This is a genomic window from Streptomyces sp. NPDC091371 (assembly GCF_040684275.1).
In the GTDB taxonomy this organism is placed as follows: Bacteria; Actinomycetota; Actinomycetes; order Streptomycetales; family Streptomycetaceae; genus Streptomyces.
In genome coordinates this window covers 1-54955 of sequence record NZ_JBFBFP010000005.1, presented here as the reverse complement: position 1 = coordinate 54955, position 54955 = coordinate 1, and the positions used below count along the sequence as shown (strand labels likewise).

The 54955-nt window shown below is 73.3% G+C and carries 55 protein-coding genes, 1 other RNA gene and 2 pseudogenes (1 of these 58 cut by a window edge); 27 read left to right on the top strand and 31 right to left on the bottom strand.

Annotated features, from left to right (window positions below; genetic code table 11):
* Both AB0O21_RS08555 and AB0O21_RS08550 read right to left on the bottom strand, forming a co-directional pair.
* Window positions 1–271 carry the beginning of a PhzF family phenazine biosynthesis isomerase gene (locus tag AB0O21_RS08555; RefSeq protein WP_365167896.1) on the bottom strand. The gene continues 599 nt to the left of window position 1, outside the view, so 271 of the gene's 870 nt are visible here — the first part of the coding sequence; the start codon lies at window positions 269–271; the stop codon falls past the left edge of the window.
* A gap of 47 nt (window positions 272–318) precedes the next feature.
* On the bottom strand, window positions 319–1080 hold the full coding sequence (locus AB0O21_RS08550; protein ID WP_365167893.1) for an SDR family oxidoreductase: 762 nt from the start codon (window positions 1078–1080) through the stop codon (window positions 319–321).
* 109 nt (window positions 1081–1189) lie between these two features.
* Between AB0O21_RS08550 and AB0O21_RS08545 the strand changes: the two genes are divergently transcribed.
* Window positions 1190–2467 (top strand): Bcr/CflA family multidrug efflux MFS transporter, encoded by a 1278-nt coding sequence (locus AB0O21_RS08545; RefSeq protein WP_365167890.1) that lies wholly within the window; start codon window positions 1190–1192, stop codon window positions 2465–2467.
* 249 nt (window positions 2468–2716) lie between these two features.
* Window positions 2717–3727 (top strand): small ribosomal subunit Rsm22 family protein, encoded by a 1011-nt coding sequence (locus AB0O21_RS08540; RefSeq protein ID WP_365167887.1) that lies wholly within the window; start codon window positions 2717–2719, stop codon window positions 3725–3727.
* Between the two features lie 52 nt (window positions 3728–3779).
* Here AB0O21_RS08540 and ddaH read toward each other — a convergent pair whose 3' ends face one another.
* A complete protein-coding gene (gene ddaH, locus AB0O21_RS08535; protein WP_365167885.1) occupies window positions 3780–4652 on the bottom strand; it encodes a dimethylargininase in 873 nt (290 codons plus the stop codon).
* An 81-nt stretch (window positions 4653–4733) separates the two neighbouring features.
* Between ddaH and AB0O21_RS08530 the strand changes: the two genes are divergently transcribed.
* Entirely contained in the window at window positions 4734–5345 is a 612-nt protein-coding gene (locus AB0O21_RS08530; RefSeq protein WP_365167882.1) for a TetR/AcrR family transcriptional regulator, read from the top strand.
* Between the two features lie 177 nt (window positions 5346–5522).
* Window positions 5523–6272, top strand: a complete 750-nt coding sequence (locus AB0O21_RS08525) for a bifunctional DNA primase/polymerase (RefSeq protein WP_365167880.1) — start codon at window positions 5523–5525, stop codon at window positions 6270–6272.
* A gap of 67 nt (window positions 6273–6339) precedes the next feature.
* On the opposite strand, the gene AB0O21_RS08520 is transcribed toward AB0O21_RS08525, so the two are convergent.
* The gene (locus tag AB0O21_RS08520) at window positions 6340–7245 is read right to left on the bottom strand and encodes a hypothetical protein (RefSeq protein ID WP_365168300.1); all 906 of its coding nucleotides are present in this window, start codon (window positions 7243–7245) and stop codon (window positions 6340–6342) included.
* A gap of 170 nt (window positions 7246–7415) precedes the next feature.
* Between AB0O21_RS08520 and AB0O21_RS08515 the strand changes: the two genes are divergently transcribed.
* Entirely contained in the window at window positions 7416–8048 is a 633-nt protein-coding gene (locus AB0O21_RS08515) for a MerR family transcriptional regulator (RefSeq protein WP_365167878.1), read from the top strand.
* A 287-nt stretch (window positions 8049–8335) separates the two neighbouring features.
* Here AB0O21_RS08515 and AB0O21_RS08510 read toward each other — a convergent pair whose 3' ends face one another.
* A complete protein-coding gene (locus AB0O21_RS08510) occupies window positions 8336–8500 on the bottom strand; it encodes a hypothetical protein (protein WP_365167876.1) in 165 nt (54 codons plus the stop codon).
* 115 nt (window positions 8501–8615) lie between these two features.
* On the opposite strand from AB0O21_RS08510, the gene AB0O21_RS08505 reads away from it, so the two are divergent.
* The gene (locus tag AB0O21_RS08505; RefSeq protein ID WP_365167873.1) at window positions 8616–10625 is read left to right on the top strand and encodes a transposase; all 2010 of its coding nucleotides are present in this window, start codon (window positions 8616–8618) and stop codon (window positions 10623–10625) included.
* A 15-nt stretch (window positions 10626–10640) separates the two neighbouring features.
* Here AB0O21_RS08505 and yaaA read toward each other — a convergent pair whose 3' ends face one another.
* Window positions 10641–11444, bottom strand: a complete 804-nt coding sequence (gene yaaA / locus AB0O21_RS08500; RefSeq protein ID WP_365167871.1) for a peroxide stress protein YaaA — start codon at window positions 11442–11444, stop codon at window positions 10641–10643.
* A 139-nt stretch (window positions 11445–11583) separates the two neighbouring features.
* Here yaaA and AB0O21_RS08495 point away from each other — a divergent pair, with 139 nt between their 5' ends.
* Window positions 11584–13026, top strand: coding sequence for an RNB domain-containing ribonuclease (locus AB0O21_RS08495; protein ID WP_365167869.1), 1443 nt, complete (start codon window positions 11584–11586; stop codon window positions 13024–13026).
* Here the strand turns inward: AB0O21_RS08495 and AB0O21_RS08490 are convergent.
* Window positions 13016–13867, bottom strand: a complete 852-nt coding sequence (locus tag AB0O21_RS08490; RefSeq protein WP_365167867.1) for a hypothetical protein — start codon at window positions 13865–13867, stop codon at window positions 13016–13018. The genes AB0O21_RS08495 and AB0O21_RS08490 overlap by 11 nt on opposite strands.
* Window positions 13864–14604 carry a MerR family transcriptional regulator gene (locus AB0O21_RS08485; RefSeq protein WP_365167865.1) on the bottom strand — a complete coding sequence of 247 codons (741 nt, stop codon included), beginning with the start codon at window positions 14602–14604 and terminating at the stop codon, window positions 13864–13866. The genes AB0O21_RS08490 and AB0O21_RS08485 overlap by 4 nt, the downstream gene beginning before the upstream one ends.
* Window positions 14605–14681: 77 nt before the next feature.
* Here AB0O21_RS08485 and rnpB point away from each other — a divergent pair.
* The 3 genes from rnpB (at window position 14682) to AB0O21_RS08470 (ending at window position 15881) form a co-directional block, all read left to right on the top strand.
* Window positions 14682–15083, top strand: an RNA gene (rnpB, locus tag AB0O21_RS08480) — RNase P RNA component class A.
* Window positions 15084–15153: 70 nt separating this feature from the next.
* Entirely contained in the window at window positions 15154–15501 is a 348-nt protein-coding gene (locus tag AB0O21_RS08475) for a hypothetical protein (RefSeq protein WP_365167863.1), read from the top strand.
* Entirely contained in the window at window positions 15501–15881 is a 381-nt protein-coding gene (locus tag AB0O21_RS08470) for a hypothetical protein (RefSeq protein ID WP_365167861.1), read from the top strand. The genes AB0O21_RS08475 and AB0O21_RS08470 overlap by 1 nt, the downstream gene beginning before the upstream one ends.
* Before the next feature lie 55 nt (window positions 15882–15936).
* Here AB0O21_RS08470 and AB0O21_RS08465 read toward each other — a convergent pair whose 3' ends face one another.
* From AB0O21_RS08465 to AB0O21_RS08455, 3 genes are read right to left on the bottom strand one after another with little or no spacing between them, the layout of a single operon-like run.
* The gene (locus AB0O21_RS08465) at window positions 15937–17295 is read right to left on the bottom strand and encodes a bifunctional RNase H/acid phosphatase (protein WP_365167859.1); all 1359 of its coding nucleotides are present in this window, start codon (window positions 17293–17295) and stop codon (window positions 15937–15939) included.
* Window positions 17295–18038, bottom strand: coding sequence for a C4-type zinc ribbon domain-containing protein (locus tag AB0O21_RS08460; RefSeq protein WP_365168297.1), 744 nt, complete (start codon window positions 18036–18038; stop codon window positions 17295–17297). The genes AB0O21_RS08465 and AB0O21_RS08460 overlap by 1 nt, the downstream gene beginning before the upstream one ends.
* A complete protein-coding gene (locus tag AB0O21_RS08455) occupies window positions 18035–18892 on the bottom strand; it encodes a Nif3-like dinuclear metal center hexameric protein (RefSeq protein ID WP_365167857.1) in 858 nt (285 codons plus the stop codon). Before AB0O21_RS08455 ends, AB0O21_RS08460 begins: the two co-directional genes overlap by 4 nt.
* A gap of 281 nt (window positions 18893–19173) precedes the next feature.
* Between AB0O21_RS08455 and AB0O21_RS08450 the strand changes: the two genes are divergently transcribed.
* On the top strand, window positions 19174–20256 hold the full coding sequence (locus AB0O21_RS08450; protein ID WP_365167854.1) for a hypothetical protein: 1083 nt from the start codon (window positions 19174–19176) through the stop codon (window positions 20254–20256).
* 42 nt (window positions 20257–20298) lie between these two features.
* On the opposite strand, the gene AB0O21_RS08445 is transcribed toward AB0O21_RS08450, so the two are convergent.
* Window positions 20299–21249: a poly-gamma-glutamate hydrolase family protein gene (locus AB0O21_RS08445; RefSeq protein WP_365167851.1), complete on the bottom strand. Its 951-nt coding sequence runs from the start codon at window positions 21247–21249 to the stop codon at window positions 20299–20301.
* A gap of 101 nt (window positions 21250–21350) precedes the next feature.
* On the opposite strand from AB0O21_RS08445, the gene AB0O21_RS08440 reads away from it, so the two are divergent.
* Window positions 21351–21992: an HAD-IA family hydrolase gene (locus AB0O21_RS08440; protein WP_365167848.1), complete on the top strand. Its 642-nt coding sequence runs from the start codon at window positions 21351–21353 to the stop codon at window positions 21990–21992.
* A 78-nt stretch (window positions 21993–22070) separates the two neighbouring features.
* Here AB0O21_RS08440 and AB0O21_RS08435 read toward each other — a convergent pair whose 3' ends face one another.
* The 3 genes from AB0O21_RS08435 to AB0O21_RS08425 are packed head-to-tail and all read right to left on the bottom strand — an operon-like array spanning window position 22071 to window position 25031.
* Complete coding sequence (locus AB0O21_RS08435) at window positions 22071–23012, bottom strand: 3-oxoacyl-ACP reductase (RefSeq protein WP_365167845.1); 942 nt, start codon at window positions 23010–23012, stop codon at window positions 22071–22073.
* Window positions 23013–23055: 43 nt separating this feature from the next.
* Entirely contained in the window at window positions 23056–24132 is a 1077-nt protein-coding gene (locus tag AB0O21_RS08430) for a Zn-dependent alcohol dehydrogenase (RefSeq protein WP_365167843.1), read from the bottom strand.
* 26 nt (window positions 24133–24158) lie between these two features.
* Window positions 24159–25031, bottom strand: a complete 873-nt coding sequence (locus tag AB0O21_RS08425; RefSeq protein WP_365167841.1) for a MaoC/PaaZ C-terminal domain-containing protein — start codon at window positions 25029–25031, stop codon at window positions 24159–24161.
* Between the two features lie 199 nt (window positions 25032–25230).
* Between AB0O21_RS08425 and AB0O21_RS08420 the strand changes: the two genes are divergently transcribed.
* From AB0O21_RS08420 to AB0O21_RS08405, 4 genes are all read left to right on the top strand, one after another.
* On the top strand, window positions 25231–25584 hold the full coding sequence (locus AB0O21_RS08420; protein ID WP_365168294.1) for a DNA-binding response regulator: 354 nt from the start codon (window positions 25231–25233) through the stop codon (window positions 25582–25584).
* A gap of 174 nt (window positions 25585–25758) precedes the next feature.
* Window positions 25759–26334 (top strand): sigma-70 family RNA polymerase sigma factor, encoded by a 576-nt coding sequence (locus AB0O21_RS08415; RefSeq protein ID WP_365167839.1) that lies wholly within the window; start codon window positions 25759–25761, stop codon window positions 26332–26334.
* Window positions 26306–26593, top strand: coding sequence for a hypothetical protein (locus tag AB0O21_RS08410; RefSeq protein WP_365167837.1), 288 nt, complete (start codon window positions 26306–26308; stop codon window positions 26591–26593). Before AB0O21_RS08415 ends, AB0O21_RS08410 begins: the two co-directional genes overlap by 29 nt.
* Before the next feature lie 9 nt (window positions 26594–26602).
* Complete coding sequence (locus AB0O21_RS08405) at window positions 26603–27088, top strand: hypothetical protein (RefSeq protein WP_365167834.1); 486 nt, start codon at window positions 26603–26605, stop codon at window positions 27086–27088.
* 234 nt (window positions 27089–27322) lie between these two features.
* On the opposite strand, the gene AB0O21_RS08400 is transcribed toward AB0O21_RS08405, so the two are convergent.
* From AB0O21_RS08400 to AB0O21_RS08370, 7 genes are all read right to left on the bottom strand, one after another.
* A complete protein-coding gene (locus AB0O21_RS08400) occupies window positions 27323–28510 on the bottom strand; it encodes a lipid-transfer protein (RefSeq protein WP_365167831.1) in 1188 nt (395 codons plus the stop codon).
* A gap of 14 nt (window positions 28511–28524) precedes the next feature.
* Window positions 28525–30660 (bottom strand): acyl-CoA dehydrogenase family protein, encoded by a 2136-nt coding sequence (locus AB0O21_RS08395; RefSeq protein ID WP_365167829.1) that lies wholly within the window; start codon window positions 30658–30660, stop codon window positions 28525–28527.
* 77 nt (window positions 30661–30737) lie between these two features.
* The gene (locus AB0O21_RS08390) at window positions 30738–32324 is read right to left on the bottom strand and encodes a serine/threonine-protein kinase (protein ID WP_365167826.1); all 1587 of its coding nucleotides are present in this window, start codon (window positions 32322–32324) and stop codon (window positions 30738–30740) included.
* A complete protein-coding gene (locus tag AB0O21_RS08385; protein ID WP_365167824.1) occupies window positions 32321–33886 on the bottom strand; it encodes a serine/threonine-protein kinase in 1566 nt (521 codons plus the stop codon). Before AB0O21_RS08385 ends, AB0O21_RS08390 begins: the two co-directional genes overlap by 4 nt.
* Before the next feature lie 72 nt (window positions 33887–33958).
* Window positions 33959–35614 (bottom strand): protein kinase, encoded by a 1656-nt coding sequence (locus tag AB0O21_RS08380; protein ID WP_365167822.1) that lies wholly within the window; start codon window positions 35612–35614, stop codon window positions 33959–33961.
* A complete protein-coding gene (locus tag AB0O21_RS08375) occupies window positions 35611–35877 on the bottom strand; it encodes a DUF397 domain-containing protein (RefSeq protein WP_365167820.1) in 267 nt (88 codons plus the stop codon). Before AB0O21_RS08375 ends, AB0O21_RS08380 begins: the two co-directional genes overlap by 4 nt.
* Window positions 35837–36685, bottom strand: a complete 849-nt coding sequence (locus tag AB0O21_RS08370; RefSeq protein WP_365167818.1) for a helix-turn-helix transcriptional regulator — start codon at window positions 36683–36685, stop codon at window positions 35837–35839. The genes AB0O21_RS08375 and AB0O21_RS08370 overlap by 41 nt, the downstream gene beginning before the upstream one ends.
* A 135-nt stretch (window positions 36686–36820) precedes the next feature.
* Here AB0O21_RS08370 and AB0O21_RS08365 point away from each other — a divergent pair, with 135 nt between their 5' ends.
* Window positions 36821–37189 (top strand): ATP-binding protein, encoded by a 369-nt coding sequence (locus tag AB0O21_RS08365; RefSeq protein WP_365168292.1) that lies wholly within the window; start codon window positions 36821–36823, stop codon window positions 37187–37189.
* Here the strand turns inward: AB0O21_RS08365 and AB0O21_RS08360 are convergent.
* Window positions 37184–39106 (bottom strand): hypothetical protein, encoded by a 1923-nt coding sequence (locus AB0O21_RS08360; protein ID WP_365167816.1) that lies wholly within the window; start codon window positions 39104–39106, stop codon window positions 37184–37186. The two genes, AB0O21_RS08365 and AB0O21_RS08360, sit on opposite strands and share 6 nt — an antisense overlap.
* A 183-nt stretch (window positions 39107–39289) precedes the next feature.
* Between AB0O21_RS08360 and AB0O21_RS08355 the strand changes: the two genes are divergently transcribed.
* The 8 genes and pseudogenes from AB0O21_RS08355 to AB0O21_RS08320 all read left to right on the top strand — a co-directional run bounded on the left by AB0O21_RS08355 (window position 39290) and on the right by AB0O21_RS08320 (window position 46663).
* Window positions 39290–39934, top strand: a complete 645-nt coding sequence (locus AB0O21_RS08355) for a class I SAM-dependent methyltransferase (protein WP_365167813.1) — start codon at window positions 39290–39292, stop codon at window positions 39932–39934.
* Between the two features lie 136 nt (window positions 39935–40070).
* Window positions 40071–41189: an allantoicase gene (alc, locus tag AB0O21_RS08350; RefSeq protein WP_365167811.1), complete on the top strand. Its 1119-nt coding sequence runs from the start codon at window positions 40071–40073 to the stop codon at window positions 41187–41189.
* 6 nt (window positions 41190–41195) lie between these two features.
* A pseudogene (locus AB0O21_RS08345) lies at window positions 41196–41543 on the top strand (nuclear transport factor 2 family protein); the annotation flags it as partial.
* Window positions 41544–41608: 65 nt separating this feature from the next.
* A complete protein-coding gene (locus AB0O21_RS08340; RefSeq protein ID WP_365167808.1) occupies window positions 41609–42577 on the top strand; it encodes an N-acetylmuramoyl-L-alanine amidase in 969 nt (322 codons plus the stop codon).
* A gap of 24 nt (window positions 42578–42601) precedes the next feature.
* Window positions 42602–42724: a hypothetical protein gene (locus tag AB0O21_RS08335; protein ID WP_365167806.1), complete on the top strand. Its 123-nt coding sequence runs from the start codon at window positions 42602–42604 to the stop codon at window positions 42722–42724.
* 3 nt (window positions 42725–42727) lie between these two features.
* The gene (locus tag AB0O21_RS08330) at window positions 42728–43549 is read left to right on the top strand and encodes a hypothetical protein (RefSeq protein WP_365167804.1); all 822 of its coding nucleotides are present in this window, start codon (window positions 42728–42730) and stop codon (window positions 43547–43549) included.
* Between the two features lie 105 nt (window positions 43550–43654).
* Entirely contained in the window at window positions 43655–44665 is a 1011-nt protein-coding gene (locus AB0O21_RS08325) for an LLM class F420-dependent oxidoreductase (RefSeq protein ID WP_365167802.1), read from the top strand.
* A gap of 108 nt (window positions 44666–44773) precedes the next feature.
* The gene (locus AB0O21_RS08320; protein WP_365167800.1) at window positions 44774–46663 is read left to right on the top strand and encodes a protein kinase; all 1890 of its coding nucleotides are present in this window, start codon (window positions 44774–44776) and stop codon (window positions 46661–46663) included.
* On the opposite strand, the gene AB0O21_RS08315 is transcribed toward AB0O21_RS08320, so the two are convergent.
* From AB0O21_RS08315 to AB0O21_RS08295, 5 genes and pseudogenes are all read right to left on the bottom strand, one after another.
* On the bottom strand, window positions 46660–47064 hold the full coding sequence (locus tag AB0O21_RS08315; RefSeq protein WP_365167798.1) for a hypothetical protein: 405 nt from the start codon (window positions 47062–47064) through the stop codon (window positions 46660–46662). The genes AB0O21_RS08320 and AB0O21_RS08315 overlap by 4 nt on opposite strands.
* A 35-nt stretch (window positions 47065–47099) precedes the next feature.
* Window positions 47100–48127 (bottom strand): annotated as a pseudogene (locus AB0O21_RS08310) (FAD-dependent oxidoreductase).
* Between the two features lie 58 nt (window positions 48128–48185).
* Window positions 48186–48740, bottom strand: a complete 555-nt coding sequence (locus tag AB0O21_RS08305; RefSeq protein WP_365168290.1) for a hypothetical protein — start codon at window positions 48738–48740, stop codon at window positions 48186–48188.
* A gap of 97 nt (window positions 48741–48837) precedes the next feature.
* Complete coding sequence (locus tag AB0O21_RS08300; RefSeq protein ID WP_365167795.1) at window positions 48838–49479, bottom strand: hypothetical protein; 642 nt, start codon at window positions 49477–49479, stop codon at window positions 48838–48840.
* Between the two features lie 124 nt (window positions 49480–49603).
* Window positions 49604–49882, bottom strand: a complete 279-nt coding sequence (locus AB0O21_RS08295) for a YciI family protein (protein WP_365167792.1) — start codon at window positions 49880–49882, stop codon at window positions 49604–49606.
* 23 nt (window positions 49883–49905) lie between these two features.
* On the opposite strand from AB0O21_RS08295, the gene AB0O21_RS08290 reads away from it, so the two are divergent.
* Window positions 49906–50595: a Crp/Fnr family transcriptional regulator gene (locus tag AB0O21_RS08290; protein WP_365167789.1), complete on the top strand. Its 690-nt coding sequence runs from the start codon at window positions 49906–49908 to the stop codon at window positions 50593–50595.
* A gap of 14 nt (window positions 50596–50609) precedes the next feature.
* Here AB0O21_RS08290 and AB0O21_RS08285 read toward each other — a convergent pair whose 3' ends face one another.
* From AB0O21_RS08285 to AB0O21_RS08275, 3 genes are read right to left on the bottom strand one after another with little or no spacing between them, the layout of a single operon-like run.
* A complete protein-coding gene (locus AB0O21_RS08285) occupies window positions 50610–51692 on the bottom strand; it encodes a prenyltransferase (RefSeq protein WP_365167787.1) in 1083 nt (360 codons plus the stop codon).
* Window positions 51689–52432: a class I SAM-dependent methyltransferase gene (locus tag AB0O21_RS08280; protein ID WP_365167785.1), complete on the bottom strand. Its 744-nt coding sequence runs from the start codon at window positions 52430–52432 to the stop codon at window positions 51689–51691. The genes AB0O21_RS08285 and AB0O21_RS08280 overlap by 4 nt, the downstream gene beginning before the upstream one ends.
* Window positions 52433–52490: 58 nt before the next feature.
* A complete protein-coding gene (locus AB0O21_RS08275) occupies window positions 52491–53810 on the bottom strand; it encodes a glycosyltransferase family 4 protein (RefSeq protein ID WP_365167783.1) in 1320 nt (439 codons plus the stop codon).
* A 231-nt stretch (window positions 53811–54041) separates the two neighbouring features.
* Here AB0O21_RS08275 and AB0O21_RS08270 point away from each other — a divergent pair, with 231 nt between their 5' ends.
* A complete protein-coding gene (locus AB0O21_RS08270) occupies window positions 54042–54680 on the top strand; it encodes a TetR family transcriptional regulator (RefSeq protein WP_365167780.1) in 639 nt (212 codons plus the stop codon).
* Window positions 54681–54955 lie beyond the last annotated feature (275 nt).

Sequence of the window (54955 nt, the reverse complement as noted above, 5' to 3'; positions counted from 1 at the left end):
GCGCCACGGCGGTGGCCACCGTGGCGTGCCCGCAGAACGGCACCTCCGCCTTCGGGCTGAAGTACCGCACGGTGAAGGCGCGGCCGGGCAGACCGCCGAGCCCCTCGGGCGGGTCGGTCAGGAAGGCCGTCTCGCTGTAGCCCAGCCCGGCGGCGATCTCCAGCATCGCGCCCTCGTCGAGCCCGGCGGCGTCGAGGACGACCCCGGCGGGGTTGCCGCCTTCCGGGTCCCGGGAGAAGGCGGTGTAACGGAGCACTTCGGCACGGTTCATGCGGCCATGATCAAACAGGGCCCCCTGAACCTGCAACGAAAAGGGTCTCAGCCCCGCCCGATGTACGGCATCGTCGTCGCCATCACCGTCGCGAACTGCACGTTCGCCTCCAGCGGCAGCTCCGCCATGTGCAGCACGGTGCGCGCCACGTCGGCGGCGTCCATCACCGGCTCGACGGCCAGCTGTCCGTTGGCCTGGAGGATGCCCGTCTGCATCCGCTCGGTCATCTCAGTGGCAGCATTGCCAATGTCGATCTGCCCGCACGCGATCCGGTAGGGCCGCCCGTCCAGCGACAGCGACTTCGTCAGCCCCGTCATCGCGTGCTTGGTCGCGGTGTACGCCACCGAGTTCGGGCGCGGCACGTGCGCGGAGATCGACCCGTTGTTGATGATCCGGCCGCCCTGCGGGTCCTGTTCCTTCATCTGGCGGTACGCGGCCTGCGCGCACAGGAAGGCGCCCGTCAGGTTGACGTCCACCACGGACCGCCACGCCTCGTAGGAGATGTCCTCCAGCGGCACCCCGCCGGGACCGAAGGTCCCCGCGTTGTTGAACAGCAGATCAAGCCGCCCGTACCGCTGCCGAACCGACTCGAACAGCGCAGTCACGTCGTCCGGGTCGCTCACGTCGGCCCGTACGCACAGCACGTCGGCGTCCGCGCCGGCGGCCTTCGCGGTCTCCTCCAGCGGCTCGGTCCGGCGGCCGGCCACGGCGACGGCCCAGCCGGCCGCGGCCAGGGTCAGGGCCACGGAGCGGCCGATTCCGGATCCGGCGCCGGTCACCACTGCGATCTTCTTGGCACTTGCGTTCATGGGGCCGCAGGTTACGTCACACCGGGCTCTGGCCCCGGGACGTTCCGAAAGCTGAGAGCATGGGTCGGGCAGGGGTGCCGATGAGCAGACAAGAGGACTGGAGTTCCGTATGTCGGAGAGAGGCCCCTCGACGGCCCCCTCAGGCGCCGCGTCGCCCGAATCGCCCCCCTCCCCCACACTCACAGCCGCACGCCGCACCGGCCTGCTGGTCACCTTCATACTCGGCGGGCTGACCGCCCTCCCCCCGCTGTCGATGGACATGTACCTCCCGGCCCTGCCGGAGGTCACCAGCGCCCTGCACAGCCCGGCCGCGACCATCCAGCTCACCCTGACCGCCTGCCTCGCCGGCATGGCACTGGGCCAGCTCGTCATCGGCCCGATGAGCGACAAATGGGGCCGCCGCCGCCCCCTCCTCACCGGCATGGTCGTCTACGTCCTCGCCACCGCGATCTGCGCCCTCGCCCCCTCCGCCGAACTCCTGATCGCCTTCCGACTCCTCCAGGGCCTGGCCGGCTCGGCCGCGATCGTCATCGCCCGGGCCGTCGTACGCGACCTGTACGACGGCGTCGAGATGGCGAAGTTCTTCTCCACCCTGATGCTCATATCCGGGGTCGCCCCGATCATCGCCCCGCTCATCGGCGGCCAGGTGCTCCGCTTCGCCGACTGGCGCGGCGTCTTCGTGATCCTCACCGCCGTGGGCCTCGTCCTCACCCTCACGGTCTGGCGCAGCCTCGACGAAACCCTCCCGCCCGAACGCCGCCACACCGGGGGCGTCGGCTCGGCCCTGCGGACCATGCGGGGCCTGCTCGGCGACCGCGTCTTCACCGGCTACACCCTGACCGGCGGCTTCGCCTTCGCCGTGCTCTTCTCGTACATCTCCGCCTCGCCGTTCGTCGTGCAGGAGATCTACGGGGCTTCGCCGCAGGCCTTCAGCCTGCTCTTCGGGGTCAACTCCGTCGGCCTGATCGCCGTCGGCCAGATCAACGGCAAACTGCTGGTGGGCCGGGTCAGCCTGGACAAGGTGCTGTCCATCGGCCTCGCAGTCGTCACAGCCTCAGCGATCTCACTGCTCCTCCTCGCGACCGGGGTCTTCGGAAAGACCGGCCTCACCCCCATCGCCATCGCCCTCTTCGTGCTGATGTCGGCGATGGGCGTCGTCCTGCCCAACACCAACGCCCAGGCCCTGATGCGGACCCCGCACGCGGCGGGCTCGGCCTCCGCGCTCATCGGCACCAGCTCCTTCCTGGTCGGGGCGATCGCGTCCCCGCTGGTCGGGATCGCCGGCGAGGACACGGCCGTCCCCATGGCCCTGGTCCAACTGACCTGCGCCCTGCTCTCGGTGACCTGCTTCCTCACCCTCTGCCGCCCCTGGCAACCCCGGGACTGACCCCCGCCGCCGGGGTCGGGTGTGCGGTGGGGTGCCCCCCGTGCGCCCGGCCCCGGCGGCCCCTCGCGTGCGGGCCGCTGCGCGGGGCCTTCCCCCACCCCGCCCCTTCCCGAAACCGGGCTCTGCCCGGACCCTCCCCCAGACTCCGTCCGGGGGTACCCCCGCCCTCAAACGCCGGACGGGCTGGAGGGGGCGGCCGGGCTGGAGGGTGCGGCCGGGAGCGCTCAGAGGGCGGCATAAACTTCGCAGGTGAACGCCGCCTCCGTCCCCACCACCGCCGAGACCCTCCGCAGCGCGCTCGGCAGTCTGCTCGAGGGGCTCCCGCCCAAGCAGGCCTCGGCCGCCGTCGAACGGCTCATCGCCAGCTACCGGGGGCAGACCCCGACCGACGCTCCCGTACTGCGCGACCGCTCCGACGTGGCCGCGTACGCGGCGTACCGGATGCCGGCGACCTTCGAGGCGGTGCAGTCCGCCCTCGACGGGCTCGCCGAGGCGGCCCCCGGCTGGGCCCCGGCCTCTCACGTGGACGTGGGCGGCGGCACCGGCGCCGCGACCTGGGCGGTCGACGCCATCTGGGACGGACCCCGCGAGACCACGGTCCTGGACTGGGCGGAGCCGGCGCTCAAGCTCGGCAAGGAGCTCGCGCAGTCCTCCCCCTCCCCCGCGCTCCGCGCAGCGGACTGGCGGCGGGCCGTCATCGGCTCCGGCATCGCCCTCCCCGACGCCGACCTCGTCACGGTCTCGTACGTACTGGGCGAGCTCACCCCCGAGGCCCGCACGGCGGTCGTCGCCGAAGCGGCCCGCGCCGGTCAGGCCGTGGTCCTGATCGAGCCGGGCACGCCGGAGGGCTACCTCCGCATCCGCGAGGCCCGCGACCAGCTGATCGCGGCGGGCCTGCACGTCGCCGCCCCCTGCCCGCACGACGGCACCTGCCCGATCGAGGTCGGCCGGGACTGGTGCCACTTCTCGGCACGGGTCAGCCGGTCCTCCCTGCACCGCAAGGTCAAGGGCGGCTCGCTCCCGTACGAGGACGAGAAGTTCAGCTACGTCGCGGCGACCCGCTTCCCGACGGAACCGGCCGCCTCCCGGATCACGCGCAAGCCGCAGATCCGGAAGGGGCTGGTCCAGCTGGAGCTGTGCGGCCCCGAGGGCGAGGGCCTGGCCCGGGTCAACGTGACCAAGCGCCACGGCGACCTCTACAAGGCCGCCCGGGACGCCGACTGGGGCGATGCCTGGCCCCCGGCCGACGAGGCGGAGTAGCGGGAGGGGCCACCAGGCCCACCCGGCCGCCACCCGCCCCCACCCGGGAGGGCTACGGCCGCAGCTCCTGCGTGCAGCACTTCACGCTGCCGCCGCCCTTGAGCAGTTCCCCCAGATCCATCGGGACCGGCTCGAACCCCCGGTCCCGCAGCGGCGCGAACAGCCCCGTGGCCTCCTGCGGGAGCAGCACGTGCCGGCCGTCCGAGACCGCGTTCAGGCCGAGCGCCGCCGCGTCCGCCGCGTCCGCGATCAGGGCGTCGGGGAAGAGCCGGCGCAGAACGCCCTGGCTGCCCGGTGAGAAGGCGGCCGGGTAGTACATGATCTCGTCCCCGTCGAGGACGCTCAGCGCCGTGTCCAGGTGGTAGAAGCGCGGGTCCACCAGATCGAGACCGATGACGGGCCGCCCGAAGAACTCCTGCGCCTCGTCGTGGGAGAGCGGGCTGGAGCGGAAGCCCCGGCCGGCCAGGATGTAACTGGCGGTGACGGCGAAGTCCCCCTCGCCCTCGTTGACGTGGGACGGCTCGTGGATGTCCGCGTAGCCGTGCTCACGGAACCAGGCGAGGTGGATCTCGGCCTCGGCGCTCCGCTCCGGGTAGGCGAACCGGGCGCCGAGCACCCGGCCGCCGACCACGAGGGCCCCGTTGGCCGCGAAGACCATGTCCGGCAGTCCGGGGTCGGGTACGAGGGTCTCGACGGTGTGCCCGAGACCGCGGTAGCGGTCCCTCAGGTCCTCCCACTGGGCCAGTGCGAGGGGCAGGTCCACCGGTTTCGTGGGGTCCATCCACGGGTTGATGGAGTACGTGACCTTGAAGTGTGCCGGTGGGCACATCAGGTAGCGCCGGGGTGTGGCGTCTCTGCGCAAAGAAGGCTCCTCACGACTTACGACTTCGGCATGCGCCGAGCGTGGAGAGAATCGTCTCTCCACAAGAAGGACACCGCAGTGAACTGATTGGGTGGTTTACCGGGCAAGGAGGAGACGAGACGTCTCGCTTGGTAGTTTCGAGCCATGCCCAAAGCCCCTGACGCCACCCGCCGCAGCGACCGCTCCCGGCGCGCCATCCTCGACGCCGCGCTCGCGCTCGTCGGAGAGGTCGGCTACAACAAGCTGACCATCGAGGCCATCGCCGCCCGCGCCGGGGTCGGCAAGCAGACCATCTACCGCTGGTGGCCGTCGAAGGCCGCCGTCCTCCTCGACGCCTCGCTGGCGCTCGCCGGGGACGCAGAGTCGGACGCCGAGTGGACCGGCTTCCCCGACACCGGGGACCTCGCAGCCGACCTGAAGCACGTCCTGCGCGCGACGGTGGACGAGTTCACCGAGGAGAAGTACGAGGCCCCCGCGCGCGCCCTCACGGCCGCCGGGGCCACCGATCCCGAGCTCGGCGCACAGTTCAACGAGCGGCTGCTGGAACCGCAGCTCGCCCTCTACGAGGCCCGGTTGCGCGCGGCCCGGGACGCCGGGCAGCTCGCGCCGGACACGGATCTGCGGCTGGTGGTGGAGATGCTGCTGGGGCCGCTCACCTACCGCTGGCTGCTGCGGACGGCGCCGCTGACGCACGCTTACACGGACGCTCTGGTGGACCGGGTGCTCGGCGGGGTGGCCAACGTCACCGCCCGTTGAAACACGAACATCCAGCGAACATACGTCCAGTTTGTGTGGTTATGTAGGTGTTTCCGGGCCCTCATCCCCAACCCCCCGGTCGTCAAGAGCGGTCACCGGGGGCGCAGGATGGTGGGACGATGTCAGGGTCTGCCAGGGTGCCAGGTTCTGCCGGGGCAATGTTCGGTGAGGGGATAGATGGGGTCTGAGTCCGGCCGCGTCACGCGCGGCGCGCAGAGCAGGATCTCCCAGTGGCTGCTGCGGCGCCGGAAACCCGCGGCCGAGGACCCCGGACGCGAGCGCGAGGCGCTCCTCCTGTCGGTCGCCGCCGCCGGTCTGCCGCTCGCCCCCGCCGCCCATCCGACCGGCTACCGATGTTCGTGCGACCGCATCGGCTGCCCCACGCCGGCCCGGCACCCGCTCTCCTTCGCCTGGCAGACCCAGTCGACCACCGACCGCGCCCAGGTCGAACGCTGGGCCCGCAACCAGCCCCAGGCCAACTTCGTCACCGCGACCGGCATGGTCCACGACGTACTGGACGTCCCGCTGGAAGCCGGCACCGACGCCCTCACCCGCCTGCTGGAGGCCGGCATCGAGGTCGGCCCCGTGGCCGAGTCGGGCGGCACCGGCGACCAGGCCCGCATGCTCTTCTTCACCGCCACCCGCGGCACCCCCGAGGACGAGGACGAGTGGTGGCCGTGCGAACTGGACTGCCACCCCGAGACGATGGACGAGCACCCGGGCCTGCGCTGGCACTGCCGCGGCAGCTACGTCCTGGTCCCCCCGGCGGCCCTCCCCGGTGACCACGCGGTGACCTGGATCCGCGGCATGGAACACCCCCTCCCGGACCCGCTCACCCTGCTGGAGACCCTGACGGACGCCTGCGCGCAGTACGCGGGCGCCGCGGACCAGACCCCGTCGGCGGTGGCCTGGCCCCTGGGCCGCTAGGCCTCCGGGCGGCCGGGCCCCTGCGGCGCCTAGCGCTGTGACCCGGTGAACCTTGCCGGTCACAGCACTAGGCCGCCTTCACGAGTACGGGCTTGCGTCCCGGCCGGAGCGCGAGCAGCACCCCGAGGCCTCCGGCCAGCAGGATCAGCGCGGCCGCGCCCAGCGTCGCCGCGTCCGGGGAGGTCAACGCCTGGCCGCGCAGCGCCTGCCAGGTCAGCAGCGCCAGCACCGCCGCGTACGCACCACCGGCCACCAGGGTCACCCTCAGCCGCACCCGCTCCTCGCGCAACCGGGCGTAGCGCGCGGTGAGGGCGGCCAGGACGAGCACGAACAGCGGCAGCAGCTGCAGCGCGTGCATGCCGACGAAGTGCGGGATGCGCAGGTCGCCGCCGGTGGTGGACCAGCCGGTGAGCGGCATGCCCGGGCCTCCGTCGGGAACGCCCACGCTGTGCGCGCCGACCAGCGGGGCCTCGCCGTCATCGGCCGCCGCCCGCTGCTCGGGCGTGGCTTGCGTCATCAGGAAGCCGAGTCCGGCACCGGTCAGCGTGAGGACCGCGGAGATCCGGATCGCCCAGGTGGTGGCGCGGTCGGCGAGCGGGGCCCGGAAGAGCAGGACGGCGATCACGAGGGTGGCCGTCCACAGCACCACCACGATCGCGGCCATGGCGTCGTACAGCTGCGCGTCGAGCGGCGTGGCGCGGTTGAAGTGCATCTGCCGGCCGCGGAACACCTGAAGGGTTATCAGCGCCATCTCCATGGCGCTCGTGACGGCCACCACCGTGCCCGCCCACCAGGCCGGCCGGCCCAGCCGGGGCCGGGCGCGGCCGAGCAGGGAGATCATCCAGGCCAGGCTCAGTGCGTATCCGACGAACGACACCGAGAACTTGAACGGCTTGGCCCAGATCGGGGCGCCGACAAGCACCCGGTCGTCGAGGAGGATCCCGACTGCGGAGCCGGCTGCCCAGAAGACCATCACGCCGGCGAAGACCACCAGCGGGCGGTGCCACGTACGTAAGGAAGAGAACACGGTCAGACCCCCAGAACCCAAGGAATAGATAGTGGCACTCGCCGCTATCTGGTAGCGCCACTATCTATGATGAGCGCGGCGGAAGACAAGCCCGAGATCGAAGGACGGACGCGAGGATGCGCATCGGAGAGCTGAGCGCACGGACCGGGGTCCCGGTGCCGACGATCAAGTACTACGTACGGGAGGGGCTGCTCCCTGCCGGCGAACTCAGCAGCCCCAACCAGGCGCGTTACGAGGACTCCCACGAGCGCAGGCTGCGGCTGATCCGGGGACTCCTGGAGGTGGGCGGGCTCTCACTGGCGGCCATCCGCGAGGTCCTCACGGCCGTGGACGACAAGGAGAAGCCCGTCCACAAGGTGCTCGGCGCGATCGCGGACCGGCTGGTCCCGGAGCACGGCGGCGGGGAGCCCGACGCGGAGACGGTTTTGGCGCGGGAGAAGGTGGCCCAGCTCGTCGCGGCCCGCGGCTGGCAGGTCGATCCGGGCGGCCCGGCGGGCGAATCCCTCGCCGCGGCCCTGGCGGCCCTGTCCCGGGCGGGCCACGGCCGCTTCGAGGAGGTGCTCGACGCGTACGCCGAGGCGGCCGAGCGGGTGGCCGGGGCGGACATGGCGTACGTGTCGCGCATGGTCGCCCGTGAGGACCTGGTCGAGTCGGTGGCGGTGGGCACCGTCCTCGGCGACACGATGCTCGCTGCGCTGCGGAGGCTGGCCCAGGTGAACCTCTCGGCCCGCGCGAACCCCGCCCCCTGACCAAACGCCGCCCACGCGCCTCAACCGCCGACGGGGCAAGCTGCCCTGGGGCTCCGCCCCGGACCCCGCGCCTCAAACGCCGGCGAGGCTGGAGTTGGCTGATGCTGGCTGCCAGGTGCAGATCAGCCTGAACTGCACTTCGCGAATCCAGCCCGCCGGGCGGAAATCCAGCCCCTCCGGCGTTTGCGGAGCGGGGTCCGGGGCCGAGCCCCGGGGCCTGGCCGCACCCGCCGGGGGCTAAGAGATGTTCCGCAATTCGGGTTACTTCCTGTATCCGAATATGGCGCTTAATCTCCGGGTTTTGGGTGCGCTGTCCGCCAGGCGTCGAGGCGCTCGACCGGCCACAGCGGGGTGCACCTGACGTACACGGGGGCGGGGAAGTCGGCGCGGCTGCTGTTGAGGTTGTAGACGTGCTGGACGGTCACCTTGAGTCGCCCCGCTGCTTGCTTCACGTCTTCGCATTCGGGGACTTTGATGGCCGGACCGCATTTCGACTTCGGCTGCCATGGGTGACCGAATCACGTAGCGTGTCGCATGTTGACCAATCTGTGACGGGGGGTGACGGTTATGCAGGCTGCCCAGACGGCATCGAAGTTCCGGGGAAAGAACAAGGCCCCGAAGTGGAGGAAGCCCGACGACGGGATGGTGTCGGTGATGGTGCTGCCCCTGGCCGTCACCGACCCCGGCGACCTGGCCCGGCTCGACAAGCTGTACGGCGCGATGTGGAACATCAAGCGGGCCATACAGCGGGATGCCCGCGCCAAGGTGGATGCCTACTGGGCCGCGTACCACGAGCGCAACGAGCAGGGAGCGAAGGCCGTACGGCAGCGCCTGGGCCTGTCCCGCGAAGCCCTGGAACGCTGCGCGTACAAGCACCTGGAGGACTCAGGGCACCTCAAGCACCACGTGTCCAAGGCCCTGGCCATGCACATGGCCGACGAGGTGTGGAACGGCGTGCAGCGGCACCTGTTCCCCGACGCCACCGGGAAGTGCTCCGGACGGCCGAAGACCGGCCGATGGCACGACTTCACCCGCATTCCGGGCCGCGCCCGCTCACACACGACCGAGAAGAAGTGGGAGACCTTTCGCCTGGTCGGCTCCCTGCGCGGCCACGCCATGGCCTACACCGGCGGCGGCCGCCACGAGGTACAGCAGCCGCGCCGGATGCCGAAGCCTCACATTCCGGCCGGCCCTCTGCCTACGGGGAAGACGACCGCCTCGGGCAAGCCGCTGATGCGGAAGGCCACGTGGTGGGACCACACGGGCCCGCTCGCTGTCGTCTTCGCGGGCGGCCCCGACAGTACGTCCGGTGACCTCGTTCTCCCCGTCCGCATCCCGCAGGGGCCGGGGCAGTGGGCGCGAGTGGAACACTTCCTCGCCAACCCCGGCCGCTGGCACAAGGTGGACCTGGTCCGCCGCCGCAAGGCGTCCGCTCCGGGCGGCTGGGCGTACGAAGCGCACCTGATGATCCTTGGCCCCGGCTACACCGCCCCCGCCATACAGCAGATGCGGGAACAGGCCGCCGCCCTAGACCGGATCGGCGGGGTGGACGGCAACGTCTCCAACCTCTCCGTCGTCTCCTTCCCCGCCGCGCTGGACACCGACCACGGCGGCCCGGCGTCCACGGAGATCACGCTCACCGACGCCGAGCGCACCCTGCTGGCCAAACAGGCGAAGAAGCAGCGAGGCCGGGCGCGGGCACTAGAACGCTCCCGCCGCTCCACGAACACCGCCCACTACGAACTGTCGAAGAAGCAGACCCGCCGCGCCGAGCGACGCGCCTCCAAGGGCCTGCCCGTCAAGACCGTCACGGTGCCGGGCGGTGCCCGCGCGGCTCGTACGAACGGGGTACCGAAGCAGGCGTACCCTCGTGACCGGCTGTCCGCCAACTACCGCCAGCAGCGCGCCCGCCACGCCGAGCACGCCGCCTCAGCGGCCGAGCACCGCAGGTTCCGCGCCCGCCAAATCGCCCGGCAGATCATCGCCGTCCACGGCCCCGTGCTCGTGGTGGAGGATTGCGACATCCGCACCTGGTACCGGCTGTGGGGCAAACGCCTGTCCCAGACCACGCCCGGCATGTTGATCTCAGCCCTCGAGGTGGAATGCCGGGCGGCGGGCGGGCGGCTGGTACGGGCGGCCACCTGGTCAACGGCCCTGTCGCAGCACTGCCTGTGCGGTGAGCGCGTGACCAAGACGCTGCGGGACCGTGAGCACAAGTGCACCGCCTGCGGCCTCGTCGGGAAGCGTGACCTCGTGTCCGCCGCGCTGGCCGCGTTCGTCCGCCTCACCGACGCGGACGACCCCACCACCGCGTGCCTGGACAGCGCAATGTCCCGGCACGCACAGATCGTGTACGGAGAAGGGCTGGAAGAAGCCCTGCGTGAGTCAACCACACCGCGCCAGAACACCCCTCGGGGTGCTGGCCGCGTGGCAGTCCCCCACCAACGGGAGACCTCTGCTCACCGAACCGCCGCAAGGCGGCCCCGAGCAACCCCGGATGAGACACGCCCCGTGCGTGACCACGCCGGAAAGCCCGGACGCCGCCCCGGCTGCGACCCACAGCTCACCCTCTGGTGAATTGCGGAACAAGTCTTAGTGGTGGATCTGGGTCACCACGACGTCGAGGGACCACGCCTTGGCCGGCTTCGCGGGAGCCTCCGCCTCCACCACGTAGCCGAGGTCCCGCAGGGCCTCGACCAGCTCGGCCGGAGCGGCCGGCACGGCCCCCCCGAGCAGCAGGTCACGGACCAGCCGCCCCTTCGTCGCCTTGTTGAAGTGGCTCACCACCGACCGCTTCTCCACCCCGTCCACCACCTGCGAGTGCAGCACCCGCACGGTCGCCGTCCGCCCCGCGACCTCGCCCTTCGGCTTCCACGCCGCCCCGTACGCCGCCGACCGCAGGTCCAGCACCAGCCCGTCCCCGGCCGCCTCCGGCATGACCTCCGCCATCGGCGCCCGCCAGTACGCGCCCAGCGCGCCCAGCCCCGGCAGCTTCACGCCCATCGAGCAGCGGTACGACGGGATGCGGTCACCGATCCGCACCGCGCCCCACAGTCCCGAGAAGACCAGCAGCGAGCGCTCGGCGAGCTCCCTCGCGGCGGGGGTCAGGTCGGCCAGGCCCAGCGCGTCGTACAGCACGCCCGTGTAGATCTCCCCCGCCGGGCGGGCCGCCGCGGACCGGAGTTCCAGGTTCTTCGCCACCTCGCCGCGCAGGCCCTCGCTCAGGCCCAGCACCTCGCGCGCCTTCAGCTCGTCGGCCCCGCACAGCTCGACCAGCTCCTCCAGGACCGCCGCGCGGGCCGGGGCCAGCCCGGGCAGCGACAGCGTCTCCGGCTTCAGGGGTGCGCCGGAGCCGCCGGCGGCCTTTCCTTCGGAGGGCGGCAGCAGCACGAGCACGGTGGTTCTCCTTCAGTACGACACGGCGCAGGGGATGCGGCCCCCGAATCAGGGTAGACGGCCCGCCGGCCCCCGTGCCCCGCCTCCGACAAAGCACCCGAACCGCGCAAACCGCCCGGCCAGGGCCTAGGCTCGACCCATGCCACGCCGTCAGATGCACATGACCGGCGCAGACGGGGCTGCCCTGCGGGCCGCGCTGCGTGAACTGCGGACGAAGCTGGAGGTGCCCGGGGAGTTCCCGGCGGCGGTCCTCGCCGAGGCCGAGCACGCGGCGGCGCACCCGCGCCTGCCGGAGCTGGACAGCACCGACATCCCCTTCTTCACCATCGACCCCCCGACCTCGGTCGACCTCGACCAGGCCATGCACCTGGCGAAACGATCCTCCGGCGGCTACCGCGTCCACTACGCCATCGCCGACGTCGCCGCGTTCGTCACCCCGGGCGGCGCCCTCGACGCCGAGGCCCACCGCCGCGTCACCACCCTGTACTTCCCCGACGGGAAGGTCCCGCTGCACCCGGCCGTGCTCTCGGAGGCCGCAGCCAGCCTGCTCCCCGACCAGACCTGCCCGGCCCTGCTCTGGCGGCTCGACCTGGACGCCGACGGCCGGGTCGAGACCACCGACGTGCGCCGCGCCCTGGTCCGCAGCCGGGCCAAACTCGACTACGACGGCGTCCAGAAGGCCATCGACTCCGGCACCGCCGAGGAGCCGCTCGCCCTCCTCAAGGACATCGGCCGGCTCCGCGAGGCCCTGGAACGCGAACGCGGCGGCATCTCGCTGAACGTGCCCGAGCAGGAGATCGTCGCGCAGGACGGCTCGTACGCCCTCGCCTACCGCGCCCCGCTGCCCGCCGACGGCTGGAACGCCCAGATCTCCCTCATGACCGGCATGGCCGCGGCCGACCTGATGCTGGCCGTCGGCACCGGCATCCTGCGCACCCTGCCGAACGCCCCCGACGGCGCCGTCGGCAAGCTGCGGCGGACGGCGAAGGCCCTGCGGATCGACTGGCCGCACCACGTCCCGTACGCGGAACTCGTCCGCTCCCTCGATCCGCACCGCCCCGCCCACGCCGCGTTCCTCCAGGAGTGCACCGCCCTGCTGCGCGGCGCGGGCTACACGGTCTTCACCGGAGGCGAGACCCCCGACCCGGCGATCCACTCCGCGGTGGCGGCCCCGTACGCGCACTGCACCGCGCCGCTGCGCCGGCTCGCCGACCGGTACGCCGGCGAGCTGTGCCTGGCCGCGGTGGCCGGGGCCGAGCCCCCGCGCTGGGCGGTGGACGCGCTCGCGGAGCTCCCCGAGCGGATGGCGGACGGCACCCGGCTCGCGAACACGGCGGAGCGGGAGTCGGTGGACCTCGTCGAGGCCGCCGTACTGAAGGACCGCGTCGGGGAGACCTTCGAGGCCACGGTGATCGACGTCAAGGACCGGGAGCCGCTGGTCGGCACGGTCCACCTGGCCGAGCCGGCGGTGGTGGGCCGCGTCGAGTCCGCGCGGGAGGAACTCCCGCTGGGCGAACGCGTCCGGGTCCGCCTCACGCAGGCGGACCCGGGGACGGCGAAGATCCTCTTCGCTACGGCCTGAGCGCTCCTGCGAGCGCTCCTACGAGGGCTCGCGGGTCGTCGGCGTGGAAGCGGACGACCCGCGCCTCCCCCCGGGCCCCCAGCGGGCGGGTGAAGGGGAGCGGCCGGGCCAGCTCCAGGGTCACCGTGGTCTGGCTGCCGACGATCAGGTCGAGCACCCCGTCCTCGGAGAGGGTGACCAGCCGGCCCTCGGGGTAGCGGCGGTCCACCCGGACCGAGGCCACCGCGTCCGGCGGCACGACGAGGTCGAACAGGGCCCCGTAGCGGATCCGCAGGGACCCGTCGGCGCGGACCACGTGCGGCCGGGTGACGCAGGCGGCGTGCAGGGCGAGCACGATCAGGATCCCGTAGACGTCGAGGACGAGCACCACGCGGTGCACCGCGGGCCAGGGGATGAGGAAGGCGAGCGCGACGGTCTCGACCACCGACACGAAGAGCATTCCGTACATCATGGCGGTCTGCGGGCCCGTGTAGGGGGCGGCGAGGTCCCCGGCCCGCACCCCCTGCTTGCGCCGCAGGGCCCACCAGCCGAGCGAGGCCGTGGCCCGCAGCTCGTGCGCCAGCAGCCGCCGCACCTGTACGGGCACCACGGCCCGCACCGCGGCCCGCCAGGCCTCCCCGCGCCGCGCACCGCGGCCGCGCTCGGCCGCGTACAGCCGGCCCAGCACCCGGGCCTCCAGCAGCACCGCCCCGAGCACCAGCCCCTCGGCGAGGGCGAGCGCCCACCCCGGCAGCCGGACCCCGGCGACCAGGCACACCACGAGCGCCACCTCGGCCGGCACGACGGCGGCGACGGCGACCCGCGCCGCCCGTATCCCGCTCATCGCACTCATCCCGCTCATCCCCTCCCCGTCCCCTTCTCCATGAACGCCTCCATCACCCGCAGGACGACCTCCGCCTGCGCCGGGGCGTACTCGGCGAGCAGCGCGTCCTTGAACCCGGCCACGACCACCCCGTCGGCGGGGACCGCGGCGAACGCCTCCTCGGGCACGGCCGCCACGAACTCCGCCGCCAGCCCCGGGATCCGCGGATCGTCGGCAGGCGCCTCGGCCAGCTCGTCCAGCCGCTCGTACAGCGCGAGCACGGCGGGATCGGCGGCCAGCGGTCCGAGCACGGCGTACAGCTCCTCGCCGCCGGCGCCCGAGGCGTCCAGCAGCTCCAGGTGCTCGCGGTCCATCGCGGCGGAGCGCGAGTCGGTCCGCGGCGCCTTCGCCAGCAGTGCGGCGAGCGCGGGCGACAGCGGCTCGGCGTCCCCGGGCCCGGCGGCCAGCAGCACGGCGAGCCGCCGCCGTCGCCCGGCGATGTCGGCTTCCTGCCGGGCCAGGTCGGCGTCCAGTTCCGCCAGCACCTCGGCCAGTTCGCGCCCGGCGTCGTCCGCGAGCACGTCCCGCACCTCGTCGAGGCTCAGCCCGAGCTCGGTGAGCCGGCGTACGCGGGCCAGCAGGACGGCGTCGCGGACGCTGTAGGCCCGGTAGCCGTTGGGGCGCCGCTCCGGTTCCGGGAGCAGCCCGACATGGTGGTAGTGCCGGATCGCCCGGGTGGTGAGCCCGACGAGCGCGGCGATCTCTCCGATCCGCATGCCCCCCAGTAGAAACCCTGCCGCTGCGTCAAGGTCAAGCCGCCGTGGACAGCCGGTAGCATGGTCGGCACGACAGACGAGTCGGCCGGGCGGCCGCGTCGGGATCCTCGGATCCCGCCGAGGAACGTCCGGGCTCCACAGGGCAGGGTGGTGGGTAACGCCCACCCGGGGTGACCCGCGGGACAGTGCCACAGAAAACAGACCGCCGGGGGCTTCGGCCCTCGGTAAGGGTGAAACGGTGGTGTAAGAGACCACCAGCGCCTGGGGTGACCCAGGCGGCTAGGTAAACCCCACCCGGAGCAAGGTCAAGAGGATCCGTCCCCGGACGGATCTGCGCGAACGTTCGAGGGCTGCCCGCCCGAGTTCGCGGGTAGACCGCACGAGGCCGGCGGCAACGCCGGTCCTAGATGGATGGCCGTCTCCCCGGCGACCGCGAGGTCACCGGGTGACAGAACCCGGCGTACAGGCCGGCTCGTCTGCCGTTCCCACTCCGCTCGGGGTGCCGCGAACGCCCCTCGCGGCGGCGCTTCATGAGGCAATCTCGCACTCATGACCGATCACCCCGCTGCCGCGGCCGCCGCCGCGCTCATACGCGACCTCGCCGAAGCGACCTCCGACGCGCGCGACGCGTACGCGAGCCACGCCGACATCGCTTCCGTGACCGGGAGCCTGCTCGCGCTCTCCCAGCACCTCGAAGACGTACTGGACCACCTGGCCCGGCACATCGACCGGCACGACGACGACTGGACCACGACGGACGGAGAACGCCGGCTCCCCCGCCAGGTCGCGCGGGACGCGAGCAACCAGATCCGGTCCGCGCAGGCCGACGCCCACAACATGGCCCGCGCGCTGGCCCGGTCCGCGGAAGCCCTCGGCCACCTCAAGCCCGCGACCTGATGCCCCCCTTCATCGTCGAATTCGGCCCGGGGGAGTCCCTTCCGAACGGCTTCTTCATCCGCACGACCGAGCCGGAAACGGTGCGGGTCACCCCGACCATGCTCCGGCGCCTGCCCTACGACCGCCTGCTGAAGCTCGCCGCGGAGGTCCGGGTGAAGCAGCTCGGCGAGGCCGCCGCGCCCGACGCCTCCGAGAGGCGCTACGGCGGCGACGACGCCCACGCCCGGGCCGTCGCCGAGGTGTACCGGTGGGCCGTGGATCACGGCATCCCGCCGCGCAAGGCCATCGCGGCCCGGTGGGCCAAGTCGGAGGCGACGGCGGGCCGGTGGATCACTCAGGCGCGGAAGCTCGGACTGCTGGCTCCCTACGGGGAGAAGTAGGAGGACCCCCACTCCCGCGTGGGGGTGGGGGTCCTTCCCGCTGTCCGCTGTCCCGCTACCGCAGGTGCGACGTGTCGTTCAGCAGCCGCACCGAGGCATTGCCGTCGGCGTAGTAGGCCACCGCCGAGAGGGAGGCCGCGGAGAGTTCCATGCGGAACAAGGCCTCGGGCGGGGCGCCCAGGGCCAGGCGGACCAGGATCTTGACCGGGGTCACGTGTGTGACCAGCAGGACCGTGCGGCCGGCGTGGGCCGCCAGCAGGCGGTCGCGGGTCGCGGAGATCCGGCGGGTGGCCGCCGCGAAGCTCTCGCCGCCGCCCGTGGGGGCGGCCTTCGGGGAGTCCAGCCAGGCCTGGAGGTCGTCCGGGAAGCGCTCCTGCACCTCGGCGAAGGTCAGGCCCTCCCAGGCGCCGAAGTCCACCTCGCGCAGGCCGTCTTCGACGGTGACGCCGAGGCCGAGGCGGTCGGCGACCGCCTGCGCGGTTTCGCGGCAGCGGCGCAGCGGGGAGCTGATGACCGTCTGGACGGTGCCGCGTGCGGCGAGGGCCTCGGCGACGGCCGCCGCCTGGCTGCGTCCCGCCGGGGACAGCTCGGGGTCGGAACCCCCGCTGCCGGAGAACCGCTTCTGCGGGGTGAGTGCGGTCTCGCCGTGCCGCAGCAGCACGAAGGTCGCGGGCGCCCCCATGTCGGGACCCCACCCCGTCCCGGTGGCACCTGCCGTACCGGTCCCGCTCACGCCGGCCGGGGCCGTACGGACTCCGCCGGTGCGGGCCGCGTCGGCGCCCGCCGGTTCGGCGGAGGCGCCCCGCTCGGGCGCGGCCGCCGCGGCGCGGGTGCGCGTACCGCTGCCAGGGGCGAGGCCGCCGGCCAGGGCCGCGCGGACCGCCGCCGCGCCCGCGGCCGCGTCGCCGGGCGGGCCGGACGGGGGCGGGGTCGACAGGGAGCGGGCCGCCGCATGGTCCAGCGAGGCCGTGGAGGCCGACGGCTCCCACTGCTTGCCGCGCTTGCCCGCGTCCATCGCCTCGTTGGCCAGCCGGTCCGCGTGCTTGTTCTCCTCGCGCGGGATCCACTCGTACGTCACCTGGGAGGCGGGCAGGATCCGCGCCGCCTCCGCCGCGAGGGGCTTCATGTCCGGGTGCTTGATCTTCCAGCGGCCCGACATCTGCTCGACGACGAGCTTGGAGTCCATCCGGACCCGGACCGCCGCGTCCGGGGCCAGCTCGCGGGCGGCCTTCAGGCCCGCGATCAGCCCCTTGTACTCCGCCACGTTGTTCGTCGCGACGCCGATGAACTCGGCGCGCTCGGCCAGCGTCTCCCCCGTCGCCGGGTCGAGGACGACCGCGCCGTAGCCGGCGGGACCCGGGTTGCCCCGGGAACCGCCGTCCGCCTCCACGACGAACCTGGCGAGCTTCCGCATCAGATGCCCGAGTCCGCCGTACGGACCAGGATGCGGCCGCAGTTCTCGTGACGGACGACCTGGTCGCGGGCCGCGGCCTTGATCTCGTTGACCTCGGCCATGTCGAGCTCCAGCCGGCAGCCCTCGCAGCGGCGCTGGTACAGGCGCGCGGCGCCGACCCCGCCCTGCTTGACGCGGATCTTCTCGTACAGGGCCATCAGGTCGGCCGGCATGGAGCCGACGATGACCTCGCGGTCCTTGGTGACCTTGGCGGCCTCGGCGTCGAGCTCACCGGTGGCGGCGTCACGGCGCGCGGTGGCGTCCGTCAGCTTGGCCTCCAGCGCGGCGACCCGCTCCGTCAGCTCGGTGACGCGCTCCTGCGCGGCCTCCAGGCGCTCCATGACCTCCAGGACGACGTCCTCCAGGTCGGCCTGCCGCTTGGCGAGGGAGACGACCTCGCTCTGCAGGTTCGCCAGGTCCCGGGCCGAGACGCCCACGCCGGAGTCCAGTCGCGCCTGGTCGCGGGCGGCGCGCTGGCGCACCTGGTCCACGTCCTGCTCCGCCTTGGTCTGCTCGCGGGCCGCGTCGCTGGCCTGCGTCTGCGCGGCGACGAGCAGGTCGCGCTGCTGGCTGAGGTCCTTGGTCAGCGAGTCGACCTCGGCGTGCTCGGGCAGCGACTTGCGCTTGTGGGCGAGCTGAGACAGCCGGACGTCCAGGGCCTGGACGTCGAGAAGTCGGATCTGGTCGGCGGGCTCGGCGTTCAGTTGGGGGCTCCAGAGATAGAAGGTGAGGTGACGGACGGCGCGTGCGCCGTCCAGGGGTCGGTGACCGTGCGCGAGACGTGGGTGCGCAGGCCCCAGCCGTGGCGCTCGGAGATCGCGTCGAGTTGTGCGGCGGCCTGCTCGCACCAGGGCCACTCGGTGGCCCAGTGGGCGGCGTCGACGAGCGCGAGCGGGCTCTGCTCACGGGCCTCGGACACCGGGTGGTGGCGCAGGTCGGCGGTGAGGTACGCGTCCACGCCGGCGGCTCGGACCTGCGCGAAGAGGCTGTCGCCGGAGCCGCCGCTGACGGCGACGGTGCGGACGAGCATGTCCGGGTCGCCGGCGAAGCGGATGCCCTGCGCGGTCTGCGGCAGCCAGGCGGCGGCGCGGGCGGCGAACTCGCGCAGGGTCTCGGGGTGGTCCAGTTCGCAGATCCGGCCGAGGCCCCGGCGGCCGGCGGGGTCGCTCGGGTCGGGCACGAGCGGGCCGGTGATCCGCAGGTCCAGGGCGCCGGCGAGGGCGTCGGAGACTCCGGGGTCGGCGGTGTCGGCGTTGGTGTGGGCCACGTGCAGCGCGATGTCGTTCTTGATCAGCGTGTGCACGACGCGGCCCTTGAAGGTGCCGGCTTCGACGGTGGTGGTGCCGCGCAGGTAGAGGGGGTGGTGGGTGACGACCAGGTCGGCGCCCAGCTTGACCGCCTCGTCGACGATCTCCTGTACGGGGTCCACGGCGAACAGCACCCGGGAGACCTCGGCATCGGGGTCGCCGCATACGGTGCCGACGGCATCCCACTGCTCGGCCCGCGAGGGGGGCCAGAGAGCGTCCAGCGCGGCGATGACTTCAGAGAGACGGGGCACGGGCCAAGGCTACCGTCCGGGGCGGCCGTCCCCGCCAGGCGAGGCTCTGCCGAGAGCGCCCCGGGCTGCGCCCGGGTTGCGCCCGGGCTCCCGGGGCTCCGCCCCGGACCCCGCGCCTCAAACACCGGCGCGGCTGGGATTGCCCCGATATCGCACAGCACAATCGCCTCCTCCACCACAGGCGAATCGCCACCCGGACACCCGTATGTGTGAAGCGGAGTTGGTGGTGTTGTTCGGCAGGAAGTGCGAAAACTAGCTTCCTCTCGGAGGTGACGGCCCGGATGACTGTCTGTGCCATCGATGTGACGACCACGGCCACCACGGCTCCGTTCGCGATCGCCGCGGACGGTTCGTACGCCGCCCGGCTCGCCGGGGAGGGCGACGCGCGGTACGCGGAGCGCTGGACCCTGGCCGGGGAGGGCGAGGCGTACGCGGTGCCGCTGCCGCTCTCGCAGCCCGAGGAACCCGACAGCGAGGTGCTCGCGCTGGCCGACGGGCGGGTGCTGATCCACCGTCGGGTCGCGGAGCGGCACGCCTTCGCGCTGCTGTACCCGACGGGGGCCGCGGCCGGGCCCCGGACCGGGGAGCTCCAGCTCGGCTCGGTGGCGGCGGAGGAAGGGCTGCGGGTCCGGCTGCTCCCGCCCTGCCCGGACGGGCTCGGCGCCTTCGCCCTGGCCGTGGGCGACACCGGGACGGCCGTGTGGCAGGTGGCGGGCGGCGCCTTCGCCGAGGTGGCCCGCGTCCCGGGCCGGTGTTCGGGCGGGGTGTGGCTGGACCGGGCGGGCCGGATGCTCGCCCTGGACCGGGAGCTGGAGGGCGCCGTCAAGGCCGTCGCGGTGGATCTGGGGCGGGGCGGCGAGGTGTCCCCGCTGCTCCAGATCACCGAGGCCAGCGAGGACCGGCTGCTGCTCGCCGACCCGGACAGCGGACTGCTGCTGATCCGCTCCGACGCCCCCGGCGAACCGCGCCTCGGGTGGGGGGTGCTGGGCAGCACCCGCCCGGTGCGCTTCCCGGAGTGCCTGCGGCTGGAGGAGGAGGCGACCCCGTTCGCGGTGCAGCCGGGACAGGCCCTGATGCCGGAGACCTGCGGGGTCGCGCTGCGGGTGGGCGAGGCCGGCCTGGCCCTGTGGCGCCCCGCCGACCGGCACGTCTTCCGCCTCGGCGCCCCGGCGGGCTGGCTCGGGGGCACGGGCCTGTGGACGCCGGAGGGCCGCCTGCACCTCCCGTACGCGACCCCGCAGGCACCCTGCGGGGTCCTCGGGATGAACCTCCCGGCCGCCCCTCCCCCGCCGGTCCGACTGGACCCGCCGCCGGCCGCACCCGCCGCGACCCGCCCGGTCCCCCTCCAGCAGGCCCCGCTGTAGGGGGTCTCCGCGGGACGGTCGGCCCCGCGGAGTCGGCGCTGCCTACGCCTGGGAGGCGGGGGCGTCGGCGTACCCCTTCTCGTGCCGGTCTATGGCGTGGCGGACGGCGTTGACGAAACCGTTCCAGAAGAAGGCCGGGGCGCCCGCGGCGCCGTAGGTGGTCCGACGGTCGGCCGCGGTGTCCCAGTTCCCGAACATCGCCTTGCGCAGTTCGGTGGAGATCTCCAGCTGAGCGCCGGCTCCGGTGCGCGTCCGGTTGACGATGTTCGCAGGGTCGTCACCGTTCAGCGGGCTGTTGGCCCCCGCGAGGATCACCTCCACCCGCTTCGCGGGATCGCTGTTGTCGCGGGTGAATCCCTGGTCCGCGAAGGCCCTCGCCAGGGTCCGCATGAGCCGCTGGTCCCGGCCGCCTATGAGGATCTGCCGGTGCAGGAAGTCCGGCGGGGTGGGGCTGATCGCGGGGACGTCCGGTGCGAAGCCGTGCAGGGAGACGGCGTACAGGTTGTTGCCGCAGACGGCCAGGGCAGCCGGGTCGTCACAGAGAGCCGAGGTGACGTGGAGCTTCGAGATGTTCTTCAGCGCCTCGAACATCCAGTAGTCACGCTGCAGCTGCCCCTCCTCCGCCGCCGGGAGCTGCGTGGTACTGGCTGCCGCCGGCTTGTAACCCGCGATGGCGAGACACAGCTCGCTGGTCCCCTGCTCGATGGCGCCGCCGTGCGGGGCGATGATCGCCGTGCTGCGCACGGGCTGGCTCGTGCCGCTCGCGTTGTCGAGGAGTTCGGTCCCGGCGGGCCCGCAGCGGAAGCGGCGCATCCAGTCAACGCCCTCCTGGAACTGGGGGTCGGAGTACAGCACCGCATTCGTCACTACGGGTTCGCTCGTCTCCGCCGCGGCGGCGGTGCCGCCGTTCCCGGCGAGGTCGTTGAGCAGGGGCAGGGTGGCTGCCGCGGCAGCCACGGAGGTCAGGACGGCGCGCCGGCTGGTGATCTTCATGCGGGGATCATGTCCGAGGGTCCGGCCCTGCCGCCAGCAGAAATCGCCGCCCTCCCGGGAGGGGACCGCGTGCGCGCCGCCCGCCGTGATAGTCAGACCGGGTGACGACTACCCGGGAATCCGCCGCGCCCAGGCCCTTCGACGCGGTGCTCTGCGACTTCGACAACGTGATCCGCTTCTACGACACGAGCGGCCTGGCGGAGCTGGAACGGGCCGCAGCGCTACCGCTGGGCACCACGGCGGCCGTGGCCTTCAGCCCCGAGCTGGACGGCCCGCTGCTGCTCGGCCGCATCACCGTCGCGCAATGGGTGGAGTCCGTCGTCGCCGCGCTCGCGGACGGCAGCGGCGTACCCGGCGACACGGCGCGGGAGCTGGCCACGGCCTTCGCGGACGCGCCGTTCGCCGCCGACGAGGCGGTGGTCTCCGTACTGCGCGCGGTGCGGGCGGCGGGGCTCGTACTGGTCCTGGTGACGAACGCGACCCACCGGCTGGAGGACGACCTGGCCGCGATGGGGCTGTCGGACCTCGCGGACCACGTCGTCAGCAGCGCCCGGGTGGGCGTCGCCAAACCGGACCGCGGGATCTACGAGATCGCGGCCCGCAGGGCGGGCGCCGCTCCGGAGCGGTGCCTGTTCGTCGACGACCGCCGGGAGAACGTCGAGGCCGCCGTGGCGCTCGGGATGACCGGCGTGCACTACCGCGAGCCGGCCGACCTGCGGGGCGCGCTCGGCTTCCCGGACTGACCGCAGCCGCAGCCGTACGACGGGAGGCGGCGGGCCGCAAGGACCGCCGCCTCCGTCAGTACGTCGTACAGCCGGGGCCTAACCGTGCTTGAGGCCCAGGACCTCGGCCGCCGCGAAGGTCTCGTTCGCCGGGCGCGCCTCGTAGTGCGGGGTGAGGAGCTCGTCCAGTTCCTCGAAGGAGAAGGCCTCCTTCGAGGTGTCGAACTTGGCGGCCACCTTGGGGCGTTCCATCACGACCACGATCCCGCCGTGCACGACGAACAGCTGCCCGTTGGCCTTCGCCGAGGCCGGCGAGGCCAGGTAGCCGACCAGCGGGGAGACGTGTTCGGGGGCGAGGGCGTCGAGCTTGCCCTCCTCCGGGACCTGGAAGCCGGCGAACACGTCCTCGGTCATCCGGGTACGGGCCCGCGGGCAGATGGCGTTGGCCGTCACCCCGTACTTCGCGAGGGCCAGGGCGGTCGACGTGGTCAGGCCCACGATGCCGCCCTTGGCCGCCGCGTAGTTCGGCTGGCCGGCCGAGCCGCCGAGGAAGGCCTCGGAGGAGGTGTTGACGATCCGGCCGTAGACCGGGCCGCCCGCCGCCTTCGATCGCTCGCGCCAGTGCACGGACGCGAAGTGGGTGGTGTTGAAGTGGCCCTTGAGGTGGACCCGGATCACCGAGTCCCACTCCTCCTCCGACATCGAGAAGACCATCCGGTCGCGCAGGATGCCCGCGTTGTTGACCAGGATGTCGAGCTTGCCGAAGCTGCTCACCGCCAGCTCGACCAGCTCGCGCGCCTGCTCGAAGTCGGCCACGTCGCCCAGGTGCGCCACCGCCTGGCCGCCCGCCGCGCGGATCTCCTCGGCCACCTCCTCCGCCGGGGCGGCCGAGGCCTCCCCCGAGCCGTCGCGACCCGGCTGCCCGAAGTCGTTGACGACCACGCTCGCGCCGAGCCGCGCGAGCTCGATCGCCTCGGCCCGGCCGAGCCCGCGGCCCGCGCCCGTGACGATGGCGGAGAGTCCCTCAAGTGGCAGTGACATCCGTACGGTTCCTCTCAGAGCTGATCGGCTGGTCGGCTGGGCGTCAGATTTCGATGCAGGTGCGCAGGGCCACGCCCGTACGCATCTGGTCCAGGGCGTCGTTGATCTCCGCGAGCTGCACCCGGTGGGTGATCAGGCTCGCCAGGTCCACCCGGCCGGCCCGCCACAGGCCGATGGTGCGGTCGTAGGAGCGGAGCACGTCGCCGCCGCCGTACATGGACGGCAGGATCTTCTTCTCGTCGAAGAAGAGCGAGAACATGTCGACCTGGTAGTTGTCGTCGAGGGCGCCCGCGCCGACGATGACGACGCTGCCGCCGCGCCGGGTCATCTTGTAGGCGGTCTGCGCGGTGGCGGACTTGCCGACGACCTCGAAAACGTAGTCGAAGCCCTCGCCGCCGGTGATGCGGTTCTTGGCGTCGTCGAAGGCGTCGGGCGCGACCGCCTCCGTCGCCCCGAACTTCAGGGCCGCCTCGCGCCGGGACTCCACCGGGTCGACGGCGATGATCTGCGCCGCGCCCTGCACCTTGGCGCCCTGGATGACGGATATGCCGACGCCGCCGCAGCCGATGACGGCGACCGAGGCGCCGGCCTCCACCTTGGCGGTGTTGATGGCCGCGCCGAGGCCGGTGGTGACTCCGCAGCCGATGAGGGCGGCGATGTCGAAGGGCACGTCGTCGGGGATCGGGATGGCGCAGGCGGCCGGGACGACCATCTCCTCGGAGAAGGTGCCGGTGCCGGCGAAGCCGAAGATCTCGGTGGCCGCCCGCTTGAAGTTGGGGGTGGCGACGTTCCCGAAGGCCTCCAGGCACAGGTGGCCCTGGCCGCGCCGGCAGGCGGGGCAGTGGCCGCACGGCGGCAGCCAGCAGACGAGGACCCGGTCACCGATGCTGTGGCTGGTGACCCCGTCGCCGACGTCCACGATCACGCCGGAGCCCTCGTGGCCGGGGATGAAGGGGGCCGGCTGCGGCAGTACGCCGCTCATCGCGGAGAGGTCCGAGTGGCACAGGCCGGTGGCCTTGATGCGGATCCTGACCTTGCCGGGGCCGAAGCCCACGGCCTCCATGTCGTCGACTACTTCGAGCTTGTCCTGGCCGATCTCGCTCTGCAGTGCTGCGCGCACGGTGCGGCTCCTTCTACAGGTCTGGATTACGCGTGTTCGACGACGGTGTCGGCGAGGACCGGCGCGTCGTCCCGTTCGACGGCGGCCACCGACACCAGGACGCGGCCGGGCTCCTGCCACATCCGGATGCGGAGCGTCTCGCCGGGGAAGACGATCCCCGCGAAGCGCGTGCGGTAGGCGCGGACGCGGGACACGTCCCCGCCGAGCGCCGTGTCGACGACGGCCTTGAGGGTCATCCCGTACGAGCACAGGCCGTGCAGGATGGGCTTGTCGAAGCCGCCGAGCTTGGCGAACTCGGGGTCGGCGTGCAGGGGGTTCCAGTCGCCGGACAGCCGGTAGAGGAGGGCCTGGTCCTCGCGGATGTGCCGCTCCTCGACCCGGTCGGGCGCCCGCCCGGGCAGCTCCTCCTTGGCGGAGGGCCCGCGCTCGCCGCCGAACCCGCCCTCGCCCCGTACGAAGATCTGCGCGTCGCTGGTCCACAGCGGCCCGTCGGCGTCGGCGACTTCGGAGCGCAGCACGATCACGGCCGCCTTGCCCTTGTCGTAGACGGCCGCGACCTTGGAGCTCGAGGTGGCCTGCCCCTTGACGGGGATGGGCCGGTGCAGCTCGATGGAGTGGCCGCCGTGCAGGACCATGGCGAGGTTGACGTCGATGCCCGGTGCGGACAGGCCGCCGAGCATGGCCATCCCGGCGCCGGCGACCGTCGCGAAGCTCGGCAGCACGTGCAGCTTGGATTCGAGGGTGTAGCGCAGCTCGTCGGGGTCGGTCGCCAGGACCTGCCCGCCCCGCGAGGAACCGGCGCCGAGGCCGAGGTGGTAGAGCTGGATGTCCTTGTGGTCCCAGCCGATGTCCCCCTGGCGGGGGTCTGCGGCGAGGGCCTTGGCGGCATCGATCGGCATTCGGATGCTGCTCCCTGTCTGTGGAGTTGCTGCCGTGGAAGACCTCGGTGCGGCCGTCCGCACCGTCGGCCGCACCGAGGTCGCATGCGGACCGGTTTTAGAACGCGTTCTAGGACCGGTGAGGGAATGTATAACGCACGCCCCAACAGTTGGGAAGAGTCCTGACTCCACGTCAGCTACTCTTCCCGACGTGAGCGAAATGCCCGTGAACCACCGCCCCGTCCGGTCCCTGCGGGTCCTGCTGGATCCGCCCGATCCGGCCCTGGCGCTGCGGCTCGGCCTCCAGCCGGACATCGAGGTCGTCCGGGACCTGACCGCGCGGCCGGCGGTGGCGCTGGTGGAGGAGGTCGCCACCGCGGCGGCCCTCGTCGCGGAGGATCCGGAGTGCCGGGTCCTGGTCCTGACGGGCTCCGCCCATCCGGGCCTGCCCGAAGCCGTACTCGCCGCGGGCGCGGCGGGCCTGGTGCTGCGGGACGGGCCGATCGACGACCTGGCCGACTCCATCCGGCGGGCCTCGATGGGCGAGACGGTGATCGATCCCAGCCTGGGGTGAATCCTCGGATGAATCCTTTCCGGCTCCCCCCGCCTCTTATGCGTGTACCGACGACGATCGTCGGTACATGACATGACCTGGAGGTCGTCGTGATCGCTCTCATCGCCGGTGCCGTCGGAGTCGTACTGCTCTGCACCTGCACGTTCGTCGTCCTGCGCAAGCGGGGCCGGGCCCGTGGCTGACCCGACCTGGCCCGGCGCAACACTGATCGCCGCCGCGCAGCGCGGCGACGTCGGCTCGATCACCGCGCTCGTGTCCGGATCGCATCCGCACGTACGCCGGTTCGCCCACTCCCTGTGCGCCTCGCCCGAGGACGCCGAGGACGCGGCCCAGGAAGCGCTGATCATCCTGTACCGCAAGATCGGCATGCTGCGGGCCTCGGGCGCGCTGGCGTCGTGGATGTTCCGCATCGTCCGCAACGAGTGCCTGCGGCGCGCCCGGTCGGCGATACCGCGGAGCGCCGCGCCGCCGCCGGACGACGGCGCCGTGATGTCGGCCGAGGACGAGGTGGTGCTGCGCCTGGAGGCGGCCCGGGTGGCGGAGGCCATCGCCGCGCTCCCCGCCGACCAGCGGAACGTACTGATCATGCGGGACATCCAGGGCCTCAGCGGACGCCTGACCGCCGATGCGCTCGGCATCTCCGCCGCCGCGATGAAGTCCCGGCTGCACCGCGCCCGCACGGCCGTCCAGCTCTCCCTGCACTCTGCCTCAGGAGGCGACGATGAAGATGACGAAGCTGCGGACCACTGACGGGGGCCCCGACTTCGCGAGCAGCTCCCTGCCCCGGCACCTGGTGCGCGGCGCGGTCGGCTTCGGCGGGCTGATCGGCGCCTTCGCCCTCCTCCCGGTATGGGGGCCGGCCAGTCTGCTGCTCGCGCCCGTCGGCGTGCTGGCGCTGCGCGGGTGCCCGATGTGCTGGGCGATCGGGCTGGCGCAGACCCTTTCCCGGGGCCGGCTCCAGCGTGAATGCGTGGACGGCCGGTGCGAGTTGAGGACGGCCGGGCGATAGGTTGGCCCGATGGGCCTTTTCGACAAGTTGACCGGCACGCGGCGTCCCGAGAGCGGTGTCGCAGCGCTGCCCGCCCTGGAGGTCCGGGCCGCGCTGCTCGCGCTGGACGGCCCGGACGCGCCGTTCATACTCCGCAATGGCACCCCGAAGGAAGGCGCCAGCCTGGTCGCGGTGTGGCGCGTCCCCGAGGGCTCCTGGCACCTGCGGCGCGGCCAGACCCGGCTGCGCCTGGTCCCGGCGGCGCGTGAGGTCCGGGCCCTCGACGAGAAGTGGGAGGCCTTGGAGTCCGGGGAGCTGTCCTTCAACGGGACGGGCCTCAAGTACTCCCGCGGGCCGATGGTCTCGGTCTCCAAGCAGTGGACGGTCGAGCGCGGCCCGGACGGCCGGCGCCGCCTGAAGGAGGAGTCCGCGTTCAGCTCCACGGCGGTGAACGCGCCGTTGCGCGACGCGGTCCTGGCGGCGGGCTGGACCTGGCGCGGCGTGTTCCGCCTGTAGCCCGCGGCGCGGCGCCACCGCCGGGGGCTCCGCCCCCGAAAGACCCTGGGGCTCCGCCCCAGACCCCGCGCCTCAAACGCCGGCGGGGCTGAATTTTGGCTGCTGCCGCCTGCCAAGCGCGGCTCAAAGCCCGGAGGGGCTGAGACTTGCCGGCGACCTCAGCCACATCCAGCCCCGCCGGCGTTTGAGGCGCGGGGGTCCGGGGGCGGCGCCCCCGGCAACGGCGCGCGGCCGCTACTTGCGCAGCAGGGTCACCACCGCCGCCCCGCCCAGCCCGATGTTGTGGGCGAGGCCGACACGCGCCCCGGGGACCTGGCGCGCCCCGGCGGCCCCCCGCAGCTGCCACACCAGTTCCGCGGCCTGCGCCAGCCCAGTGGCTCCCAGCGGGTGTCCCTTGGAGATCAGCCCCCCGGAGGGGTTGACCACCCACCGGCCGCCATAGGTGGTGGCCCCGCTCTCCACCAACTTCCCGGCGGCGCCCTCCTCGCACATGCCGAGCGCCTCGTACGTGAGCAGTTCGTTGATGGAGAAGCAGTCGTGCAGCTCGATCACGTCCACGTCCTCGATGCCCAGGCCCGAGGCCGAGAAGACCTGCCGCCCCGCCGCCGCCGACATCGGCTTGCCGACCACGTCGATGCAGGAGCCCGAGGAGAAGGACTCGTCCGTGTCCGTCGTCATCGCCTGGGCGACGATCTCGACCGCCTTGTCGTGCAGCCCGTGCTGCACCACGAACCGCTCCGACACCACCAGCGCGGCCGCCGCCCCGTCCGAGGTCGGTGAGCACTGGAGCTTCGTCAGCGGCGAGTGGATCTCCTTCGCCGCGAGGATCTCCTCCACCGAGTAGACGTCCTGGAACTGCGCGTTCGGGTTGTTCGCCGAGTGCCGGTGGTTCTTGGCGCCGACCGCCGCCAGCTGCGCGGCCGTGGTTCCGTACCGCTCCATGTGCTCGCGCGCCGCATTGCCGAAGATCTGCGCGGTCGGCGGGGACATCTCGAAGCCGTGCCCGGCGGCCATGATCCCGTAGTGCCGGGCGACCGGCGAGGTCTTGAAGTCGCCCCCGTCGGCGCCCCCGCCGAGCGCGCCGCGCTTCATCTTCTCGAAGCCGAGCGCGAGCACGCAGTCGTTGATGCCGCCCTCGACGAACTGCCGCGCCATCATCAGCGCCGTCGAGCCGGTCGCGCAGTTGTTGTTCACGTTGTAGACCGGGACCCCGCTCAGCCCGAGCTCGTACGCCGCCCGCTGGCCGGCGGTGGAGGCCTGGAAGCAGTACCCGACCGGCACCTGCTCGACCAGGCCGTAGTCCACGCCCGCGTCCGCGAGCGCCGCGCTGCCGGCCTCCTTGGCCATGTCCCAGTACTGCCAGTCCCGCGACTCCGGCTTCTCGAACTTCGTCATGCCGACGCCCACGATGTACGACTTCATGTCTGTACTGCCCTTCAGTCCCTGGGAAGGCCGAGAATCCGCTCGGCGACGACATTGAGCTGGACCTGCGTGGTGCCCCCGGCGATGGTCAGGCAGCGGGACATGAGCATCCCGTGCACCGCCCCCTCCCCCGCCCCTTCCCGTACGGCGCCCGCCGGGCCCAGCAGTTCGAGCGTGAGCTCGGCGGTCCGCTGCTGGTGCGGGGTCTGGACGAGTTTGCGTACCGATGCACCCGCGCCCGGCTCCAGCCCCGACACCTGCTGGAGCGTGGTGCGCAGCCCGATGCAGGCCAGCGCGTGCGCCTCGGCGGCCAGCGCGCCGATGCGGGCGCGGTAGGCCCCGTCGAGGTCGGCGGAGCGGGCGATGAGGGCTTCGAGGCCGGTGTCGAAGCTCATCAGGTCGGCCATGTGGACGCGCTCGTTGCCGAGGGTGTTGCGGGCGACTTTCCAGCCGCCGTCGGCCGCCCCGACCAGCGCGTCCGCCGGGAGGAGCACGTCGTCGAAGTAGACCTCGTTGAAGAGGGCTTCGCCGTTGATCTCCTTGAGCGGCCGGATGTCGATGCCGGGGGTGTTCTTCATGTCGACGACGAAGTAGCCGAGCCCCTTGTGCTTGGGCGCGTCCGGGTCGGTGCGGGCCAGCAGGATGCCGAAGTCGGCGCTGTGCGCGGAACTCGTCCACACCTTCTGCCCGTTGACCTTCCAGCCGCCGTCTGCCGTGCGCTCCGCCTTGGTGCGCAGCGAGGCGAGGTCGGAGCCCGCGCCGGGCTCGGAGAACAGCTGGCACCAGGTCAGCTCCCCGCGCAGGGTGGGCAGTGCGTAGGCCTCCCGCTGCGCGTCGGTGCCGTAGGCGAGCAGCGAGGGCACGACCCAGGTGGCGATCCCGAGGTCGGCGACCTTGACCCCGGCGGCCCGCAGTTCCTGCTGGACGACGAGCTGCTCGACGGGTCCGGCGCCGAGTCCGTAGGGCGGCGGGAGGTAGGGGGCCGCGTAGCCGGTCGGGGCCAGGATCCGCCGGGCGGCGGCCGGGTCGAGGCCGCGCGCGTCCTCGATGGCGGTACGGGCCCGCGCCCGGTGCTCCTCCGCCTCCTCGGGCAGTTCGAGGCGCAGCTCGCGCCGCGCGCCGCCGGCCGCGAGGCGCACGGCCCGGATGCGGTGCCCGTCGCCGGGGCCGAGCAGCTGCCGGGCGACGACGGCCCGCCGCAGGTAGACGTGGGCGTCGTGCTCCCAGGTGAAGCCGATGCCGCCGAGGATCTGGATGCAGTCCTTGGCGCAGGAGTAGGCGGCGTCGAGCGCGCTGCCCGCGGCGAGCGCGGCGACGAGCGAGCGCACCTGCGCATCCGGCTCGTCCATGGCGTTCGCGGCGTCCCAGGCCAGGGCCCGGGCCTGTTCCAGCCGGACCAGCATGTCGGCGCACAGGTGCTTGACGCCCTGGAACTGCCCGATGGGCCGCCCGAACTGCTCGCGCACCTTCGCGTACTCGGCGGCCGTGTGCAGGGCCCAGGCGGCGGTGCCGCAGGCGTCGGCGGCGAAGAGGGTGCAGGCCAGGTCCCGTACGAGGGCCGCGTCCAGTTCCAGCACCCGGTCGGGCCCGGCGGTGACCCCGCGCGCGTGCACCTCGGCGGTGGGGCGGGTCGGGTCGGCGCTCTCGTGCGTACGGATGTCCAGCGCGGCGGCGTCCACGGCGAACCAGCGGGTGCCGTGCGCGGCTTCGGCGGCGAGCAGCACGAGGTCCGCCTCGCCGGCGCCGAGCACGGGCGGCGCGAGCCCGTCGAGCAGGTACCCGCCGCCCTCGACGGCGACGGCGGTCAGGGTCCCGGGCCCCAGCGCGACCGCCCCGACCCGCCCGGCGAGGGGCTCGGCCCCGGCCCGGTCCAGCAGTACGGAGGCCAGCGCGCTCGGCAGGTACGCCCCGGGCAGCACCCCCCGGGCGGCCTCCTCCACGACGACGGCGAGGTCGAGGAGGGCGCCGCCCTCCAGGTGCGGTTCCAGCAGGCCCTGCGCGGTCATCGCGTCCCAGTAGGCGGGCCGCGCGCCGGTCCGGGTCGGGGTGTCGAGCAGCTTGCGCACCTCTTCGGGAGGCACGGCCCGCGCCACCCAGCCGCGTACGGCCTCGGCCAACTCCCGCTGTTCCGCTGTGATTCCGATGCCCATGCGCGGCAGAGTAGAACACGTTCCATTCTGACGGAAGGTCAGATTGGAACGTGTTCTGTCCGCCGGGGATCAGGAGGTCAGCGGGGCATGGCCGCCAGCGCGGCGCGGGCGATCTCCTTGGCGTCGTTCTGGCAGCGCTCCGGCGGGTGCTCGTCGCCCCAGAGGACGACCGCCACGACGAGGTTGCCGTCGCGGACGTACAGCTGGCAGTTCTCCCGGTACCAGTGCTTGCCCCAGTACACGGCGTCGCCGACGCCGAGGCCGGTCTCGGGGGTCTCTCCGTCGTCGGTGCCGCTGTAGTCCTCGCGCTGCTTCTCCGTGGCGTTCCCGGCCTTGCCGTTGCTGCGCTTCAGGTCCCAGCTCACGATCGCGTGCGGGTCCTGCGGTTCGACCATGGAGCCGTACAGCTCGTACGGCGCGCCGCGCCACTCGCACCGCGTCTCCGCCTTCTCGGTCTGCTCGTTGTAGAAGTCCTTGTCCTTCTTCCGGTCGGCGGCCGGCAGCGGCAGTTTCGCCGCCACCTCCGCGCAGATCGGCATCTTCGCGTACTTGTCGGGCACACCGGAGCCGCCCAGCGGGGACGAGCCCGACCGCGTCAGCCAGTACGCGCCGCCGCCGATCGCCGCCACCGCGAGGACCCCGGCGGCGGCCAGCACGGCGGTCCTGCGAGGGCGGCCGCCCGGCTTCTGCGGGACGGCGAGCCGGGTGAGCACGGCGGTCGGCGGGGCGTGCGGTGGTTGCCGCTGCTGGACGACCGTGCGCTCCGGGTCCTGGAGCAGCCGGTCGATGTCCGCCTGCTGGGCGGCGATCATCCGCTGCACGGCGGGCGGCCAGCCCCCGCCCGCCCCGGCGGCGACCGGGCCCAGGAGCTGGAGCACCTGCTCCGGGGTCGGCCGGGATCCCGGGTCCTTGGCCAGGCACCCCTCGATGATCCGGCGCAGCGGCCCGGGCGGAACGCCCGCCAGGTCGGGCTCGGCGTGCACCAGGTTGAACAGCGTCTGGAGGGTGGAGGTCCCCGCGAAGGGGCTGCGGCCGGCGACGGCCAGGGCGAGCACCGAGCCGAGGGAGAACACGTCGCCGGCCGGGGTCAGCTCCTTGCCCTCGGCCTGCTCGGGCGACATGAACGCGGGCGAGCCGACCACCAGCCCGCTCTGCGTCAGCTCGGTGGCGTCCCCGCCCTCGGCCGCCCGCGCGATCCCGAAGTCGATGACGCGGACCCCGTCCCCGGACAGCAGTACGTTGTCCGGCTTGAGGTCGCGGTGGACCAGCCCGACCCGGTGGATCTCCGTCAGGGCCGTGGCCAGCCCCGCCGCGAGGCGCCGTACGGTCTCCTCGGGCAGCGGGCCCGCGCCCTCCACGGCCGCACCCAGCGAGGGTCCGGACACGAACACCGAGGCCAGCCAGGGCGTGTCCGCGTCCGCGTCGGCGTCCATGACGGCGGCGCTGTAGGCGCCGGACACCGTGCGGGAGGCGGCGACCTCGCGGCGGAACCGGGCGCGGAACGCGTCGTCGGCGGCGTAGCGGGCGTGCACCTGCTTCACGGCGACCAGCCGCCCGTCGGGCCCTGCCCCCAGCAGCACCCGGCCCATACCGCCCCGGCCCAGCTCGGCATACAGCCGGTAGGGCCCGATGGCGACCGGGTCGGACTCCCGCAGCGCCCTCATCGCTTCGCCACCGGGCTCGCGGCCGACGGGCCGATCTCCCGCAGGACCGCCTCGCAGGCGGCGCCCGGCGGATGGTTGGGGCCCTTCAGCGAGAAGAAGAACTCCAGGTTCACGTCACGCGCGTACAGGACGCAGCCCTCTTCCGGCGTGCGGTCCCGGTTCCGCATCCACATGCCCTCCTCCATGAACCCGAGGGCGGAGTCGCGGATGGTGCGCCCGCGGATGTACATGCCCTCGTAGCTTCTCTTCGCCTGCTGCGCCCCCGTACTGCCGCCCGGCTTGGTGGCGAAGAAGTCCCAGGCGACGTAGATCTCGTCGCCGTACCGGCTGCGCCAGACGCAGAAGATCGACGGGTGCTCCCCCTCCGCGTCCGGCGACTTCCAGATGCCGCTCGTGCCGGGCGAGGGCTCGTAGCCGGCCGGCACCGCCACCTTGCCCTCGACGTCCGCGCAGGTGCTCGGGAGCGGGCCGGCGTACTTGTCGGCGACCTGGGTGAGCGGGACCGTGCCAGGCGTCGGGACGTCCTCGGGTACGGCGGAGTAGTAGACCTCCTCGACGACCGGACGCCCGAAGGTCAGCCCGGCCGCGACCAGGACGGCCACGATCCCGGCCGCCACCAGGAGCCGGGTCCGCCGACGGGACCGCCGGCCCGGTTTGACGACCCGGCCCTCGGCGCCGGGCGGCTCAGGCGTGGCGACCAGTCCGGCGAGGCGGGCCCGCTGGGCGACGATCAGCGCGTTCACCGGCTCCGGCCAGGGCCTGGCCGAGGGCTCGACCGCGCCGACCATGGTCAGCAGCTCCTGCGGCGACGGCCGCGCGGCCGGGTCCTTGGCCAGGCACGGCGCGATGATCCCGCGCAGGGCCGGCGGTACGGCGGACAGGTCGGGCTCGGCGTAGACGACCTCGTGCAGCAGGCGGGGCACGGAGGCCGCGGCGAAGGGAGCGCTGCCCGTGCAGGCCATGACCAGCGTGGCGCCGAGGGAGAACACATCTGCGGCCGGGGTCAGTTCCTGCCCGAGCACCTGCTCGGGTGACATGAAGGCGGGCGAGCCGATCAGGGCCCCGGTGTGCGTGATCTTCGTCTGGTCCCCGACCGCGCGCACGATGCCGAAGTCGATGACCCGTACGCCGTCCTCGGCGAGCAGCACGTTGGACGGCTTGAGGTCCCGGTGGATCAGCCCGGCCCGGTGCACATCGGCCAGCGCCTGCGCGAGCCCGGCGGCGAGCCGGCGTACCGCGTCCTCCGGCAGCGCCCCGGCTTGCTGGAGCGAGGGCCCGGGCACGAACTCCGAAGCCAGCCAAGGCGTCTCGGCCTCCGGGTCGGCGTCGATGACAGCCGCCGTGTAGGCGCCCGACACCTTCCGCGAGGCCTCCACCTCACGCCGGAACCGCGCCCGGAACCCGTCGTCCTCGGCGAGCTCGGCGTGCACCTCCTTGACGGCGACGAGCCGCCCGTCGGCCGCCACCCCGAGCAGCACCCGCCCCATCCCGCCCTGCCCGAGCACGGCCACGATGCGGAACGGCCCCACACGGGCGGGCGCGGACAGCTCCACGTTCTCCATGCCGCTTCCCCTCCCCCGATACGGCTGCGGATCATACAGACCGTCAACAACCGCACGGGAAAGGGGCGATGATCACAGGGCCAGAGTGCGCCAGCCCTGGGTGATCTGCTCCCGCATGACGCCCGGCTCCTGCCGTCCCGTCAGCAGCTCCACCAGGGCCGCCCCGTCAGACGGGCGCTCCTTGGGATCGACGGTCAGCGCCCGCCGCACGGCCGCCGCGAGGGCCGGATCGAGGGCGTCCACCGCCGCGAGCGCGGCCGCGTCGGGTCCCGTGTCGACGATGCGGCGGATCACCGCGCCCGTACTGGTCGCCGCGAACGGGCTCGCGCCGTGCGCCGCGCACACCACGCAGCACGCCCACGCCCACACGTCGGCGGCCGGGCCGACGCCTTCGTCGCCGAACTGCTCCGGAGCCATGTACGTCAGGGTCCCCGGACCGCCGCCGGTCCTGGTCAGCCGGGTGCCGTCGACGATCGCCGCGATGCCGAAGTCGAGCAGCCGCGGTCCGGCCGTGGTCAGCATGATGTTGGCCGGTTTCAGGTCCCGGTGGACCAGGCCGAGCCGGTGCACCCCGGACAGCGCCACGGCCAGCGCCAGCGCCATGGCCCGCAGCGCCTCGGGCGAGCGGACCGGCCCCTGCTCACGCAGGTGGACGTCGAGGGGCCGCCCGTCGAGCAGCTCCATGGCCAGGTAGGGCCGCCCGGCGTCCACGCCGGCGTCGAGCACCCGGGCGGTGTACGCCCCGGACACCATGCCGAGGACCTCCGCCTCCCGCTCGAAGCGGCGCAGCAGCTCCGCGTGGTCGAGCAGCTCGGGGTGGATGGTCTTCAGCGCCACCTGCGTCGCCGACCCCTCCCGCCGGGCGAGGTACACCGTTCCCATGCCGCCCGCCCCGATCCGCCCGAGGAGGTGGTAGCCGCCGATCGTGCGCGGCTCGTTGGGGTGCAGCTCCTGGTACGAGACCTGCGGCGCGGGCGCGGCCCCCCGGGCGGCCTGCGTGGGCACGTACGCGGGCACGGGCTGCGCGGGCTGCACGGGCCGGGCGGGCGGTGCGGTCTGCGTGGGCGCGTACGAGGGCACGGGCGGGGCGGGCTGCGCGAGGGGACGCGGCGCGGCTGCCCCGTACTTCCGGCTGGCCAGCAGATTGACCGTCTGGACCACGACCGCGGCCAGCACCAGCCCGACCGGCAGGAACACCCCGAGCACCAGGCGCAGGGCGAGGAACCCGGCCAGCCGCTGACGGTTCGAGGGCGACCGCCACACCCCGCTGGGCATGCCGGCGGTCAGCAGGGTGCGCTGGGTCAGGAAATAGAGGAACAGCCAGCCCAGCAGCACGGGCAGCGCACCGATGACGAACCAGATCCGCGAGGAGGCGAGGCTCACGTGCAGGTAGGCGGCCAGGACGTACCCGTCCTCCAAGCCGATCGACTCGACCAGCAGGTCCATGCCGGGAACGGGGATCTCCAGGAACAGCGGAGTCAGCCACAGGGAGGCGATCCCGCCGACCCCCACCGCCAGCTCCCCGAACACGGCGGCCGGCGGCCGCGCCGGCGGCGCGTTCCCGGCCTGCACCGCCAACGCCCGCTCGCGCACGCCCTGCTGCCGCCGCACGAGCACCCGCATCGTCAGCAGCCGCACCAGCAGCGCGGGCCCGCCGAAGACCAACAGGCCGAAGAGGAGCGTCAGCCCGAGGTACTCCCAGAAGCCGCCCGCGCCCCCCACACTCATGCGGCCAGCGACCCTACGAACGCGGCGAACGCGGCGGGGCTGACGGTGAAGACGGGCCCGTCGGGGTTCTTGGAGTCCCGGACGGCGACGAGGCAGGGCTGGGAGGCGACCTCGATGCAGTCGCCGCCGCTGCTTCCGCTGTACGAGGCCTTGCGCCAGGTGGCGGCGCCGAGGGGGGCGCACTCGACGCACTCGCCGCCGCTGCTGCCGCTGTACGAGGACTTACGCCACCGCGCGCCCGTCAGGTCCTGGATGGTTCCCATAGCGTTCCTCCATCACGCGAGCGATCAGCGCGGCCGACTTCCCGGGGGAGAGGGCCTCGGCCTGGAGGCGAGCGTATCCGACGGAACGCTCCCTGATCACTTGAGGATTGGCGGTCATATGGCCGGAGTCATAGCTCTCGCTGTAGTGGAGATCCGGGTCGTCGTCGAACCGCAGGAGGTTGAACGAACCCATCATTCCTGCGTGCTGACCGGCCGAAAAGGGCAGCACCTGGAGGTTCACCCACTGCCGGTCACGAAGGCCCAACAGATGGGCGAGTTGGTTCCGCATGACCTCCCGGCCGCCGATCTCACGGTGCAGGGCAGCTTCGTCCAGCACCACCCACACCACGGGCGGATTGTCCCGGGCCAGGATGCGCTGCCGGTCCATCCGGGCCGCAACCACCGCGTCAAGCGTGTCCGGGTTCTCAACGCCCAGCACCGCACGCGCGTATGCCTCGGTCTGGAGCAGCCCGTACACCAACTGGCACTGGTACGTGGAGATGTACGCCGCCCTGGCCTCCATCTCCGCATACGCCTGGAACCACGTCGGCAGCTGACTCCTCAGTACCAGCCCCACCAGCCGCGAGAACACGCCCCCCGTCACCAGCGCGGCATCCAGCCGCTCCGAGAAGTCCCGGGTCGGCACCTTCTTCGCCGTCTCCACCTGCCCGATCAGCGAGGCCGTGCAGTAGACGATGTCCCCGAGCTGCCCCTGTTTCAGCCGGGCGTCCTCCCTCAGCCGTCGGAGTTCGGAGCCGTAGTAGTCCAGCGGAGACGCGCTGGGATCGAGATCGCGGATGTTGACCATGAGGCGGTCACCCCCAAGTTCACGCCGTACGGCGTTGGTTCCGGTCTGTAGCCGAGCGTAACCACACCACCGCAGCCTGGTGACATGAATCACGCAACTGACCACCACCCGGCGGAAATTGGCGCCAGCTACCGCATGGGCTTCACCGTGAGTGAGCACTCCGCCCGCCATATGCGGCGCATCCTGCGGACGTACCTCGCCCAGTGGGAGCTCACCGCGCTGACCGACGCCGCCGAGCTCGCGCTCACCGAGCTGGTCGCCAACGTCGTACGCCACGTGCCCGGCCGGGGGTGCGCCGTACTCATCCTGCGCCGGCCGGAAGGCCTCCGCGTCGAGGTGACGGACACGGACCCCAGCCCCCCGCGCCCCGTCCGCGACGGCGACCCCCACGCGGAGGGCGGGCGCGGGCTGCTCCTGGTCGAGGCGGTCACCGACCGCTGGGGCACGGACCCGCTGCCCACCGGCAAGACGGTGTGGTTCGAGTGTGATTCCTCCCCGTCATGAGGGCGGGGGATTCCCAGGGCCGGCGATCCGGTCCACCGCCTCCCGCGCGGCCCGGCACAGCTCCTCGTCCAGGAGGAAACTCGCGCCGTAGCGGCGCGGCGGTGCGGCCGTCACGGTGCGCAGCGCAGGCAGGGCGGACGCCGCGGGCGGGCCGATCTCCGTCAGCGCGTGCACGCTCCGCAGCGTCAGCCCGGTGACGCGGTGTTCGGCCAGCGGCGCCAGCTCCGGCAGCAGAGCCTCCACGGCTGGGGCCGGGTCGCCGGTGATCCGCCACCACGCCTCGGCCGCGCCGACCCTGGTCCACTCGCCCACGGAGCCGAGCAGGGCCCGGACGGCGTCGGCGTACGGCGCGGCGAGCGGACCGAGGTCGGCGAGGTAGCGCAGTACCGGGCGGCCGGGTCCCGCCTGAGCCGCCGATCCGCCGGCCCGCAGCGCCGGTTCCGGGTCGCCCGTGACGCGCCAGTACGCCCAGGCCGCGGTCTGCAGCCCGTGCCAAGGCTTCGGCGAGCGTTCGATGCCGGCGGCGAACCGCCACGGACTCCTGTCGCCCCGGGCGAGTGCGGCCAGCGTGCCCGCGGTAGCCGAGGCCGGCGGTCCGATCCGTCCCAGGGCCTCGGCCGCGGCCCGGGCGTACGGGGTGTCCAGCAGGCCGGCCAGTTCGGGTACGGCCGGTGCCGCGGCCGGGCCCCACTGGGTCAGGATCAGCAGGATCTTGTCGACGCCCCGGGCCTCGGGGCCGTGGGTGAGCCGCTCGCGGAAGGCCGGGAGCACATCGGGTGCCCAGTGCGCCGGCAGTCGGGCGACCTCCAGGAAATGGTTGTCGAAGTGGTCGAGGTACAGGGACGGCGCCCGCGGATCCTCGATGCCGACCAGCGCCCGTAGCGCGGCGTAGCGGCCCACCGTCACGGAGGAAGCGCGCTCGGTGACGGCGACGATGCGGTCCGCGTACGGGGCGGCCGCCGAGCCCGCCCCGGCGAGCACGTCGACCGCGGCCGCGGCGACTTCGGCGGCCTCGTCCTCCAGTCCGGCCCCGATCGTCGCCCACAGGCCCGGCGACGGGTCGCGCCAGTAGCGCAGTTGCTTCCCGGCCTCCATGACGGCCTCCGCCCGCAGTCTCGGGCTCGGGTGCCGGGCCAGGCCGTCCACCAACGCCGCCGCCTCCCCTGGATGAGCCGTGAGCCCGTCCGCGAACCGCCGCACCGGCGTGTGGTCGTGGGGCCACCACGGCACTTCCGGGAGCGGGCCGTCCCCGATCTCGGCGAAGGCCTCGGCGAGGCGGTGTCCCGTACCCCGCACACCATCGGGGGTGGCCAGCAGCAGCATGGACCGGGCGGCCGCCAGCCGCACCTGGACGTGCCCGTGGTCGAGCCGGGGCCGGAGCCACTCCACGGTCGCGGCCCGGTCGGCGGCTCCCGATACGGCTGCCACCGCGAGCAGTTGGGAGACCAGGGCGGTCCGATCGCTCTCGACGGCGGCCTGCTGCCGCAGCGCCTCCAGTGCCGCCGGGTCCTCGACCCGGAGCGCGCGCAGCAGCCAGGCCGCGCGGGTCCGCACCTCCGCCGACGGGTCCGGGACCAGCGGGACCACGTGGTGTCCCCTGGTCGTGAAGGCGAGGAAGGCCGGGCGGTGCACGCCGACCGAAGTCCAGCAGACGCCGTTGGCGCGCCGGGCCAGCAATTCGAGGACCAGGGCCCGTCGGCGCGCATCGAGCCGGGGGGCCAGTTCGAAGAGGCGCTTGGCCACTTCGATGAAGAGCGGCTCGTCGGTCCGCCAGCCGAGCAGTTCCTCCAACTTCGCCCACGAGGACCGCCGCAGCCCCGGCACCGCCAGGTCACGCAGCAGGCCCGGGACCCGCTCCTGCCCCGCAGACACCCCTTCGAGCACATGCCAGGGCACCACGGCCCCCCGTTCGTCCATGCCGGGGAGCCTAAGCCGTCCCGTTGGCTCATGCGCCGGCGGCGACCGCCGTACTCGGCTCCGGGGCCCGCTTTCGCCCACCGATCGGCCCCCGCCCTGGTCCACTACCGGGCGGTAGGGCAGCATGGGCCGCCACCGTGACCGTCACGCTCACCGCACCACACGCCACCGCCGGAGGAACCCATGGCCGCCACCCCCAAGCCGGAGACCCTCGCCGCCTTCGAGGCCGCCAAGGGGTTCATGCCCGTGGGCGAGGGCCTCGCCCTGTACGCGGCGGCCGCCGAGGCCGCCGCGCTCGGGCTGCCGCTGCTGGAGGTCGGGACGTACTGCGGGCGCTCCACGATCCTGCTGGCGGATGCCGCCCGCGAGGCCGGGGTGGCGGCGATCACCGTCGACCACCACCGGGGCAGCGAGGAGCAGCAGCCCGGCTGGGAGTACCACGACCCGTCGGTCGTGGACCCGGAGATCGGGCTGATGGACACCCTGCCGACCTTCCGCCGCACCCTGCACAAGGCCGGTCTCGAAGAGCACGTGATCGCGATCGTCGGCCGGTCCCCGCAGGTCGCGGCGGCCTGGGGCGGCCCGCTCGGCCTGGTCTTCATCGACGGCGGCCACACCGACGAGCACGCGACCGGGGACTACGAGGGCTGGGCCCCGCACGTGGCCATGGGCGGGACGCTCGTCATCCACGACGTCTTCCCCGACCCGGCCGACGGCGGCCAGGCCCCGTACCGGATCTACCTGCGCGCCCTCGCCTCGGGCGCCTTCGAGGAGGTCTCGGTGACGGACTCCCTCCGCGTCCTGCGGCGCGTCGGCAAGGGCGTCTGACCCTCCGGCGACCCCTCCAGACCGTTCAGTTCAGCCGAACGGTCTGATCGAAAATCATCGATGGACCTGACTGGTCGTTGCCTGTGAGAGTCGGAGCACCTCACCGTTCCACCGGCAACGACGGAAAGGCCCCCCGATGCGCTCCCACACCCTGCCCGACGCGTACGCCGCTCCCTACGCCTCCGGCGATCCGTACGCCGACTACCGCGGCGGCGACTTCCCCTTCACCCGGCTCACCGACCTCGCCGACCGCCGGCTCGGCGGCGGCGTGGTCGCCGCCAACGACGAGTTCTTCGCCGAGCGGGAGAACCTCCTCGTCCGCACCCCGGCGGCCTTCGACGTCCACCACTACGGCCACAAGGGCAAGGTCATGGACGGCTGGGAGACCCGGCGCCGCCGCGGCGCGGACGCCGCGCACCCCTTCCCGGACGCCGACGACCACGACTGGGCGCTGATCCGCCTCGGCGCGCCGGGCATCATCCGCGGGATCGTCGTGGACACCGCCCACTTCCGGGGCAACTTCCCGCAGCGGGTCAGCGTGCAGGCCGCCGCCTTCGACGGGACGCCCGCCGCGGCCGACCTCCTGCGGGACTCCGGCGAATGGCACACGATCCTGCCCCCCGCTCCCGTACGGGGCCACGCCGCCAACGGCTTCGCCATCGACTCCGGGCGCCGCTGGACCCACCTGCGGATCAACCAGCATCCGGACGGGGGCATCGCCCGGCTGCGCGTCCACGGCGAGGTGCTGCCCGACCCGGCCTGGCTCGCGCTCCTGGGCAGTGTGGACGTGGCCTGCGTGACGAACGGCGGCAGCGTGGAGGACGCCTCGGACGGCTTCTACTCCTCGCCCGGCAACACGATCATGCCGGGGCTGTCGCAGAAGCAGGACGACGGCTGGGAGACCCGGCGCCGCCGCGACCGGGGCAACGACTGGATCACCTACCGGCTGGCCGCGCAGAGCGAGATACGGGCGGTGGAAGTCGACACGGCCAACCTCAAGGGCAACGCGGCCGGGTGGGTCGCGCTGTCGGTGAAGGACGGGGAGTCGGGCGCGTGGACCGAGGTCCTGCCGCGCGTGCCGCTGCAGCCCGACAGCCTCCACCGGCTGCCCCTCCCGGCGCCGGCCACGGGCACCCACGCCCGGCTGGACGTCTACCCCGACGGGGGCCTGGCCCGGCTCCGGCTCCACGGAAACCTGACCCCGGCGGGCGCGGCCGCGCTGGCGGACCGGGTCGCCCTCGCGGCGCGGGGCTGAGGAGGTCGGGGCGACTGGAAGCTGGACTGGCCGGAGGCAGAACACGGGCGCACCGCCACCCCGTGGATCCGCCACCGGTCCACCCGCGCCGATGCCGCGGCCCACTACCGCGAGCTGGCCGCGCACCACGTGCCCGGGGCCGCGGCCACCGAGATCGAGCGCGTCCTCGTCGACGGCGCCGATGCGGTCGTGCTCGGCGAGATCCGCCAGACGGCCCGGTCCACCGGACGTGCGTACCGGGCACGGTTCGCGCTGCACCTCACGGTCGAACACGGCCTCGTCACCCGGCACCACGTCTACGAGGACAGCCTCGCCGTGGCCCAGGCGTTCGAAGAACCCGGCGCGGACATATAAGACGACCACGCCCTCGGATGGCCCAGAGCCGGGACCGGCCGGGACCACGGGTCTAGCATCACCGCGTGCGCTACGACGACAGCCCCCAGCCCCCCGAGTCCGCCGACTCCCCCGCTCCGGCCGGCCCGGACCGGCCCTGGTTCGCGCGCCGCTCCACCCTCGTCGTGGGGGTCGCCGCGCTCGCCCCGGCCTGCCTCGCCGGGTGGGTACTGACCCAGGCCCTGACCGGAGCGGGAGCCGGAGCGGAGCACCACGACGCCAAGCAGCCGGGCACCGCCGCGGCCGGCGTGCCCGTCTCCCTGCCGCCCGCCGCCCCGGCCGTGGAAACCCCCACGGGTACGGCCGAGGAGGCGGCCAAGGGCCCGCTCACCGGCAAGACGGTCGTCGTCGACCCCGGGCACAACACCGGCAACTTCAAGCACACCGACGAGATCGACCAGCAGGTCGACATCGGCACGAACCTCAAGGAGTGCGACACCACCGGCACCACCACGAACTCCGGCTACATGGAGGCCGAGTTCACCTTCGACGTCTCGCTGCGCCTGCGCGAGGCGCTGGAGGCCCAGGGCGCGAAGGTGGTCCTCACCCACGAGGCCGACCGCCCCTGGGGCCCCTGCATCGACGAGCGCGCCCGCATCGGCAACGAGGCGAAGGCCGACGCCGTCGTCTCCGTCCACGCCGACGGGGTCTCGGCCGGCAACCGCGGCTACCACGTGATCCTCCCCGCCAAGGTCAAGGGCGGCGGCGCGGACACCGCGGCGATCGTCGAACCCTCCCGCAGGCTCGGCGAACGGATCGCCTCGAACTTCGCCCGGACCACCGGCTCCGACCCCGCCAACTACCTCGGCAGCGGGACCGGTTTGGTCATCCGCGACGACCTCGGCGGCCTGAACCTGTCCACCAGGCCGAAGGTGTTCATCGAATGCGGCAACATGCGTGACGCCAAGGACGCGGCGCAGCTGACCAGTCCGGAGTGGCGCCAGAAGGCGGCCCAGGGCATCGCGGACGGCATCGTCGCGTTCCTCGGCGGGTAGTCCCCTCGGGAGTCCCGCCGGGACTTGGTCACCGCCCCGATCCTGATCGCCGCGGGGAACCTCCGTACCATGGTGCCGCTCGCCCGCTCCAGGCACGTACTGCGGCCGTGGCACCACGAGACGACCGAGACCGAGAAGGACACCTGAGACGTGAACATCCGCTCCCTCACTCGAGGCGACGGCGTGGTGATCGGAGCAGCGGCGCTGCTGTTCATCGCCTCGCTGCTCGACTTCTACTCCACCAACGGCCTGGACCTGCCGAACGTGTGGAGCGCCGACAACCTGGCGCTCCCCACCATCTTCCTGGTCGGTTTCGTCGCCGCCGGGCTGCTCATCTTCGCCCGCCTCCAGCCCGAGGGGCGCAAGGTCCTGGGCCTGCCGCTCACCGCGTGGGGCAGCGTGCTCGCCGTCTCGGCCGCCTGGTCCTCGCTGTGGTCGCTGATCACCTGCCCCGAGCAGCTCGACCTGGGCGCCGGCGCGCTCCTCGGCTTCGTCTCCACCCTGGCGCTGGCCGGTGTGGCGCTGTTCTCCGCCAAGGTCCCGGCGCTGGCCGGCCAGCTGGTGCCGGAGCCGAAGCCCGCCGCCCCCGCCCCGTACGGGCAGCAGCCCCAGCCGGGCGCCGGGTACGGCTACCCGGGCGCGTCGGAGGGTCAGCAGTCCCAGGGTCAGGGCCAGCCGTACGGCAACGCCCCGCAGCCGGTCCCGCCCTACGGCGGCACCCCGCAGGACGCGGGCCAGCAGACGCCCGCGCCCGCCCCGGCCCCGGCGGGGGACTTCTCCCCGTTCTGGTTCGCGGTCCCGGTGGCCCGCCCCCTCTTCGCCGAGGACGGCTCCCCCGCCCCGATCGCGGAGCTCGCCCCGGGCACCTGGTACCTGGCCGTCGAGCAGCGCGGCCCGTCCGTCCTGATCGCCCAGACCCAGGACGGCCGCCGCGGCGTGCTGAACGACACCTCGGGCATCCAGCGCGGCTGATTCCCCGGCCCGCGGCAACGGCGCCCCGCCCTTCCGGGCGGGGGGCCGTTGGCCTTACAGTCGCCTGACGCACCGTCAGAAACGGCTCAGCGGAGGGGATCGTACATGCGCCTCGGACTCGCACTCGGCTACTGGGGCCGCGGCCCCAACCCGGGCCACCTCGACCTCGCCACCGAGGCCGAGAACCTCGGCTACCACTCGGTGTGGACCGCCGAGGCCTGGGGCTCGGACGCCTTCACCCCGCTGACCTGGATCGCCGCCCACACCTCGCGGATCCGCCTCGGCACCGCCATCGCCCAGATGGCCGCCCGCACCCCGACCGCCACCGCCATGCACGCCCTCACCCTCGACCACCTCTCCGGCGGCCGCATGATGCTGGGCCTGGGCCTGTCCGGGCCGCAGGTGGTCGAGGGCTGGTACGGGCGCCCCTTCCCGGCGAGCCCGCTCACCGCGACCCGCGAGTACGTCGACGTCATCCGGCAGGTGCTCCGCCGGGAGGGCCCGGTCGCCCTGGACGGCCGCTTCCACCACCACCCGTACCGCGGCGAGGACGGCACCGGCATCGGCAAACCGCTCAAGCCGATCACCCACCCGCTGCGCGCGGACCTGCCGCTGCTGCTGGGCGCGGAGGGGCCGAAGAACATCGAGCAGACCACCCGGATCGCGGACGGCTGGCTGCCGCTGTACTGGTCGCCGACGCGCACGGACGTCTACCAGGCCTCCCTGACCGACCTGCCCGAGAACTTCATGATCGCGCCGATGGCCCGCGCCAAGGTGTGCGACGACGTCGCCGAGGGACTGCTGCCGGTCAAGGCGATGCTCGGCTTCTACATCGGCGGCATGGGGCACGCGGCCCGCAACTTCCACGCCGACCTCATGGCGCGCATGGGCTACGAGGAGGAGGCCCGCCGCATCCAGGAGCTGTTCCTCGCCGGGCGCAAGGAGGAGGCGGTGCTGGCCGTCCCGGACGCGTTCGCCGACGAGATCTCGCTGATCGGCCCCCGGGAGCGGATCGCCGAACGCCTCGAACTGTGGCGCAAGGGCCCCGTCACCGACCTCCTCCTGACCGCCCCGGACCCGCACACCCTGCGCGTACTGGCAGAACTCAACAGCTGACACAACAGCTGACACAGCGGCCCCAAGTCACCCACCCCCGGGCCTCGTTGCCCCTTGAACCCATCCGGTAGATTCCTGGCAACTGATTCCGACGCTGACGGGGCCGACGTGTTAGAGCTGACGGGGAGCGGAGCCGAGCCGCTGGAGCCGGAGGATCCGCGCCAGATCGGGCCGATCCCGCTGGCGGGCCGGCTGGGGGCCGGCGGCATGGGACGGGTGTACCTCGGCGTGCAGGACGGCCGGTACGTCGCCGTCAAACAACTGCTGGCCTCCGTCGTCGGCGAGGACAAGGACTTCGTGCGCCGCTTCGGGCACGAGCTGGACAACCTCGCCCGCCTGCCCGCCGGCGCCACCGCACCGCTGCTCGGCAGCGACCGCACCGCCCGGCCCCCGTGGTTCGCCACCGCGTACGTCCCCGGGCTCACCCTGCGCGAAGCCCTGGAGCTGAACGGCGGCGCCCTGCCCGCGGACGCGCTGTGGCTGCTGCTGCGGGAGGCGGCGGCGGGCCTGGCGCAGGTGCACGCGCTGGACATGGTGCACCGGGACCTCAAGCCGTCCAACGTCATGCTGACCGTCGACGGCCTCACCCTCATCGACTTCGGCGTCGCCCGGGCCGCCGAGCAGTCGCAGCTGACCCGGACCGGCATGGTCGTGGGCACACCCGCCTACATGGCACCCGAACAGGCCTCGGGCACCCGGGGGTTGAGCGGCGCCACGGACATCTTCGCGCTGGGCTCGGTCCTCGCGTACGCGGCGAGCGGCCGGCCGCCCTTCGGCGACGAGTCGGGGCACGGCGTGCTCTACCGCATCGTCCACGAGGAACCCGACCTGGAGCCGCTGCGGGCCCTGGCGCCCGACCTGGCCGACCTCGTCGCCACCTGCCTCGCCAAGGACCCGGCGGACCGCCCCACCGCCGCCGAGCTCGTCGAGAAGGCCTCGCGCCAGGTCCCGTCGGCGGCCCCGGTCGCGCTGTGGCCGGCGCCCGTCCACGAGCGGCTGTCCGAGCGGGCCGCCTTCGCCGCGGACGTCCAGGAGATCGACCAGCCGACGGTCCCGCTCGCGAGCGGGACGCCGGAGGCGGAGCAGGAGCCGGAGCAGAAGCCGGAGCAGGAGCCGGAACCGGAGGTCATACCGGCGTCCGTACCAACGGCCGCCGTGGGGCGGCCGGAGCGCCGCCGCCCCATCCGTGTCCTCCTCGCCGCCGTCCCCGTCGTCGTGGTCGCGGGCGGTACGACCCTCGCCATCCAGTACCTGCCGAACGTGACCTCCCCGACCGCCGGGCCCAACGGCACCCCGCACTCCTCCGTGTCGGCCCCCGCCGACCCGACCGGCGCCGCGCCGACCGGCACCTCGCCCGGTCCGGCCTCACCCCCGCAGACCCCGGCCGAGGGCACGCCCCAGGACGGCGCCCAGAACGCGCAGGGCGGCGCGGAAGGCGCGGGCGCCTCGGGCGCCGGTGGCACCGGCCCGGGCGGCAACACCGGGACCAGCGCGGGAAGCGGGACCGGTACCGGACCCGGAGGTGGCGGCGGCAGCCAGAACGGCGGCTCAGCCGGCACCGGCAGCTCCGCGGGCTCCTCCTCCGCGCCGCCCCCGACCAGCCCGAAGACCACCTCCGCCCCACCGCCCGCCACGAGCGTCTACCGCTTCCGCAACGGCGAGAACGGCAAGTGCATCAGCCAGGTCTTCGGCTCTTCGAGCTTCGCCGAATGCGCGGGCTCCTCCACCCAGTGGACCGTGCAGGCCCGCTCCAACGGCAGCTTCAAGCTCGTCAACAAGCAGAGCGGCAGCTGCCTGCAATCCAACGGGTTCGGCCAGGCCGTCTTCGTCGGCGACTGCGCGCAGGACACCAGCGTGTCGTGGCGGGGCGGCTCGGGCGGCAGCCTGGTGTCCGACTTGGGCGGCGGCTGCCTCGACCTCGGCATGGCCGGCACCACCGGCCTGCACACGGCGGGCTGCGACGGGGACGCCTCGCAGCGCTGGACGAAGCAGAGTTAGGGGGTGTCGGGGGTCTCGGCCGGGTCCTGCGGCAGCGCCGCCAGCAGCGCGCGCAGGTCCAGCGGCATGACGGCGATGTCGATGGTGCCGCCGCCCTCGTAGGCGCAGGTCACGATCCGCGAGCCGGGATTGATGGACATCCCCTCCCGCACGGAGGGGACCCGCACGCCGGTGGCGCGCCCGCCCGGCAGCGGCACGGGCTCGCCCCGCCGCGGGACCCAGCGGGCCGCGCCCTGGTCGACGTACAGCGTGCCGGTCCGCCAGCGGCCCTCACCGGCCGGCCGGCGCGCCATCCCGGGAATCCCGGCAGCGGGTCCGGCGGCCAGCCGGCGCAGGTGCTTGCGCCGCAGGAGCCAGCCGGCACCGCCGCCCGCGACGGCGATCACCACGTACTCGATCATGCGGCCCATTGAAACAGGCCCACCGGCCCAGGAGGTCAGGCCGCACGCTCGGCCCGCAGGAGCTCCTGACGCTTGGCGACACCTCCCGACATGCGGTGCACGCTGTACGAGCCGGGCTTGTGCGCCTCCTCGGCGAGGTGCTTGGGGATGACCTTGCAGACGAACTCCTTGGCCCTGGCGCCCCGGCCCAGGCTGATGCACTGGGCCCAGTACGACTGGTGGATGGGCTCGGGCCGCTCGTCCGCGATCCGGCTGAGCACCGTGTCCGCGGCCCGTGCGCCCAGCGGCATCGCGGCCTGGCAGCTCATCCGCTGCGGCAGCGCGCGTCGGTACGCAGCCCGCTGCGCGCCGCCAGGTCCGGCACGCCGAAGCCGGCCGTCCAGATGGTCACCTCGCTCGGCAGCTCACGGCCGTCGGCGAGCCGCACGGCGTCCCGGGTCACGGCCGTCACCTTCGCGTCGGAGCCGTCGATGACCGTGATGCCGAGCTGGGCCAGCCGCTTGGCGACGGAGCGGCGGCCGCGGGTGTGCAGGTACGGGCCGAGCACCCCGCCGCACACCAGCGTCACGGCCCGCCCCTGCTCGGCCAGCTCGGCGGCCGTCTCGATCCCGGTCGGCCCGGCTCCGACCACCGTCACGGGGGCCGTCGCCGGCGCGGCGTCCAGGGCCGGCCGCAGCCGCTCGGCCTCCTCGAAGGTGGCGATCGGGTACGCGAACTCCGCGGCCCCCGGCACACCCGGATCGGCGCTGCCGCTGCCCACCGCGTAAACGAGGTAGTCGTAACCGACCGCACCCCCGCCCGCCGGCTCCACACACCGCCCGGCCGCATCGATCCGCACCGCGGCGTCCACGACCAGCCGCACCCCCTCCGCGAGCACCTCCCGGTACCCGACGACCGCGGAATCGTTCCCCCCCACCAGCTGGTGCAGCCGGACCCGGTGGACGAAGTCCGGGCGCGGGTTGACCAGGGTCACGGTCACGCCGTCGCGCTGCGTCAGCCGGTTCGCGGCCATCACGCCCGCGTATCCGCCGCCGATCACGATCACCTCGGTGTTCGGCATCAAGACACCGCACCATCGGAGGCTGTGACGGGCTGTGACCGGGATCACTCGGCGCCGCGGGCTAGCCGCCCAGCTCGGACGCGCTCGGGACCTTGTCCGTGACCTCGGCTCCCGCGCTCCTCCCGGCGTCCTTCACCTCTCCGATGATCTTTTCGAAGGCGCCCACGTCGGCATCGCCCGCCTCGCCCTTGCGCAGCTTCGCACCGAGGTCCTTGAGGGAGTCGATCCCGGCCGTCAGCGGGACCACCGCCTTCGACAGCAGCGGATCGCCCTCGGCGTTGTTCACGGCCGCCTTGAGCCGGTTGTAGGTGAACGCGCCCGCGAGGCCCGCCTTGACGAGCGCGAACGTACGGCCGTCCGCGCCCTCCTTGAACTTGCCCTCGCGGTACGGCTTGACGATCCACTGGTACGTCGCCCCGGCCGCGAGACCGGCGTTGGCGACGAACCGCGTCTTGGCGAACTTCTGCGCCTCTTCCGTGCTGGTCGGCGTGGCCGTCCCGGTCACGGTCGCGCCGGTGGCCTTGTCGTCGCCGCCGCACGCGGTGGTCCCTGCGAGCAGCGCGGTGGACAGGAGCACCGCGGCCAGGGCGCGGCGGAGTCGGGCGGTACGGGGTATGGACACGGGTGCCTCCGGGGGCTGGGGGATCTTCCGCAGCCTCGCCCGGGGCACCCGGATCCGCCACTCGGGGGACCTTTCCGGGTCCCCGAACGGGCTAACCGCCCAGCTGGGACAGGCTCGGGACCTGGTCCTTGACCTCGGCGCCCGCGCTCTTGCCCGCGTCCTTCACCCCGTTGATGACCTTGTCGAAGGCGTCGATGTCGGCGTCGCCCGCCTGGCCCTTGCGGAGCTTGGTGCCGAGGCCCTTGAGGGACTCGATGCCGGCGGTCAGCGGGGCCACCGCCTTCGACAGCAGGGGGTCGCCCTTGGCGTTGTCGACGGCCGCCTTGAGCCGGTTGTACGCGAAGGCGCCCGCGAGGCCCGCCTTGACGAGCGCGAACGTACGGCCCTTCGCGCCCTTCTTGAACTTGCCCTCGCGGTACGGCTTGACGATCCACTGGTACGTCGCCCCGGCCGCGAGACCGGCGTTGGCGACGAACCGCGTCTTGGCGAACTTCTGCCGCTCGGCGGAGCTGGTGGGCGAGGGCGTCGCGGCGGCCAGCTCGTCGGCCTCGCCGGCGGCGGGCACCGCGGCCGCGAGGGCCGCCAGCTCGGCGGCCGAGGCCATGGAGACCCCTTCCGCCTGGCCGCCGCCGTCACGGCCGCCGCCGCACGCGGTGGCACCGGCGAGCAGCGCGGTGGACAGGAGCACCGCCGTGAGGGCGCGGCGCAGTCGGGCAGTACGGGGTACGGACACGGGTGCCTCCGGAGACTGAGCTGTCCCCCGCAGCCTCACCCGCCCCGCCCCACGGCGCCCCTTGGGGGGACCCGTTCGGGTCCGGGGTACGCCCGGCCGGGCTCCCGGCGCGGCACCGGGCGCCTCAGCGCGCCGGCCCCGCCACCGACCCCACCACCGGCGCCCACTCCCGCAGACCCGCTACCCGCACACCCCGGGTGCGGTAGTACGGATCGGCGTCGACGATGCGTTCCACCTCGGCGCGGTCGGCGTCGAAGACCAACAGCGCGCCCGAGTCGTCCGCCCAGGGGCCTGCGGCGAGCAGCCGCCCTTCCTCATGGAGCCGGGCGAGGACCGCCCGGTGCGCGGGGCGTGCGGCGAGCCGCTCCGGGAAAGCGGTGAAGGCGAGTTCGAGGATGATCATGCGGCCGACGGTACGGTCTGACGGTGAGCAGTTCAGTATCGGCCGATACATGGCGGGCGCTGGCCTCCGTGCCCCTGCTGGCCTCCCTGTCCGAGGAGCGGCTGCGCGCCCTGTGGTCCGCTTCCCTGCCGCGCCGACACGGGGCGGGCGAGGTGTTGCGCCGGGCCGGCGATCCGGCCGGGCACCTCCTGCTCCTGCTGCGCGGCCGGGTGTCGGCCACCGCGGCGACGGCCGCGGGCCGCGTGGTCCGCTTCGGCGAGTGGGCCGGGCCCTGCGCCGTGGACAAGGTCGCGGTGATCGACGGCCGCGGGCACACGGCCACCCTCACCGCGCTCACCGCCTGCACCGTGCGCAGCCTGCCGCGGGCCCGGTTCGAGGAACTGGTCGACGACGTGCCCTCCGTACGCCGGCACGTGCTGCGGCTGCTCGCCGACCAGGCCCGGCGGCAGCAGGACCGCTTCGCCGAAGCCGCCACCCTGCCCGTCGAGGCCCGGCTGGCGGGCTGGCTCCTGGCGCGGGCCGCCGAGTCCACCGGCGGGCGGGTCGAGCTGCCGGGCACCCAGCAGGACCTGGCCGACCTGCTGGGGACGACCCGGGTGACGGTCAACCGCGCCCTGTCCGGGCTGCGCCGCGACGGCCTGGTCGAGGTCACGGGCCGCACGGTCACGGTACTCGCGCCCGAACTCCTCGCCCTGCGCGCGGCCGCCGGCTAGCCGCCGGGGACGCTTCAGCCGCAGCAGTCGGGCTCCAGCCCGCCCGGCAGCTCCAGCCCCCCGAACACCTGGGCCGTCGCCTCGTCCCCGCCCAGCGCCGCGACGGCGAGCAGCAGGGACCCGGCCGTCCACGTGGTCTGCTCGACCGGCCAGACCGCCTTGTCCTGGAACACGTACCCCGTCCAGTACATCCCGTTCTCGGCGCGCAGGTGCCCGATGGAGCGCAGGATCTCCAGCGCCCGGTCCGACTCCCCCGTCGCCCACAGCGCGAGCGCCAGCTCGCAGGACTCCCCGCCCGTCACCCACGGGTTCGGCAGGACGCAGCGCACGCCGAGGTCCGGGACGACGAACTCGTCCCACCGCTCCTCGATGCGCGCCTTCGCCTCGGGGCCGGTCAGGGCGCCGCCGAGGACCGGGTAGTACCAGTCCATCGAGTAGTGGTTCTTGTCGAGGAACCGCTCGGGGTGGCGGCGTATCGCGTGCCGCAGCGCCCCCACGGCGAGCTCCCAGTCGGGCTGCGGCTCCTCGCGGTGCTCGGCGATCGCCAGCGCGCAGCGCAGCGCCTGGTGGATGGAGGAGGAGCCGGTGAGCAGGGCGTCGGTGACGGCCGTGCCGTCCGCCTCCCGCTTCCAGCCGATCTCCCCGCCGGGCTGCTGGAGCGCGAGCACGCACTCGACGGCCGCGTAGACGGTCGGCCACATCCGGTCGAGGAAGGCGTCGTCGCCGGTGGCGAGGTAGTGGTGCCACACGCCGACGGCTATGTACGCCGTGAAGTTGGACTCCCGGCTCGCGTCCTGCGGCTGCGCGGTGTCCACGCCGTCCGCCCGGTCGGCGTACGCCGCGTACCAGGAGCCGTCCTCGTTCTGGTGGCGGGCCAGCCACGCGTAGGCGCGCTCGGCGGCCCCGTGCTCGCCGGCCGCGTCCAGGGCCATCGCGGCCTCGGTGTGGTCCCACGGGTCGAGGTGGTGGCCGCGGAACCACGGGATGGCCCCGTCCGCCCGCTGCGCGGCGAGGATGCCCGCGACGGTCTCGGCGGCCTGCTCGGCGGTCAGCACCCCGTCGAGGACCAGGTGTTCGGTGCGCCCCGGCGAGCTCACTTCGCGGCGCCCGCGGCGTCGACGGGGAGGTGGGGCTTGGTCGCGTACGCCACGAAGCTCTTGCCGATGAGCGGGTTGAGGGCCTGCTCCGCGTAGCGCGTGAGGGCGGGCTTCTTCATGATGTCCCAGACCAGGAGCTTGTGGTACGCCTTGACCGGCAGCGCCTTGTCGTTGTCGACGCCGAAGGCGCACTTGAGCCACCAGTACGGGGAGTGCAGCCCGTGCGCGTGGTGGGTGCCGTACGGCTTGAGGCCCGCGGCCTCCATCTTGCCGAGCAGCTCGTCCGCCTTGTAGATGCGGATGTGCCCGCCCTCGACCTCGTGGTAGGCGTCGGACAGCGCCCAGCAGATCTTCTCGGGGCCGTAGCGCGGGACGGTGATGGCGATGCGCCCGCCGGGCTTGAGCACGCGCACCATCTCGGCGAGCACGCCCTTGTCGTCGGGGATGTGCTCCATGACCTCGGAGATGATCACGACGTCGAAGGAGTCGTCGGGGAAGGGCAGCGCGAGCGCGTCGCCCTCCATCGCCGTCGCGGTGGCACCGGCCGGGGCCTCGCCGGCCTCCTTCATCGCCGCGAACCACTTCGCGACCTCGCGGATCTCCTCGCCGTTGCGGTCGAGGGCGACCACCTGGGCGCCGCGCCGGTAGCACTCGAAGGCGTGCCGGCCTGCGCCGCAGCCCAGGTCGAGCACGCGGTCGCCTGCGGCGAGCGGGAACCGGGAGAAATCGACGGTCAGCACGGGGTCCTGCCTTCGCGGTCGCGGGAGTGGTGAGGGAGAAACGGAGTCTGGTGAAACGTCACCGCGGACGGCGGGTACGAGCCGCTGCCGCCTGCTCGATGGCTGCGCGGTAGTGCGCGGCGGTGCCCTCGGCGGCCTTGGCCCAGGTGAACCGGGTCAGCACCCGCTCCCGCCCGGCGGCGCCGAGCCGCGCGCGCAGCTGCGGGTCGCCCAGCATCCGGCCCAGCGCGGCGGCCAGCGCGCCCGCGTCGCCCGGGGGCACCGCGAGGCAGGTCTCGCCGTCGGGGCCGGCGACCTCGGGGATCGCCCCGCCGGTCGTGGCGACGAGCGGGGTCCCGGTGGCCATGGCCTCGGCCGCCGGGAGGGAGAAGCCCTCGTACAGCGACGGCACGCACGCCACCTGCGCGCTGCGCACGAGGTCGACGAGCTCGGTGTCGCTGATCCCCTTGACGAAGCGGACCGCGTCCTGGAGCCCGTACGTCTCGATGGCGCGGGCGACGGGACCCTGCTCGGCTCGCTTGCCGACGACGACGAGGTGCGCGTCGGGCTGCTCGGTCCGCAGCTTCGCGAGCGCCTCGACGAGGTGCACGAGCCCCTTGAGCGCGACGTCGGCGCTCGACGTGGTCACGATCCGGCCCGGAACCTCCGCCACGGCCGGATCCGGCGACCACAGATCGGTGTCGGCACCGATGTGCACGACGTGGATCCGCTCGTCGCGCACACCGAGGTGCTCGGCGATCTCCTGCCGGGAGGACCCGGACACGGTCAGCACGGAGGGCAGCCGGCGGGCGACGCGCCCCTGCATGCGCGTGAACCCGTACCAACGGCGCACGGAAGCCCGCGCCATGCGGGTCTTGGCGGCGGCGAGGTCGAGCGCGCGGTCGACGGTGATGGGGTGGTGGATGGTGGTCACCAGGGGCGCCCCGAGCCCACCCAACAACCCGTACCCCAGGGTCTGGTTGTCATGGATGACATCGAACTCCCCGGCCCTGCCGAGCAGATGGCGCCGCGCCCGCAGCGAGAAGGTCAGCGGCTCGGGAAAGCCGCCGGTCCACATCGTGGCGACCTCGAGGGCGTCGATCCAGTCCCGGTATTCACCGCGCTTCGGCGTACGGAAGGGGTCGGGCTGGCGGTAGAGATCGAGGCTGGGCAGCTCGGTGAGCGTCGCACCCGTATCCAGCACCGGATACGGCTGTGCGCCGATGACCTCGACGGAGTGTCCGAGGCGTACGAGCTCGCGCGAGAGGTGGCGGACGTAGACGCCCTGGCCGCCGCAGAACGGGTTCCCCTTATAGGTGAGGAGTGCGATGCGTAGCGGGCGGTCGCCGTCGGTGGCGGAACCCGCGAAAGGGCTCGTCACCATGGCCTCAGCGGTCACTCTCGGCCCCCTTCTCCCTGCACTTTCGCCGGAGCGTAACCGCTCGGATAATGTAGAACAAGTTGCAGACTTGATCCGTTGAAGACCATTGAATCTACCGGCCGGAAACCACACCGTAAGAGGCGGAGCAGGTGATTCGCGCCACGGCTCCGGCGCCTGAGATGCTGGCTCCCGGAGCACGCCCCCCCGCACACACCCCGCAACGACTCGGAACGCCACGGAACGGGACATATGACACCGGAAGCGAAGCCCCTCGCCACCACGGTCACCACACCGGCGTCCCCGCCCCTGACGGAGCGCCAGGAGGCGCGCCGCCGCCGGATCCTGCACGCCAGCGCCCAGTTGGCCAGCCGTGGCGGCTTCGACGCGGTCCAGATGCGCGAGGTCGCGGAGTCCTCCAGCGTGGCGCTGGGCACGCTCTACCGGTACTTCCCGTCCAAGGTCCACCTCCTGGTCGCCACCATGCAGGACCAGCTCCAGCACATGCACACCACGCTCCGCAAGCGCCCCCCGGCCGGCGACGACCCGGCGGCCCGCGTCGCGGAAACCCTGATGCGCGCCTTCCGCGCCCTCCAGCGCGAACCGCAGCTGGCCGACGCCATGGTCAGGGCCCTCACCTTCGCGGACCGCAGCGTGAGCCCCGAGGTCGACACGGTCTCCCGCCTCACCACGGCGATCATCCTGGACGCGATGGGCCTGGAGGCCCCCCCGACGGCGGAACAGCTCTCGGCGGTCCGCGTCATCGAACACACCTGGCACTCGGCCCTGATCACCTGGCTCTCGGGCCGCGCCTCGATAGCCCAGGTCAAGATAGACATCGAAACGGTCTGTCGCCTGATCGACCTGACGGCCACCCCCCGCCCGGAATAGTCCTGAAGCCGCCGGGGGGCGGGGCGGGGGTACGGGTCCACGCGCGTGCGGGACTTTTACCCCCTCGGGGCGTGGTGGCGGGGCGGTGTCCGCCCACCCGCCCCCGGCTGCGGGCGGTGGCTTCGCGGTTGGCGGCGCCCGAACTGGCCCGAATCAGAGATGCCCTGGGGGGTTTCCCGGCAGTCCCATAGTCCTTCCGTGTCGGGCCGGCCTGTAAAGGGCGCTCCTCCTTCGTCGTCGCGTCGCTTCGCGATCGCCTACGGCGACCCTTGACA

What these genes read in the sequence shown, in the direction of transcription:
- AB0O21_RS08505 (WP_365167873.1), top strand. Translation starts at nt 8,616, where the DNA reads ATGCAGGCTGCCCAGACGGCATCGAAGTTCCGGGGAAAGAACAAGGCC.
- AB0O21_RS08465 (WP_365167859.1), bottom strand. Translation starts at nt 17,295, where the DNA reads ATGCGGAAGCTCGCCAGGTTCGTCGTGGAGGCGGACGGCGGTTCCCGG.
- AB0O21_RS08295 (WP_365167792.1), bottom strand. Translation starts at nt 49,882, where the DNA reads ATGATCATCCTCGAACTCGCCTTCACCGCTTTCCCGGAGCGGCTCGCC.
- AB0O21_RS08475 (WP_365167863.1), top strand. Translation starts at nt 15,154, where the DNA reads ATGACCGATCACCCCGCTGCCGCGGCCGCCGCCGCGCTCATACGCGAC.
- AB0O21_RS08485 (WP_365167865.1), bottom strand. Translation starts at nt 14,604, where the DNA reads ATGCGGATCGGAGAGATCGCCGCGCTCGTCGGGCTCACCACCCGGGCG.
- AB0O21_RS08355 (WP_365167813.1), top strand. Translation starts at nt 39,290, where the DNA reads ATGGCCGCCACCCCCAAGCCGGAGACCCTCGCCGCCTTCGAGGCCGCC.
- AB0O21_RS08365 (WP_365168292.1), top strand. Translation starts at nt 36,821, where the DNA reads ATGGGCTTCACCGTGAGTGAGCACTCCGCCCGCCATATGCGGCGCATC.
- AB0O21_RS08470 (WP_365167861.1), top strand. Translation starts at nt 15,501, where the DNA reads ATGCCCCCCTTCATCGTCGAATTCGGCCCGGGGGAGTCCCTTCCGAAC.
- AB0O21_RS08490 (WP_365167867.1), bottom strand. Translation starts at nt 13,867, where the DNA reads ATGAGCGGGATGAGTGCGATGAGCGGGATACGGGCGGCGCGGGTCGCC.
- AB0O21_RS08380 (WP_365167822.1), bottom strand. Translation starts at nt 35,614, where the DNA reads ATGAGTGTGGGGGGCGCGGGCGGCTTCTGGGAGTACCTCGGGCTGACG.
- AB0O21_RS08405 (WP_365167834.1), top strand. Translation starts at nt 26,603, where the DNA reads ATGGGCCTTTTCGACAAGTTGACCGGCACGCGGCGTCCCGAGAGCGGT.
- AB0O21_RS08270 (WP_365167780.1), top strand. Translation starts at nt 54,042, where the DNA reads ATGACACCGGAAGCGAAGCCCCTCGCCACCACGGTCACCACACCGGCG.
- AB0O21_RS08515 (WP_365167878.1), top strand. Translation starts at nt 7,416, where the DNA reads ATGCGCATCGGAGAGCTGAGCGCACGGACCGGGGTCCCGGTGCCGACG.
- alc (WP_365167811.1), top strand. Translation starts at nt 40,071, where the DNA reads ATGCGCTCCCACACCCTGCCCGACGCGTACGCCGCTCCCTACGCCTCC.
- AB0O21_RS08360 (WP_365167816.1), bottom strand. Translation starts at nt 39,106, where the DNA reads ATGGACGAACGGGGGGCCGTGGTGCCCTGGCATGTGCTCGAAGGGGTG.
- AB0O21_RS08420 (WP_365168294.1), top strand. Translation starts at nt 25,231, where the DNA reads ATGCCCGTGAACCACCGCCCCGTCCGGTCCCTGCGGGTCCTGCTGGAT.
- AB0O21_RS08325 (WP_365167802.1), top strand. Translation starts at nt 43,655, where the DNA reads ATGCGCCTCGGACTCGCACTCGGCTACTGGGGCCGCGGCCCCAACCCG.
- AB0O21_RS08435 (WP_365167845.1), bottom strand. Translation starts at nt 23,012, where the DNA reads ATGTCACTGCCACTTGAGGGACTCTCCGCCATCGTCACGGGCGCGGGC.
- AB0O21_RS08395 (WP_365167829.1), bottom strand. Translation starts at nt 30,660, where the DNA reads ATGGGCATCGGAATCACAGCGGAACAGCGGGAGTTGGCCGAGGCCGTA.
- AB0O21_RS08530 (WP_365167882.1), top strand. Translation starts at nt 4,734, where the DNA reads ATGCCCAAAGCCCCTGACGCCACCCGCCGCAGCGACCGCTCCCGGCGC.
- AB0O21_RS08445 (WP_365167851.1), bottom strand. Translation starts at nt 21,249, where the DNA reads ATGAAGATCACCAGCCGGCGCGCCGTCCTGACCTCCGTGGCTGCCGCG.
- AB0O21_RS08550 (WP_365167893.1), bottom strand. Translation starts at nt 1,080, where the DNA reads ATGAACGCAAGTGCCAAGAAGATCGCAGTGGTGACCGGCGCCGGATCC.
- AB0O21_RS08525 (WP_365167880.1), top strand. Translation starts at nt 5,523, where the DNA reads ATGGGGTCTGAGTCCGGCCGCGTCACGCGCGGCGCGCAGAGCAGGATC.
- AB0O21_RS08315 (WP_365167798.1), bottom strand. Translation starts at nt 47,064, where the DNA reads ATGATCGAGTACGTGGTGATCGCCGTCGCGGGCGGCGGTGCCGGCTGG.
- AB0O21_RS08370 (WP_365167818.1), bottom strand. Translation starts at nt 36,685, where the DNA reads ATGGTCAACATCCGCGATCTCGATCCCAGCGCGTCTCCGCTGGACTAC.
- AB0O21_RS08410 (WP_365167837.1), top strand. Translation starts at nt 26,306, where the DNA reads ATGAAGATGACGAAGCTGCGGACCACTGACGGGGGCCCCGACTTCGCG.
- AB0O21_RS08425 (WP_365167841.1), bottom strand. Translation starts at nt 25,031, where the DNA reads ATGCCGATCGATGCCGCCAAGGCCCTCGCCGCAGACCCCCGCCAGGGG.
- AB0O21_RS08400 (WP_365167831.1), bottom strand. Translation starts at nt 28,510, where the DNA reads ATGAAGTCGTACATCGTGGGCGTCGGCATGACGAAGTTCGAGAAGCCG.
- AB0O21_RS08545 (WP_365167890.1), top strand. Translation starts at nt 1,190, where the DNA reads ATGTCGGAGAGAGGCCCCTCGACGGCCCCCTCAGGCGCCGCGTCGCCC.
- AB0O21_RS08375 (WP_365167820.1), bottom strand. Translation starts at nt 35,877, where the DNA reads ATGGGAACCATCCAGGACCTGACGGGCGCGCGGTGGCGTAAGTCCTCG.
- AB0O21_RS08450 (WP_365167854.1), top strand. Translation starts at nt 19,174, where the DNA reads ATGACTGTCTGTGCCATCGATGTGACGACCACGGCCACCACGGCTCCG.
- AB0O21_RS08385 (WP_365167824.1), bottom strand. Translation starts at nt 33,886, where the DNA reads ATGGAGAACGTGGAGCTGTCCGCGCCCGCCCGTGTGGGGCCGTTCCGC.
- AB0O21_RS08520 (WP_365168300.1), bottom strand. Translation starts at nt 7,245, where the DNA reads ATGGTCTTCTGGGCAGCCGGCTCCGCAGTCGGGATCCTCCTCGACGAC.
- AB0O21_RS08495 (WP_365167869.1), top strand. Translation starts at nt 11,584, where the DNA reads ATGCCACGCCGTCAGATGCACATGACCGGCGCAGACGGGGCTGCCCTG.
- AB0O21_RS08390 (WP_365167826.1), bottom strand. Translation starts at nt 32,324, where the DNA reads ATGAGGGCGCTGCGGGAGTCCGACCCGGTCGCCATCGGGCCCTACCGG.